A 47,446-nucleotide genomic window follows, 5' to 3' on the forward strand; every position below is an offset into this window, starting at 1 on the left:
AATAAACTTGGCACACTATTGAGTTCTCAAACAACAGACACACCCGGCACCACCCAAACCAACGTTCAGGATCGCTCCGGAGCAACTTTTCAAACTTACCCGTTCCGGCGAAGCTTTGCAAATCGGCGTTTCTGCGATTTCCGCTTGGCAGGAGGGTCCCCGGCCCGTCCGCGGCGCACTCTATTAGCGCACCATTTCCAGGCTGTTTGAAAGGGGGTTGGCCGCTATTTTTCCGCTTCAGCGGCGGCGACTCGAAAGACTCTACACGGCCCCGGGGGCCCGTGCAAATCGGCGCCGGGCAGCAGCCTCCGAGCACATATAGGGATAGGATTTCATTGTGCCCGGGGTCATTCTGGTGCCCGGACAGGCAGTCCGCACGGCACGGACCGTACTAGCGGGTAGCTGCCATCCCGGCCATTACTCTGCGCGTTACCGGCTCAACTAGACAGAACAGTCTGTCTCGCATAAATTTCAGGTAGATCGCTGGCCCTATGGGCAGAGATCCGTTTATCGCTGAAGCAGAAACGGCGGATCAATGTGCATGTCCTATTGAGGAGCCAAAAAATGGATGCCACCCAGTTTGACCTATTTGTCGCCGAGGCGCTCACCACGGAGCGGGAGACTGACACAGTTCTCGGGCCTGACGAGCTTTATGGCCTCTACACCAGCTGGTGCCTGATCCATAAAGCACAGCCGGATGCCGCTGGCGCGCTGTTTGTGGCGCTCAGGGAACGCGGCATTGATCCTGAGAACTGCGAAATGGCCATGACGGGGCCGGCTGCAGCGGACTACATCCTGGCGAGTGCCCCCAGCCTTATCTAGGCCAAGCAAGTGAAAGAGCCGGCGCAAGTCGGCTCTTTCTGCGTACTCAGACATGTATTTAGGGCGCATTGCCCAGACAGCGATTCATCGCACTTATATCGCCAGCCCGCGGGCTCGGCGGGAAGTACAGGTACCCAATGGCCGTAGAACCCGGCAGCGCAGAAGGCGCAATCCTAGGCGGCAGGTACCGCATGGTGGAGCAGATAGGTTCCGGTGCCATGGCCAACGTTTACCGGGCCGTGGACGAGTCCCTTGAACGGGAAGTCGCCATCAAGGTCATCAACCGAAGGGACACGACCCGGGAAACGGCACGTGACGACGACGCCGAGGTCAAAGTTCTCGCTGCCCTGAACCACCACAGCCTGATCACACTGCTCGACGCCGGGGTGGACCGACAGGGGCCGGGGCGCCCCCGCATCTACCTGGTGATGGAGCTCGTGGAAGGCCCGGATCTCAAGCGTCGCCTCACCGAGGGGCCGCTTTCCCCCCGCCACACGGCCGAGATCGGCTATGACGTGGCAGATGCCCTGGCGTACATCCACGAAAGCGGTGTTGTTCACCGGGACGTCAAGCCCGGCAACATCCTGGTGTTCGACTACCAGCACGACACCGCCCGGATGCACGCCAAGCTGACGGACTTTGGCATCGCACTGATGGCTGACGAACCCGACCTGCAGGGCGAAGGCTTCCTTGGCACCGCAGGCTACCTGAGCCCGGAGCAGGCGAAGGCCGAGCCCGTGGGGCCGCCCAGCGACGTCTACTCCCTGGGCCTGGTGCTGCTCGAGTGCCTGACCGGGCAGCAGGCCTTTCCCGGCGACCCCCTGCAGAGCGCCCTCGCACGCCTCATGAACGACCCCCACATTCCGGACGACGTCGAACCCGAGTGGCGCCTGCTCCTTGCCGCCATGACAGCCCGGAATCCGGAGGACAGGCCGTCGACCACGGAGGTCAGCCAGGCCCTGTATGAACTGTCCCTAAGCACGCGCGGAAAGCACAAGGTGGACGCCTCCGTCATTCCCGCTGACGAGGAAGCCCGGATGGAGGCGGTGCGCAGCTACGGAATCCTGGACACTCCCCCGGACGGGGCGTTCGACAGGGTCACCGCGCTGGCCGCCAGGCTTTTCTCCGTGCCGGTGGCGATCGTGTCCATCGTCGACCACGACCGGATCTGGTTCAAGTCTCACTACGGGCTGGAGGTGAAGCAGATCAGCCGGGACCCGGGCCTGTGCGCGTCAGCGATCCTGCAGGACGGTCTCTGGGTGGTGGAGAACGCGCCCGAGGACCCGCGGACCCTGCTCAATCCCCTGGTCGCCGGTGAGTTCGGCCTGAAGTTCTACGCCGGTGTTCCCCTCAAGACCCGCAGTGGCCACAACCTCGGAACACTGTGCATCCTGGACTTCGAACCGCGCACCCTGACTGCCGAGGACCACGCCAACCTGCGGGATCTGGCAGGGATGGTCATGACGGACCTTGAACTGCGGCTGGAAGCAGCGGCTGGACAGCCCGATACTCCCCTGGGTTCCGCAGCGTCGACGATTCCCATGGATACCGGCCTCGTCAGCTAGGAGCCCCTTCCCGCCGCCCGCGGGCCACCGCCACGCGGAGATGCCCCCTGGCATGGGCACCACGTTATGTCAGGACATTAATCCCGCCGCAAGATTTTCCTAGGCTGCCCCGACCACGATGAGTGGTGTCTGTAAGCGCAATTGGGGGCGACCATGGACCTGTGTTCTGCATCTAGTTCCGGTCTCCACGACACAGGAGGCCGGCAATGGCAGTATTGGACATCCACGTCAACGACGGCTACGTCCCGATGGTGGACGGCTCGCTCGTTTACCACCGGGGCTTCGGGGAGCGGCGCACCGCGGTCAACGATCCGAACCCGTCGCTGGCGCTGAGTCCGAGGGTCATCACCGCAAACGGACGGGTGGTGGCCAGCAGGACGTACCCGCTGGGTGCACCGCTTCCGCCGCATGGAAGGCCCACGCCGCTGCGTCCGGACCCGGCGCAGGCCCGGCAGTTCCTGGCGCGGCGTGGCTACTGGGCCAGCTTCTTTCCGCCGCGTACGCTCATCGCTGAGAGCGGCAGCACCATCGAGGTGATGTTGCACAACAACCTCGCGCAGCCGCATGAGATCCGGTTCCATCGTGCCGGCCCGGGCGGGGCGGACATCGGTTCCGGTCAGGTAGCGCCGGGAAAATCCAAGCTCCTGAGGTTTCCGGCGCCTCTGCCCGGGACCTACTTGTTTACGGATCCGGGCAACCAGCCGGTGGAACGGACCCTTGGCCTGTACGGCGCGCTGGTCGTGATCGATCCGCGCAACGCGTGGCGGCTGGCGCCCGGCGCGGCAGAGTTCGAACGCCAGTGGCTCTGGCTCTGCCATGACGTGGATTCCAACTGGGCCCGGATCTCCTCGCGGGGACAGACAGTCAACCCGCTGGCCACACCGGCCGTGCCGGACTACTTCACCATCAACGGGTTCGCGGGGTTTCAGTCGCTGGCAGTCACCAGCGACGCGGAGTTCAACAACCGGCGCAAAGAGGACACCCTGCCGTCGGGCCACCCGCGCGAAACGGACGTTCGCAACTTCAGCGCCTCCCCCTCGCCGGGCGCCGTGCGGACCGGACACCTCATGCGGATGCTCAACGCCGGCATCGTGGACCACCAGCTGCACTACCACGGCAACCATGTCTGGACCGTGCGTGCCAACGGCATCGACTTCCCCCGTTCCCAGGGCCGGGTTTCGCCACAGGGAGACGTCATTCTCCAGCAGTGGGAGGACACCGTTCAGCTGCAGCCCGGGGAGCGCAAGGAGGCCATGCTCCCGGTTCGGCGGCCGCCGGAGGTGATCGACCACGTCTGGAACGCCAGGGCAGAGGACTGGACCTACCCGATGCACTGCCACGCCGAACCCTCACAGACCGCGCGCGGCGGCTTGTACCCCGGCGGGCTTGTGGCCGACTGGGTGCTGGCCCACGAGCCCGTCCCCGACACAGGACTCCCCCCGACAGTGGAGGACGAAGCCCACCACACGTTCCGCAGCCAGGTGGATTTCTCCTCGGACCAGCCCCATGAGGGCAGCCCGGAAACCAAATTCCTGCTGAAACCCGATGTCTCGCTGGAGCTTGACTTCTTCAACAGGAAAATGGACTTCCCTGACGGCTCCGAGCACGAGGTGTGGAGCTTCGAGGGCAACGACTTCGGCCGCCAACTCCCTGGCACTACAGTGCGGTTGCAGGAGGGCCAGCTGTTCCACGCCACCGTCAAACCCAGCAAGAAAGTCCATACGATTCACTGGCACGGCATCGAACCGGACCCCCGCAACGACGGCGTAGGCCACACTTCCTTCGAAGTTTCCGGCCACTACACGTACCAGTGGAGGCCGGACGTCGCCGAACGCGGCAACCCCAACCGGGGTTCGGCCGGAACCTACTTCTACCACTGCCACGTCAACACTCCCCTTCACGTGCAGTACGGCATGTTCGGCGCCATCGTTGTGGATCCCGCACCCAATCCGGCCATGCCCGCGCCCGCCGGGACACGCCGCCATTCGTTTGAAGGTCCGCTCTATGACATCGCCACGGAGACCATGATCGCGCCGTACTCGATCGATCCGAGATGGCATGACATGAACCACGCGGAGGGGCTCAACGGCGAGGACGCGGGACTGAACCGGTTCGAGCCGAGGCACTTCTTCCTCCTGGGCGGCAACATCCCGAGCCGGCCCAGGGGTGACGACAGGGTGTGGACCGTCTCGCAGATGCGGGCCAACGTGGCTGGGTACGGCAAGTATCCGACGCTCGTCCGCATGGTCAACGTGGACTACTTCCCCACCCTGACCCGGATCACGGACGCAGCGGGCAAGCCGGCAAAGATCGCAGAGTTGATTGCACATGACGGCCGCCCCTTCTGGACCACGCCCAATCCCACCGGTCCGGCGGTACAGCCGTATACGGCCGGGCAGCCGCTCATGACCGACATCATCAAGTCGGGTGCCGCAGAAAAGTTCGACTTCCTGCTGCATCCTCCGGCCCCGGGAAAGTACACCATCAGCATCCAGTTCGTGCACTGGCTTACGTCGAAGGTTCTCGCAACGAAGACGGTTACAGTCACGGCGGTTTGAACGGCCAGCTAATTAGATGCAAGGGATAACTCTTGAAAGCTCGACGGCGGGAGGGCGCCAGCGTCGCCGGCCTCCCGTCGTCGGGGTCAACTGTCCCGAGAAATCGGGCGCACTGGGCCGCTGACGTACAGCGGGCCGGCTGCTACTGTGGCGGCATGGAAGCTGGTATGGTCCGCCCCAGGAGCGGCAAGGTAATCGCGGGCGTCTGCGCGGCGCTGGCGGCGCGGTTCGGCATTTCCAAGGCGCTGGTCCGCTTCGGCTTTGTGCTGTTCGGCCTGTTCGGTGTCGGGGAGCTGGTCTACATCGCGTTGTGGATCCTCATCCCCAAGGAGCGCTGAACGCCGATCAGTTGCCGGGCAGGAGCCGGTGCCAGCCGCGCGTGATGCTGGCCCAGATCGCCCACATGGCGGCCGCGGCTGCGGCGAGTGACAGTGCAGCTGTAAGGGTCTGACCGGCGGCGAAGAAACGGATGGTGTATCCGGTCAGGTAGGCGAGTCCGACGGCGGCCGCAACACCCAGCGCGAACAGCAGCAGTCCCGCGGCGGTGCTGAATGCGCGCTTCGCGGTGCCGCCGGGGCGCTCGGCCTCAGTCCGGCCCGGCTGCAGCAGGTCGACGGTACGCCCCTCCTCCCAACCGCCGTCGGCGGTACCGGCACGGTCGGCAATCAGGTGCGGACCGGCGTCGGGCATCACCACAGTGAAGTTGGCATCAGGCTCAGTCTCCGGGTCAGCGTCCGTCCGGACACGCCGGCCGCGGCGGCGCTTGCCGACCGTCGTCGTCGGCTCTTCCCAGACCTCGTCCAGAGCGGTGAAGCCGCCCTCGGCGGCGATCGCGAGCACAATCTGGGCGCAGGCCAGCGCGTGCGCCCGCGGCTCATGCCGCTCAACCGGCGGAAGATCCAGCGCGTTGAGCACGTCGCTGAGGCGGTGCCTCGGCAGGGTCAGGTGGTCCTGGGCGAGACGCAGCGCGCAGTAGAAGTCCTTGGCCGGCAGGTCCAGGTGCTGGTGCTCGGTGGCTTTGCGCATGACCGAGGCGTCATAGGGGGCATCGAACGCCACAAGCGGGTCCTCGCAGACGAACTGCAGGATGCCTTCGAGGGACATTTCCCAGTCGGCGGCGTTCTGGACGTCCTGTTCAGCGATGCCGTGGAGCTCCACGTTGATGGGGTCAAAGTCGTCGATGCCGGGCGGCGGCTTGATGAGCCACGACGCCGTGTCCACGATGTGCCCGTCCCGGACCTTCACCAGGCCGACGGCGCACGCCGAGCCGCGGTGGCTGTTGGCCGTTTCGAAGTCGATGGCCGTAAAACTGATTCCTGACATCCTTGCCTCCCCAGGGCATGGCGCGGGAGGCCGCAAACGCCGTTGTTTGTGACCTCCCGCACATGACCTCGCCATTCTTGCAGAAGGCATGCAGGATTACGGCCCCGGAGGGCAATGTGACGTGCGCCATTCCTCCAGTGCAACGGCTGTTGACTGCTCGTCGCCTGTCCGGGAAAGCCCGACGGCGGGTGGCCGGCAACGCTTAGCCGGCCACCCGCCGTCGCTGGTTCAGGAACGGGTGGTGATTACCGCCCCGGGTTCGGATCTATGCCCCCGGTGGTCCCCATCCCGCCGTCGTCCTGGCCGGCAACCTCGGGGACTTCGATCAGCGGAACGGACTGTGTGACCGGCGCACTGTGGTGCGCAGGATCCTTGTGCCGGGCTTCCTGGAGGTGCTGTTCCAGCTTCTCTTCCGCGTCCCGCCGACGCTGGCCGATAGTACGCATCTGCTGGGTGGTGGGTGCCGCATGCGCGTGCTGGTGCGGCCCGTGATCCGGAAAAAACTCGCTCATAGTGGAATCGTCCCACTGGTCAGCCGAAGTCGCTACCACCTAAAAACCGAAGGCCCCTCGGAAGAAAAATCCGCCGTTGCCCGCCGGAAAGCACCCTGCCATTCTGGGTAAATCCCGCTTCCGGGAGCGAACGAAAGGACCAGACGATGCCCCTTTATCTTTCCAAGTTCAGCTACACCCCGGAAACCTGGGCACGGCTGACCAGCAGCCCGGAGGACCGGAGAAAGGCCGCGAAAACCTACATCGAATCAGTCGGCGGAAAGCTCCACGGATTCTGGTACTCCTTCGGCACGCACGACGGCTACAACCTCTGGGAGGCACCGGACAACGTGTCCATGGCCGCAGTCGCGGTGGCGATCACCGGGGGCGGGGCGCTTGCCTCATTCGAGACAACAGTGCTCCTGACCGTCGAGGAGGCGATGGATGCCATGCGGCAGGCCGCACAGATCAAATACCAGGCTCCGGGCACCGCACAGCAACCGGAGGTTACAGTCGACTGAGCCCGGCGCTCCGGGTTGGACCGGCCGGCTCAGCGCTCCGGGTTCAGGTCCTTGCGGAAGATCACCGTGCCGTTGGCGTTGCGGAGGGTGACGGAGAAGACGTCGTCCTCGCCGAGGTCCACGTGGCCGAAGTACTGGCTTTCGCCGCTGCGCGGTGACTCGCCGGCGTAGGCGCCCGCCCGGGAGAAGACCACCTCGGGGCCGAAGGTGCCGTCCATCTGGTTTGGTCCGAAGCTGCCCGCGTTGATGGGACCGCCCACGAACTCCCAGAAGGGATCGAAATCCTGGAACGCGGCACGCTCGGGCGAGTAGTGGTGGGCGGCGCAGTAGTGCACGTCAGCGGTGAGCCAGACGACGTTTTTAACCCGGTTGCGCTTGAACGCGGACAGCACCCGCGCGATCTCGAGTTCCTTGCCCAAGGGGGCACCGCCGTCGCGGTTGGCGAGGGACTCCTGGGCGGCGGGCCCGTCGGGGACGATGATGCCGAGCGGGAGGTCTGCGGAGATCACCTTCCACGTGGCCTTGGACTTGCTGACCTCGCGGATGAGCCAGTCGGCCTGTTCCTGGCCCAGGATGTGGGTGAGCTTCGTTTCCTTGCCGTCGGTGTTGGGCTCCTTGTAGGTGCGCATGTCCAGGCAGAAGACGTCCAGCTGCGGCCCGCGGGTGATCTTGCGGTAGATGCGGGCCGGTTCGAAGCCGGTGCTGCCGTCGCTGAGCTGGGCGATGGGCTGGTATTCCTGCCAGGCCTGGCGGCCCCGGGCGGCAAGGACGTCAACGCGGCGCTCGGTGTAGCGGGCGTCGGTGAGGATTTCGCCGGGGTACCAGTTGTTGGTGGTTTCGTGGTCGTCCCACTGGGCGATGACCGGGACCTCGGCGTAAAGGGCGCGGATGTTCCTGTCCATCAGGTTGTAGCGGTGCCGGCCGCGGTACTCCTCGAGGGTTTCGGCAACCTTGGAGACTTCCTCGGTGACGAGGTTGCGCCAGATCTGGCCGTCGCGCTCGGTGACCTGGGCGGCGATGGGGCCGTCGGCGTAGATGGTGTCGCCGGCGTGGATGAAGAAGTCCGGCTTGGTGGCGAGCATGGCCGCGTACCCGCGCATGCCGCCGATGTCCTTGTTGATGCCCCAGCCCTGGCCCGCGGTGTCGCCGGTCCAGACGAAGCTCTGGCCTTTCTGTTCGCCGTTGCTGCGGGACCAGACACTGCTGGCCTTCGAGCCGGGCGCGGTACTGAAGGAGCCGCTCAGGTTTTCGCCGGCGTTGCCGTCCGGATCCTCGAAGTGCATGGTGAGCGCAAAGCGGGTGCCCGACGGCAGGTCGCGGGCGTGGATCTTGGAGGTGAAGTCGGTCGCGCCGCTGGCGGTGGTGCCGCGCAGTACACGGCTGAAGGCGCGGCTGCCGCGGAGCGCTGACCCGCCCTCGTCGACGGCCACGAGCTTGGCCACCAGCCGGCCCGCGCCCGATGCGCGGGACCACAGGACGCCGGAGTTGGTGGTGACGTCTCCCGTGGAGATGCCGGACGGCAGGGTCAGGCGGTTGCGGACCAGCGGAACGGCGGACGGGCGGGCCGCGTGGGCGGGGACAACCAGTGAGGGTGCGACGGCGGCAGCACCGGCAGCGGCGATGGCACCTTTGAGGACGTTGCGGCGGGAGAGAGCAGTCATGGGGCCATCCTTGACGGGCCGGATTAAGAGCCGGCGACGGCGGGGTGAACCGGGTGGAGCGCGGCGGTGACGGAGTACCCCCGGGCAGAAAACAATCAAGGCCCGGTGGGAGCCGGGCCTTGAGTGTTTAGTTTGCCGATGCTTGCAACTAGTCGACGTTAGTTGGAGATCGACAAGCTGGCGCTGGTCTTCCAGCCGGTGTACGGCGACCACACGCCGTTGGTGCCTTCCTGCCACCGGACCTTCTGGTAGACCTCTTCGTTCCCGATCTCGCCGTTCACCAGGGTGCGGACGTTCGAGATGGTCACGGGTCCGCTCCAGTAGTTCAGGTGACGGCTGAAGTTGGAGGTGCCCAGGTAGTCGTCACCGTTGGGCCAGTCGTCGTCCTCCCAGCGTTCCTGCGTGATGTTCACGTAGCGGTCGCTGTAGCAACGGACTTGGATCTTGTAGTCCACGAGTTTGACGCCCGAGGAATTGAACCCGGCGAAGACTGGCTTCAGAGGGGTGACAGAGCAGGCATAACTGGTGGTCGCGGCCTGGGCCGGAGCCGCAAGGGCAAACGGTACAGCCGCCATTGCCACGCCGAGAGCAGACAAGAGGGCGAGCTTGCGGCGGATGGGATGGGACTTCTTCGATGCAGGGGAAGTAGACACGAATGTGCTCCTAGGAATGAAGATGCGATGGATGAGGTTTGCGCCCTGGGGATCGGGCCCCGGATCCTCGGTGTCTCTCCGATTGATCCGGTGAATCAATGGTGAAACCTGGCACCCATCCGTGACTTCCGTGCCAGCACTGATCTTTGCAGCGGGGGTCCCATGACAAAATGGCCGGATTAATTGACAAATATTGGAATTGTCTTCCCAACCGCTCGAAGCTCGGACTAACATCCTGCACCTGGGCATTAATCAAGGAAGATATGCCGAGAGCTGACCCTTACTTTCGGGCAAGGGTAAATGGGTGGGAATTAGGCGCGTGGCGCTTTTCCTCGCGGCAACTCATTTGCGGGATTCTCCATGGAGGAACCGCCCACATCAAATATTCAGGGCTGACTTTACCGCCCGTCAATTCGTGCGCGTATTGCGTCCCCTTCGGCATGCGCGCTTTCGCACCCCATCGGAATGGAATTCATGATGAAAAAGATCTTAGTTTTTGCTGCCGTTTTGCTTGGTCTTGTTGTAGGTGGAGGGCCCGTCGCCGCCGCGCCCCCGGAACCCATCGAGTTCACGTTCGTCAACAGAGACTGCGGCTTCCGTGTCGAAATCACGGTAACCGGCGGGTCAGGGGTCAATGAACTTCCCGGCGGAGCCTCAATCATCACTGCACCGAATCAGCGGGTAACTCTCACAAATAAGGACGGAGAAAGCGTCAGCTTTGTCATTACGGGGGCAACCCACATCGATGCGAGCGATCCCGACCTTGTTGTCGTGACGTCAACGGGTAACAATGTCCTGATCGTTCCAGAAGGTCCCACCGAAGGCCTGTTCTTCACCCAAGGCACCGTAACCTTCGTGCTGGATGACAAGGGACGCCAAGTAAGCGCTTTTGAAGGCCCTGGGAAGGTGACCGATATTTGCGCATTATTGGCATAACGGTCACCACATACGAACGGGTGGCTGGCATTCCTGCCAGCCACCCGCCGTCGTGCGTTAAAACAAGCAGTTCAGCGCACCGGTGCCTCGTCCACGAACGCCACCTGCGCCACGGCCTGCTGGTATAGCTTGAGCGCGTCCTCCACTGCGAGGCTGCCAAAGCTTAGGGACAGCTGGAGGCCTTCCAGCTGGGCATTCGCGCTCTCGGCGGCGCTGACCTTCTCGCCCAAGGCACGGGAGTTCGCGAAGTTCGTGGCCAGCGCCGCGGCGACGGAGAAAATCACGGCAGCAAGGCAAAGGAACCGCCACACCACGGACTCCTCCTCCAGCCTGAAGATGCCCTGGATGGCCTGGGTGAATCCGGTCCCGCCAACGGCCGGACCTGCCGTGAGCATCGCGGCCAGGGCACTGCCCACGATGCTGATGTTGGAGAGCCTGTTCCGGCGCGGCCGCTCACGTCCCAGATACACGCGAATGGCCTGCTGCTTCAGGTCGATGCGGTTGGACAGCCGTTGGCGGGTATCCGCGGATTCGTCCATGGTCTGCTACAGCCTTTCTCCCCCCGGTCGACGTTGGGTTCAGGATCCCACCGCCCCGAAAGCCGGTCCAGAGCGGAGAAGCGCGGGACTGCGGAGGCTGAGCCCGCGCAAACCTCGCCGGGCACGCCGGAACGCACCCAGGACGCTGGAAATTTCCGGCGGGCCTGCAGGCCTCCCGCGAATTCGTGGGAGGCAGGGGCGGACTCGGGCGGCAGAACCCGTCCGCAGTCAGGCACTCCAAGCAAGACAGACCTGTCTCCCTGTCCGGGGCAGGCCGGCTTGTGTACCTTATTTCCACGGGACTGCAATGGCGCATCCCGGCGGGCTGGGGAGCGGATGAGAGGCGACGAAGATGGCAAAGACTACCGGAGCGGCACCAAAACTGGCCAAGGCATTGGCCATCGTTCTCGGCACCGGGGACGCGGGCACCGGGCACCCGGATACGAGAGGGCCTGGCACCGAGCAGATTCCGGTCCGGCTGCGGGCCTGGGACGGCTCCGAAGCAGGTCCCGCCGACGCACCGCTGATCGAATTCACGTCGCGAAGGGCGCTGCGGCGGATCCTCTGGTCGCCGGGACAGCTGGGACTGAGCCGGGCGTATGTCGCCGGCGAGATCAAGGCGCATGGCGACATCTTCGCAGCCTTCGCGGCACTCAGCTCCGCCGGCAAGTTCGCCGAACCCGGCCCCTTCACTCCGCTGACACCACGGGAGCTGTGGACGCTGCTCAAAACCGGTGTCCGGCTGGGCGCGCTGGGGCCCAACCCCGCTCCCCCGCCGGAGGAGGCCAAGGTCGAGCAGCACGGAAGGCGGCATTCAAGGAAGCGGGATGTCGCAGCCATCTCCCACCATTACGACGTCGGCAACGACTTTTACCGGCTGGTCCTGGGCCCGTCGCTGGTCTACTCATGCGCCGTCTGGTCCGACGAGGGCACGGGCCTGGAAGCGGCGCAGGAGGCGAAGCTCGACCTGATCTGCCGGAAACTCGGGCTGAAGCCGGGCCAGCGGGTGCTGGACGTGGGCTGCGGCTGGGGAAGCTTCGCCCTGCACGCGGCTGAGCGTTACGGGGTGAACGTCGTCGGCGTCACGCTGTCCACGGAGCAGGCGGACCTAGCCCGGAAGCGTGTGGCCGAGGCCGGGCTGACCGAGCGCGTGGACATCCGCGTCCAGGACTACCGAGATGTGGACGACGGCCCCTTCGACGCGATCAGCTCCATGGGCATGTCCGAGCACGTCGGCCGCGAGCAGCTCCCCCGGTACGTCGAGCAGCTCCATGGCCTGCTGCGTCCCGGCGGGCGGCTGCTCAACCACTCCATCTCCTGGAACGCCGGACCCGCCGAGGACGACCCCGACTCGTTCATCCCCCGCTACGTCTTCCCCGACGGCGAGATGCTCAGCCTGGGGACGGTGGTCACGGCCCTGGAGGACGGCGGCTTCGAAGTGCTCGACGTCGAGGCCCTCCGCCGGCACTACGGCCTGACCCTGCGGGCCTGGGTCAGGAACCTCGAGGACCAGTGGGACGAAGCAGTCCGGCTCACCTCCGAAGGCCGCGCCCGCATCTGGCGCCTATACATGGCGGCCAGCGCGCTCGGCTTCGAGAACGGGCTGACCGGCGTGAACCAGGTCCTCGTGCAAAAGTCCGGCGGCGAGGAACCGCAGCTGCGGCTGAGGAACTGGGCCGGCTGAGCCTAAACCAGGAAATCCACACACAAGGAGCAAGGACAATGGCTAACATTCTGATGGTCGTCTCGGCGGCCGACTCGCTGACCATGAAGGATGGCAGCCAGCATCCCACCGGATTCTGGGCCGAGGAGCTGGTGGTGGCGCACCGGACCCTTCAGCAGGCGGGACATTCAGTGGATTTCGCCACTCCTGGCGGGGTCAAACCCACGGTGGACAAGCTGAGCCTGCAGGCCGAGACGGTGGGCAGTGAGGAACGGGCGGAGGACTTCCGCACCTATCTGGACATGATCGAGGTGGACCTTTTCGCGCCATTGGTGCTGGCCGACGTCGACATGTCCGCCTACGACGCCGTCGTCCTGCCTGGCGGGCACGGCCCCATGGCCGACCTCTTCCAGGACAAGGACCTCGGCCGGATCCTCGTGGAGGCCAACGGCGCCGGCAAGATCATCGCACCCTTCTGCCACGGCCCGGCGGCCCTGCTCAGCGCCACGGCCGACGACGGTGCGTTCGCCTTCGCGGGCCGCAAGCTGACGGTCTTCACCAACTCGGAGGAGCTGGGCGGTGGCACGGGCGAGAACACGCCGTGGTTCGTGGAGACGGCCCTTCGGGGAAAGGACGCCAACGTGGAGACCGGTTCGGACTGGGCCAGCCACGTGGTGCGCGAGGGCAACCTGATCAGCGGCCAGAACCCGCAGTCCAGCGAGGACGTGGCCAAGGAGGTCATCAAGGCCCTCGCCGAATAATCAGAACCCCTGGCTGGGCCTCTCGGGGCCACGGTGTACCGACTTATGCGGTCATAGGCAGTCTTCCTACCGGGCAGGTCGCTTGTGCGAGGCGTCTTCGTGCCGAACCGACAGCGCGTCGGCGGCGTAGAGCATTTTGCGGCCCATGGCGTCATCGGGCCAGACCCAGACAACAGAACCGTCCGGCAGGAGGTCATCGATGACCCCGGACCCGGCGGTTCCCTCTGTTTCAAAAAGGACGCGGTCACCCACGCTGTAGCTAGGCGGCTTGGCCGCACCACGCTTGGCCCGGCTGCCACGTGCAAGGGGGGTGGAGGATGCAACTGACATATTGGGAAAGCCTTTCTCTGCTTGTTGGGGGGTGTCAGAAGGTGTCTGCGTCGATGACGAAGCGGTAGCGGACATCACTGGCGATGACGCGGTCGTAGGCGTCGTTGATTTTGCTCGCGGGAATAACGTTGACGTCGGCCCCGAGCCCGTGAGTTGCGCAGAAGTTCAGCATCTCCTGCGTCTGGCGGATGCCGCCCATCTTGGACCCTGCAAGGTTCCGCCGGTAGCCGACGAGGGACCAGGCGCGCGTGGTGAGGGGCTTCGACGGCAATCCTACGAGCACCATGGTGCCGTCCAGATCGAGCAGTGCAAGGTAGTCGTCGACGTCGATATCGGCTGAGACAGTGTTGATGATCAGGTCGAAGTGACCCGCCAGGATGTCGAAGGTGGCGGGGTCGGATGTTGCATAGTAGTGCTGCGCACCCAGGCGTAGCGCGTCCTCCTGCTTTTTGAGCGACTGGCTCAGTACCGCGACGTCGGCGCCCAGAGCGGCAGCAATCTTGACGCCCATGTGGCCCAGACCTCCCATGCCGATGATCGCCACGCGCTTTCCGGGCCCGGCCCGCCAGTTCCGCAGGGGCGAGTACACAGTGATGCCTGCACACAGCAGAGGCGCGGCGGCATCGAGCGCAATGCCGTCAGGCACCCGAAGAACGTAGTTTTCATCCACCACTATGCTGGTGCTGTAACCGCCCGCGGTAGGCAAGCCGTCCCGGCCCACCCCGTTATAGGTTCTCGTAACACCGGCCAGACAGTATTGCTCCTCCCCGGCGCGGCAGTTGGCACATTCGCGGCAGGAATCAACGAAGCAGCCCACCCCCACCCGGTCCCCCACGGAGTAGCGGGTGACCTTCGCCCCGACGGCCTCCACGATGCCGGCAATTTCGTGTCCCACGACAACCGGGTAATTAACCTGCCCCCAGTCGCCGCGCGCCGTATGGATGTCCGAATGGCAGATCCCTGTGAACTTGATGGCGATCCTCACCTCGAAGTCACCGGGATCGCGGCGCTCGATAGTACCGGGCTCCAAGGGCGCGGAGGGTGAAGCAGCCACGTAGGCTTTGGCTAGGGTGGGCATAGCGGTTCCTTAACTAGTGGTGCAAGGCAGTGCGGTCCTGCGGGTTTGCCAGGTGTTCGGGCCGGAGGATTTCCTCGAGTTCAGCGGCCGAGAGCAGCCCGCGTTCCAGGACGAGGGACGTGACACTGCGCCCGGTGGAGAGCGCCTCACGCGCGATGGAAGTTGCCGCGTCGTAACCGATGAGGGGGTTGAGGACGGTCACGACGCCGATGCTCGCCTCGACCTGGGACCGCAGGTACTCCCTGTTGGCGGTGATCCCGTCAATGCAGTGGTCGGCCAGCGTGGTGCATGCAGCGGTGAGGTGGGCCAGGCTGGCGAACAGGGACCGGGCGATGACCGGCTCGAACGCGTTCAGCTGCAGCTGCCCCGCTTCGGCGGCCATGGTGATGGTCAGGTCATTGCCAACGACCTCGAAAGCCACTTGGTTCACCACCTCCGGAATGACCGGATTGACCTTTCCGGGCATGATGCTCGATCCCGCCTGGCGCGGGGGGAGGTTGATTTCCGCGAAGCCCGCCCTGGGCCCGGAGGACAGCAGCCGCAGGTCATTGCAGATCTTTGACAGCTTGACGGCCACCCGTTTCAGCGTTCCGGAGAACAACACGAAGGCTCCGCAGTCCTGGGTAGCCTCCACGAGGTTGTCGGCCGTTACCAGCGGCAGCCCGGTGATGCCCTGCAGGTGCCTGCGTGCCGCCACAGCGTATCCGGGATGGGTGTTGATGCCGGTGCCGATGGCGGTTGCGCCGAGGTTGATCTCGTGCAGATGGACCAGCGCTTCGCGGATCCGCCGTTCGTCCTCGCCCACCATCACCGCATATGTGATGAACTCCTGGCCCAGGGTCATGGGCACCGCGTCCTGCAGCTGCGTCCTGCCCACTTTGACCACGTCGTCGAACTCAACGGCCTTGCGCGCCAGTGCTTCGCGGAGATATGCCATGGCGGCGAGCAACTCATGGGCACCCTGGATGGTCGCGATCTTGATCGCCGTTGGGTACACGTCATTGGTTGACTGGCCCATGTTCACGTCCCCGTTGGGGTGAATCACGGAGTACTGGCCCTTGGGCAGCCCCAAATGTTCCAAGGCACGATTCGCAATGACCTCGTTCGCGTTCATGTTCGTGGAGGTTCCGGCACCGCCCTGGATCACATCCACAACAAACTGGCGGAGCAGGCGTCCCTCCTCGATGTCCCGGCAGGCCTGCACGATGGCATCCTTTTTGGTCCCGTCAATCAGACCCAGATCGAAGTTCGCCAGCACAGCCGCGTGCTTCACCTGGGCAAGTGCCTGGACCAGCCGCGGTAAGGATGAGATTGCGATGCCGGTGATCGGGAAGTTCTCCACTGCACGCAGGGTCTGGATGCCCCAGTAAGCAGCCGCGGGGATCTGCCGGGCGCCCATGAAGTCAGCCTCCGTCCTGCTGCCAGCTGTTTCCAAAAGGGACGATGTCTCGGTCATGTCTGAATCCTTGTGCCGACTGCTCCGCAGGTGCCCTTTTGGACGCTCAAAACGACACTTGCGGAGCAATCGATGGGTTGTTTGGTGGAGAGGAGTCAAGAAGCGGTGACGAATCCGAGGGACTTGTCCACGACGTTCTGCAGCGGATCGGCGTTGCAGTACCGTCGCAGGTTGTCGACGAAGAGTTTGCCGAGATCATCGAGGTAGTCTTGGGTGTCGCCGCTCATGTGGGGTGTGATGATGACGTTGTCCATGCCCCAGAGTGCGTGTCCTTCGGGCAGGGGTTCGGGGTGCACGACGTCCAGGGCGGCGCCGGCGATGGAGCCGGCGACGAGTGCTTCGGTCAGGGCGCTTGTGTGGACGAGCTCCCCCCGCCCGACGTTGACCAGGTGCGCGGACGGCTTCATGGCGGCCAGGACCGCGGCGCTAACCAGGCCCCTGGTCTCGTTTGTCAGTGGCGCGGCCAAGACCAGGAAGTCGTAGTCCCCCACGATCCGGGACAGGTCGCGGGAGGAGTGGATCTGCCCAAAGTCGGCGTCACCTGCGCGGGCGGCGCGGCCGGCCCCATCCACCTTCATGCCAACGGCGCTGAAGAGCCGGGCGATCTCCCGGCCGATGGATCCGGTGCCGACCACGAGCGCGCTCTGGCCCTGGATCTTGCGGGTGACCCGGTGCTGCCAGCGTTTTTGCTGCTGCAGCCGGAACGAACCCTGGGCGTCCTTGGCCAGGTCCAGCACGAACCCGAGCGCGAACTCGGCGATGGACCGGCTCAGGACGCCGCGGGAGTTCGTGTAGGTGATGTCACTGCGGATCAGTTCATCAAAGAGCAGCTGGCTGACGCCGGCGGCCGAGACGTGGACCCACTTCAGGGTTGCCGCCGCGCCCCAGTTCTCCTTCAGGGCCGGTGAGAAGGAGTGCCACTGGTACAGCACGTCTGCGCCGTCCAGCGCCTCCGCCAACCCGTCGGCCTTGGTCAGCCGGACCTCCGCAAGTTCCTCGATTTCGGCCAGGCGGGGCGGCAGCGCCTCCCGGTAAAGGGCCGCAACAACTGGACGCCGGCCCTGCCCCGGGGCCGTCATGACAGCGGAGTCCCGGTAAGCGCCGCGGCCGGGCCCACCTCGTCCGGGGCATACGCGTCGATGGCGGTGAGTACGGCGGCCGTGAATTCCGACGTCGATGAGGTTCCGCCGACGTCGCGGGTTCCCTGCCCATTCCGCAGAGCCGACTCGAACGCTGCCTGCAGGTGGGCGGCCGCTTGGGGGTGGCCGAGGTGTTCGAGCATCATGGCTCCGGACCAGATCTGGCCGACCGGATTGGCCAAACCCTTGCCGGCGATGTCCGGAGCAGAGCCGTGGACCGGTTCGAAAAGGGACGGGAAGTCACCTTCCGGATTCAGGTTGGCACTCGGCGCCAGCCCGATCGAGCCGGTCACGGAACTGCCCAGATCGGAGAGGATGTCCCCGAGCAGGTTGGAGGCTACGATGACGTCCAGGGTCCAGGGTTTGAGTACAAGGTGGGCCGCCAGGGCGTCCACGAGCTCATGCGTGACGCTGACGCCGGGATAGTCCTTGACGGTCTCCTCCACAACCTCGTCCCAGAACGGCATGGTGTGGATGATGCCGTTGCTCTTCGTCGCCGATGTCAGCTTCCCCGACCGCGACGAGGCGAGGGACGCAGCGAAACGGGCGGCGCGGGAGACGCCAAGCCGGGTGAAGATGGTTTCCTGCACCGCGCTCTCGTGCGGCAGCCCGCGGTACATCCGCCCGCCGACCTCTGAGTATTCGCCCTCGTTGTTCTCCCGAACGATCAGGAGGTCGATCGGGTTCTCCGCCGCAAGAGGTGACGCGACGCCGTCGAGCGTTTTGACCGGGCGGAGGTTGATGTACTGCTGGAATTCACGCCGGATCGGGATCAGCAGCCCCCACAGGGACTCCGTGTCCGGAACCTCCGGGGACCCGACGGCGCCCAGGAAGATGGCGTCGTGCCTTGCGAGCTGTTCCAGCCCGTCAGCCGGCATCATCCTCCCGTGGCTGAGGTAATAGTCGGAGCCCCAGTCAAAGGACGTGAATTCCAGGCTCAGCGAATGGAGGTCCGCGATCCGCTCCAGGCAGGCGATGGCTGCCGGGACGACTTCCTTGCCGATGCCGTCTCCAGCGATGACTGCGATGCTGTGCCTACTCATGAGGTCCCCGCCAGACGGCCGAGGCTTTGCCAGCGCGGTTGCTCTCCAAGGTTGATGATGGTGTTCTTCGGTTCGGTCATTTCGTGGACGGCGTAACGGACGCCTTCGCGGCCGACGCCGGATTTTTTGAACCCGCCGAAGGGCATGGAGTCGATGCGGACGTCGCTGGTCTCGTTGATCACCACGGCGCCCACGTGCAGCTGCTCGGCGATGGTCAGGGCCCGGTCAATGGACTGGGTGAAGACGCCTGCCTGGAGACCGTAGGCTGTGTTGTTGGCTTCATGGATCGCGTCGGCGATCTCGATGAACGGGATGATGGTAACCACCGGCCCGAAGACTTCCTCCCTGATCACCTTGCATTCCGAGGGCACGTCGGTCAGCACGGTCGGCTCATAGAAGGTGCCGCGTCGCCGCCCGCCGGCCTGGACCCTGGCCCCGGCTGCCTTTGCCTCCTCCACCCATTCCTCAACACGTTTGGCTTCGTCTTCGGAAATCAGCGGACCGACGTCGGTGCTGCGATCGAGCTTGGGTCCCGTTGTGAGGGACTTGGTGCCCACGGTCACCTGTGCCAGGATCTCCTCGAACAGCGAGGTGTGGACGTAGACGCGCTGCACGGAAAGGCAGTTCTGCCCCGCCACTCCGAACGCTCCGGCAACGATCGCCTTCGCGGCCGCATCGGCATCGGCATCGGGGCAGACGATCGTGGCGTTGTTGCCGCCCAGCTCCGAGAGGATCTTCTTGGACCCGGCAGCGGCGGCGATGCGTTCCGCCGTCGCCGGGCCGCCCGTGAAGGAGATCAGGTCCACCTGCTGGTCGGTGACGAGCGCCCTGGAGACACCGGGACCAGTGACGATTGCGGCGAGGCGTCCCGACGGGACGCCGGCCTCGAGCAACAGCTGGACGAGGGCCAGACCGGTCAGCGGGGTTCGGGTGGAGGGTTTAAGTACGACGCCGTTGCCTCCGATGAGGGCCGGGCCCAACTTGTGTGCCACCAGGTTCAGCGGATCGTTGAACGGCGTGATTGCCGCGACGATGCCCACCGGTTTCCGGCTGTACCAGCCGATCTTGTTCCCGCCGGCCATGCTGTCTTCAAACCCGAGGGTCTCCCCCGCCAGCTCGCTCGATGCCGCTGCGGACAGCCGGAGGGTCTCCACGCACCGGCTCACCTCTCGCTCGGCTTCGGTGATGGTCTTGCTGCTTTCGGCGGCGATGATGTTGGCGAAGTACGCAGCCTGCTCCGTCAGCAGCAGCGCCGCGTTTTCCAGCGCCTCCCGGCGGGACCGCAACGGCCAGTCCTGGATCTGGAGGTGCCGATGAACGTGGGCGATGGCCCGGCGCACATCCTGCGGAGTAGACGTGCAGACCCGCCCCAACAGCAGGCCGTCCTGAGGATCCCGGACCTCCACGGTCAGGTCAGCGGTTTGCCACTGCCCTTCCATGAAGGCTCCCCCGGGGAGTTTGGCGATTTGTGCCCGGCTGTACCCTGTTTCCGGGCATGCGTCAGCGAGGGGCGTCGATAGCGACATGTGATCCCTTGTCTAGATGAGTCGGCTAGGTGATTCGGCTGGTGCTTCGTTCGCCGGTCTACTTGACCCGGTCGATGATCTTGGCTGCTGCGCCGATGAAGGGCAGGAACCACGGCGGGCCGAAGTGGCCCGGCACGGGCGGGTTCTTCAGGTCACCCCACACGTTGGCGGACTTGTCTCCGCCCATGTAGTGCGCCATCCGTTTGCCCATGTGCGCGGCCATCTGGACCCCGTGGCCGCTGTAGTTGAGCGAGTAGAAGAGCCCGTCGTGCTCGCCGGCGTGGACCATCTGGTCCATCGACAGGTCCACGAGCCCGCCCCAGATGTAGTCCACCCGGGCCTTGTCGAGGTAGGGAAACAGCTCGAGCATGGCCTTGCGCAGGATCTCGGCGCTCTTGACGTCGGAGTCCGGGCTCGAGAGTGCGAACCGGGCCCGGCCGCCGAAGAGGAGCCGGTTGTCCGGAGTGATCCGGAAGTAGTAGGTCAGCATTTTGCTGTCCGAGGCCATCCGCCGGTTCGGCAGGATGCGGTTCACGACGTCCTCGGGCAGCGGCTCGGTGACGATGATAAAGCTGCCCACGGGGATCACGCGGCGCTGCATCCACGGGGTGACGCTGCCGGTGTAGCCGCTCGTCGCGACCAGGACCTGCTTGGCCCGGGTGATCCCGCGGGTGGTGTGCACGTCGTGCACCGTGCCGTTGATGCGCTTGAGCTCGGTCACGCCCGCGTCCTCGCAGACCACCGCGCCGGCACCGACGGCCGCCCCCGCCAGACCGTGCGAGAACTTGCCCACGTGCAGGCCCGCGCCGAGCGGGTCCATCATCGCGCCCTTATAGAAGTCCGTGCCGATCTCGGAGTGGATCTCGGACTTCGGGATCAACGTGACGTGGTGGTCCACAAGCTTGGCCAGGAGCTCCTGGGACTTCCGGAAGCCGTCGTTGTGCGACTCATGGAAGGCCAGGGATAGCTTGCCGAAGCGCTTGAAGTCGCAGTCAATCGCGTAGTCGTGGACGATCTTCTCGATACTCTCGATCGCGTCGTTGTACTCGCGGAAGTATTCCACCGCGCGGGCCTCACCGTAGCGCTTGACCGCGGTGCTGAAGCCGATGGCCAGGCCGGTGGTGGCCATGCCGCCGTTGCGGCCGGACGCGCCCCAGCCGACGGTGTGGCGTTCGAAGACCGCAACGCTCGCGCCCTGCTTCGCGAACTCGAGCGCGGCGGAGAGGCCGGTGAAGCCGGCGCCGATGATCGCGACGTCGACGTTCTCCGGCACGGGGGTGCGCCGGTAGTCACCGGAGGGCTCGGCTGTGTCCAGCCAATAGGGAACGAGTTTCATGGTGTGACCTTTCGCCTCGACGTCGGTTTAGAGACCGAGGTGCTTGTTGATCTCGTCCAGGGACTTGGCAACGTTGAGGTCGTAGCCCGGGCCAATGGGGTCGTAGCCACGGTCCAGCACCCAGAGGTTCCGGAAGCCCATGTCGTGCATCGGGTGCATGTCGTAGCGTGTGTGCGAGGAGATGTGCAGGAAGTCCTCCGGCTTGGCATTGAGGGTGTCCAGCATGTACTCGAACGCCTGGTAGCGCGGCTTGTAGGCCTGGGCCTGCTCAGCCGTGTATACGGCGTGGAAGTCTGCACCGAGCTTCGGGATGCTGATGTCCAGGAAGCTGGTGTCAGCGTTGGACAGGGCCACCAGCTTGTAGTTGTCGCCCATCAGTTTCAGCGGAGCCGGCACGTCCTCGTGGGCAACCCAGCCGCGTACAGCCTCAGCAAACTCTGCGCCGGCACCGGGGGTCGGTCCAATTCCCCAGCGCTTGCACACGCGGTCAAAGGAGTCCTGAAGGATCGCCTCGTATGGCTTGTAGTCGCCAAGGACCTCATCGAACCGGTACCCGCGGAACTGCTTCTTGAACGTGGGCCACTGCTCCTCAGAGATACGCCCATCCAACAGACGGCGGGTCGTGGGATCAATGTCGAAGTTGATAAGCGTGCCGTAAACATCAAAAGAGATGTACTTCGGCCGGGAGTTGGTCTCTGCCATGATTCGTCCGTTTCTTGAAGTTGTGTGGGGGCCCGGATGCGAGCCTCATTGCGGTTCCAGGGCAAGTTCAGAGCGAGTTGGACTCTTCCCCGTGGCAGGGGACTCCGCCACCCGATACATCGACTCTAGGACTGAAAATTGTAAATTGTCAACAGTTTGGCGGCTCCCCTTCAGGTCTCGTTAAGCCATCATTTTTCTTTTCGTCAATTGTTGACAATCCTGTTCTGAGGCGGTTGCATTGGCTTAGATGCGGAGGAGATCCGGATCACAACCCCGCATGAAGCACACCACGTCAGGCGCCGGCCCGGCGTCCACGCAAGGGATATCGGGCAGCCGGTCCTGCGATATATGCACTCCGTTTTGGCCGATCCAACTCAGCCGGAACCATCCGAAGGGAAGCACCATGAAGACCAGAAACAAAGTCCAGACCGCAGCCGCAGGGCTCGCCGTCGTATTGGCATTGAGCGCCTGTGGCGGCTCGGCCACTGGGGGCACAGCTACGGGAGATTCCAGGACCTCGAACACTGCCGACATCTCCGAGGGCGTCCAGCCTGACGCGGCAGCGGTCAAACTGTTGCCGCAGTCGTACAAGGACAAGGGCGAGCTGACGGTCGCGATGGACCTCCACTACCCGCCCACGACGTTCCTCGCGGAGGACAACACCACCCCGATTGGCCTGAACCCGGATGTTGCCCGGCTTGTTGCCAAGAAGCTGGACCTGAAGCTGAAGTTCGTTGACACGAAGTTCGACACGATCGTCCCGGGCCTGGACGGCGGGCGTTTCGACTTCACCGCCACCACGATGTCCAAGACCGAGGAGCGGCTGCAGGTGCTGGACATGATCGATTATTTCCGGGCCGGCAACTCCGTGGCCGCTGCCGCCGGGAACCCGCAGAACCTCACCGTCGAGACCCTGTGCGGAAAGAACATCGCCGTGACCCAGGGCTCCACCGGGCAGCTCAAGCGCCTCCCGGCCCTCAACGAGCAGACCTGCACCTCCAAGGGACAGCCGGCGATCAACGCCGTGACACTGCCCAACGTCCAGGAGGCCCTGACCCAGCTGCACTCCAAGCGGATCGACGGCGTGCTGTATGACACGACCTCGCTGGGTTGGGCTGAGAAGCAGCAGCCAGGTTCCTTCACCATCCTTGGCCGGGTCAATGTCGGTTCGAACGACGTGACCGCGATCGGTGTGAAGAAGGGCTCGGCGCTGACTCCGGCGCTGCAGGCAGCTGTCCAGTCCGTCCTGAAGACCCCGGAGTACAAGGAGTCCCTGGAGACCTGGGGCCTGGAGTCCGGGGCCATCACCGACGCCAAGCTGAACTAGCGGGAGGCCTTGATGGTTACAGCTACTAGAAAAGGAAGTCAAGCAGCGATGGGTAGCATCGATGCAGCCCTGAAGCCGCGGCTTCAGCTTCGGACTCCCGCCGAGTACGCCGGGTGGGTCCTGAGCATCCTTGTCGGCATCGGGATCCTGACCTCGGTCCTGACCAACCCCAACTTCAGGTGGGACATCGTCGGGAAGTACTTCTTCGCCGAGTCGATCCTGCGCGGGCTGATGCTCACGATCTTCCTCACGGTCGCGAGCATGGCCCTGGGCACCCTGCTCGGGCTGGCCCTGGCGGTCATGCGTTCCTCGCGCGTGAAGCCGGTTGCCATCGCGGCCGGTATCTACATCACCTTGTTCCGCGGCACCCCGGTGCTGGTGCAGCTGATCTTCTGGTTCAACATCTCCGCCCTGTACCCGAACCTGACCATCGGCATTCCGTTCACCAACATCGGGACTGCGGTGGACACGAACGCGATCATGGGCCCCATCACAGCAGCCCTGGTTGGCCTGACGCTGAACGAGGCCGCTTATATGGCCGAAATCATCCGAGGCGGTTTCTCGGCCGTGGGCAAGGGCCAGATCGAGGCCGCGGACTCGCTCGGGATGAGCGCGGGCATGAAGATGCGCAAGGTCATCATTCCCCAGGCGATGCCCTCGATCATCCCGGCTACCGGTAACCAGGTCATCGGCATGTTCAAGGGAACCTCCCTCGTCAGCGTCCTGGGCGTCGCGGAACTGCTGCAAAGTGCGCAGCTGATCTACGCCCGCACCTACGAGACCATTCCGCTGCTGATCGTCGCCAGCCTCTGGTACCTGGTGATGACCCTGCTGCTGAGCTACCCGCAGTCCAAGCTCGAGCAAAAATACTCCCGCGCAACCTCCAGGCTTCCCCGCAAAGCCAAGGCCGTTACGCTGACAGACACGGAAGGTATAGCCCGATGAGCACCGACGGAACTATTGTCGCCCGCAAAATCCGCAAGTCCTTCGGACCCAAAACAGTCCTGAAAGACATCGACCTGGACATCGCCAGCGGCGAGATCTGCTGCATCATCGGCCCCTCCGGTTCCGGCAAATCCACGATCCTGCGCTGCATCAACGGCCTGGAGACCGTCGACTCCGGAGTCCTGAAGGTCAACGGTGAAGACTTCGGCTACTACGAAACCGACACCGCCTACCACGCCCTGCCGCCCAAGAAACTCGCCGCCCAGCGCACCCGGGTCGGCATGGTCTTCCAGCAGTTCAACCTCTTCCCCAACATGACCGCCGAGGAAAACGTCATGTCCGGGCCCGTGCTGGTCAAAGGCGCCGACAAGAAAGCCTCCGCGAAACGGGCACACGAACTGCTCGCCAGTGTGGGCCTTGCCGGGTTCGGGGACTACTACCCCGCCCAGCTCTCCGGCGGACAGCAGCAGCGCGTCGCGATCGCCCGGTCCCTGGCCATGGACCCCGAGATCATGCTCTTCGACGAACCCACCTCCGCCCTGGACCCGGAAAAAGTCGGCGAAGTCCTCATGGTCATGCAGGACCTGGCCAAGAAGGGCATGACCATGGTCGTGGTCACCCACGAAATGGGCTTCGCCCGCGAAGTCTCAGACTCCCTGATCTTCATGGACGACGGCTACGTAGTTGAACGCGGCGACGCCCGGGAAGTCCTGCGCAATCCAAAGGAAGCCCGCACCAAGGCCTTCCTGGACAAGGTGCTCTAAACATGGACGGAGAACTCGCCGTCATCGGCCTCGGCAGCATCGGAAGCATGGCCCTCTGGCAAGCCTCCCGCCTCACCGACTCGGTCACCGGCTTCGAAGCAGCAACCCCCGCCCACGGCCGCAGCGCCGTAGGCGGAGACACCCGCCTGTTCCGCATGCTCTACCGCGGCAACCCCGACTACTACCCCATCCTGGAACGCTCCCGTGCCCTCTGGGCCGAACTCGAAGCCGAAACCGGCCAGAACATCCTCACCCGCTGCGGGGGACTGTCCATCGGAACGAACAACGGCCCCTACCTCTCCGCGCTGCTCGACACCACCCGCGCCACCGGCGCCGAGCACCAAATCCTTACCCGCGAAGACATGGCAGAGCGCTACCCCCAGCACAACCTCCGCGATGACGACATCGCCGTCTACGATCCCCACGCCGGGGCCCTGCGCACCGAACGAGCCGTCACCGCCGCTGTCACCGCCGCGCAGGCGAACGGGGCAACCATTCACACCAACACCCCCATTGACAGCATCGAGGAAACCAACGACGGCGTCCTCATCACCTCCGGCAGCAGATCCTGGACGTTTGAGAACGTCATCGTCTCCTCCGGCGGCTGGTCCCAGCGCCTCATGCCCGACTACCTGAAAACCGCAACTGAAACCAAACGGATCTTCCTGACCTGGTTCCCCGCAAAAAACCCGGCCGAGTTCTCACCCGACCGATTCCCCATCTTCATCCGGATTTCAGGCGACCGCTCCATGTATGGTGCGCCCGCCGTTGACGGCGCAACTGTCAAGGCAACCCTGGACGGACGCGGCAAACCCACACCCTCCGCCGACTCCGTCCTCCGGGACCTCACCCCCGGGGAGATCACAGAAACCACCGAAACCGTCACCGAGTTCTTCCCCGGCCTGCACCCCACCATTGTCCGCACAGACGCCTTCCCCGACCTGTTCACGAAGGACGGAAACCCCCTCCTTGGCCGATTCAGCGAAGGCAGCAGGATCTACTGCGCCACCGGCTTCTCCGGAGGCGGCTTCAAGAATGCCACTGGCTACGGGGAAATAGCCGCGCACGAGGCCTTGGGCAAACGGTCCTTTGAAGGCCTGGATTTCGTAAGGCCCCGACGGTACAAGACCAACTGACGCCGACAGTTAGAAGCTGGCTGCGATCGCACTGATCGCATATTGTTGACAATTTACAGTTCCTTAGAAAGTATGAAGCCATGGCAACTCTCAGCCCCCTCCTCAAGCAGGCAACTCCGGTGGTCGTAGACCATGCTCTCGGCAGCTGGATCCACGCCACCGACGGTAAAAAGTACCTCGATTTCACCACCGGAATCGGCGTTACGAGTACGGGACACTGCCACCCCGACGTCGTAGCGGCAGCCCGCGAACAGGTGGGCAAGATTGTCCATGCCCAGTACACCACCGTGATGCACAAGCCATTGCTTGAGCTCACCGACAGGCTGGGAGACTTCCTGCCCTCGGGGCTGGACAGCGTTTTCTACGCCACCTCCGGCTCCGAGGCAGTGGAAGCCTCCGTCCGCCTTGCGCGGATGGCCACGGGCCGGCCCAACATCATCTCCTTCCAGGGCGGCTTCCACGGCAGGACCGTGGGCGCTGCCTCCCTTACCACCGCAGGCACCAAATTCCGGTCCGGCTTCTCCCCCCTCATGGGCGGGGTGCACATCGCGCCCTTCCCGCATTCGTACCGGTACGGCTGGGACGAGGAAACAGCAGTCAACTTCGCACTGAAGGAACTGGATCACCTCTTCCTCAGCATCAGCAGCCCAGCAGACACTGCCGGCTTCATCATCGAACCCGTCCTCGGCGACGGCGGCTACATCCCCACTCCCCCGGCGTTCCTGCAGGGCCTGCGGGAACGGGCTGACCGGCACGGCATCGTGCTCATCGTGGACGAAGTCCAGGCTGGCGTGGGCCGCACCGGAAAGTTCTGGGGACACGAGTGGGCAGGGATCCGCCCCGACGTCGTCATTACCGCCAAGGGCCTGGCGAGCGGTTTCCCGATCTCGGCCATTGCCGCCTCGGCGGAACTGATGGGCAAGGCCTGGCCCGGCTCCCAGGGCGGCACCTACGGCGGAAACGCCGTCGCCGCCGCGGCCGGCGTGGCGACCCTCGGCGTCATTGAACGCGAAAACCTGGTGGAGAACGCCCTGCTCCGCGGCGATGAGCTGCGCACCGGACTGGAAGGCCTCAAGGCAGACTTTGCGGGAATCGGAAACGTCCGCGGCCGCGGCCTCATGCAAGGCATCGAATTCACCACGGCGGACAACGTCCCTGATGCCGCTACCGCCGTGGCCGTCCAGCAGGCAGCCATCAAGGAAGAGCTCCTCCTGCTCACCTGCGGGCCGCACGGCAACGTCATCCGCATCATCCCGCCCCTCAACGTCAGCAGCGACGAGATCCAGGCAGGGCTGACCAGGTTCACCCAGGCGCTGAAGACGGCCACCTCCTAATCCCCCTACGATCCTTGAAAGCGTGACATGAGCTCTTCATTTGACCCCACTGGCCTCCACACCGAGCTGTTCATTGACGGCGCCTGGCAGAACGCCGCCGGCGGCGCCACTTTCCCTGTAGAAAACCCGGCCACCCATGAAATCATCGCCCACGTGGCCGACGGCGGGTCCGAAGACGCAGCCCGGGCCATCGAGGCCGCAGGCCGCGCCCAGACAGAATGGGCGAAGTCCACTCCCCGGGCACGGGCCGACATCCTGCGCCGCGCCTTTGAGCTGGTTATTGCCAACACCGACCGTCTCGCAGCGATCATGACGGCTGAGATGGGCAAGCCTTTGGCGGAGGCGAAGGGCGAAGTGGCTTACGGCGCAGAAATGCTCCGCTGGTTCTCAGAAGAAGCCGTCCGCATCGGCGGAGATCAGGCTACCTCCGTTGACGGCAAAAACAGGATCATGATCACCAAGGAACCGGTCGGCCCGTGCGTACTGGTCACCCCGTGGAACTTCCCGCTGGCCATGGGTGCCCGCAAAATCGCCCCGGCCATTGCCGCGGGCTGCACCATGGTCTTCAAGCCTGCCGAGCTGACACCGCTGACGTCCCTTGCCCTGGTTGAAATCTTCAGGGAGGCAGGACTGCCTGACGGCGTCCTGAACGTCGTGACCACCTCCAGCGCCTCCACAGTTGTCGGACACTGGATGAGCAGCGGCATTGCACGGAAGGTGAGCTTTACCGGCTCCACCGAGGTCGGCAAGATCCTGCTGCGCCAGGCGGCCGAGAGCGTCATGCGCTCCTCCATGGAACTGGGTGGAAACGCCCCGTTCATCGTCCTGGCCGATGCGGACATTGAAAAAGCCGTGGACGGCGCCATGAAGGCCAAGATGCGCAACATGGGCGAGGCCTGCACCGCTGCGAACCGCTTCTTCGTGCACCGCTCCGTCATCGAAGAATTCAGCGAGAAGTTCGCCAAGAGGATCTCCGAACTGCAAGTGGGCAACGGCGCACTGGAGGGAACCGACGTCGGACCCCTCATCGAACAGAAGGGCTTGGACAAGGTTGAGAGCCTGGTCAGCGATGCGGTCGCCAAGGGCGCGCGCATCCTGACAGGCGGCAGCCGCCCGGAGGGTCCGGGATACTTCTACACCCCCACCGTCCTGACCGACGTGCCCCTGGACGCAGATATGATGACTACTGAGATTTTCGGTCCGGTCGCGGGCATTACGCCCTTCGACAGCGAGGACGAAGTGCTGCGCCTCGCCAACGACACCGAATGGGGCCTGGTGGGCTACGTCTTTACAGAGAGCATGGAAAAGGCCCTGCGCTTCTCCGCAGACCTGGAAGTAGGCATGGTCGGACTGAACACCGGCCTGGTCTCCAATCCTGCAGCACCCTTCGGGGGCGTCAAGCAGTCCGGCCTGGGACGCGAAGGCGGCAAGATTGGCATCGATGAATTCCTGGAAACGAAGTACACAGCAGTAGCGGTCTAGAGGGCCTTTAGGCCGAAGAATGAAATGAGGGGGATGTCAATGGCGGCACCAGAAGGACTGTTTGTCCTGGAAGGAAGACCGACAGCGCAGCTGATCGCCGATCAGCTGCGGGAACAGATCGTCCAGGGGACCTTCCGTCCGGGACAGCAGATCAATGAGTCTGCAGTGGCCGCCCAGTTACGGACGTCCAGGGGCCCGCTCAGGGAAGCGCTGCAGCGCCTGTGCCAGGAGGGTCTCCTGGTCAGCCACCGTAACCGGGGGGTCTTCGTCCTGGAGCTGTCGACCGCCGACGTCGAAGAGATCTACGCCGTCCGGGAGGCGGTGGAACTGGCCGCCTCCAGCACCTTGTTGGAAGCCGGGCAGGACCAGATCAACGACACCTGCCGGGTGCTCAAGGAAATCGTCAGGGACATGGCGAAGCACGTTGCCGCGTCCGACTGGCAGGCGATTGCACGGTTGGACATGCAATTCCACACCACCTTTGTTGCAGGAACGGGCAATACCCGGCTGATCCGTATATACGAGACCCTCGCGGCCGAATCCAGGATGTGCATACTCAACCTGGAAGTCTCCTACCCCCGCCTGGACGTGCTGGTCCAGGAACATCAGGAACTTCTGGACCTGCTCCAGGCAGGAGACAGAGAAGGATTGCAGCAGGCCGTCAAACGTCACCTGCAAAAAGCGGTTGAGGATCTCACCGTCACAAGGCAAGACGGGGAAATCACCCTCTAGGGTGCTTCCCCGAGCAGGATCCGTAGCGCGGAGGTGGCCAGTTCCCATGGAGCCGGCCACCTCTGCGTTTCCCACAAAAAATTTTTGTAAATTGTCGATGATCTGCGATCCGTCGTGGTTGCATTATTGAGTAGGAAGCAATAGCCCAAAAACCCCTCCAACAGCACCCCGCCCCGGGAAGTACCGATGAAAAGCAGAAGCAACCTCCAGCAAGTCGTTGCAGTGTTGGCCATTCTCTTTGCACTCGGGGGGTGCGGCATCGGCGGAAGCGGCGATCCGGCACAGGAGGGCTCGAGCACGTCAAGTACGGCTGACATCTCGGAGGGAGTCCAGCCCGACGAGTCAGCGGTCAAGCTGCTGCCGCAGTCCTACAAGGACCGGGGCGAACTGACAGTCGCGATGGACCTGCATTATCCCCCGACGACGTTCCTGGCTGAGGACAACACCACCCCCATCGGCCTCAACCCGGACATGGCACGGCTGATTGCCAAGAAGCTTGGACTGAAGCTGAAGTTCGAGAACACCTCTTTCGACACCATCATTCCCGGCCTTGACGGCGGCCGCTACGACTTCACCGCCACCACAATGTCCCCCACCCCTGAGCGCTTGAAGGTGCTGGACATGATCGATTACTTCAACGGAGGCGTTTCGGTTGCCGTTGCGCACGGCAACCCGCTGAACATCAGCAATGACGATATGTGCGGCAGGAACATTGCGGTCACCAAGGGCTCCAATGCGCAGCTGAAGCATCTGCCGAACGTCTCCGAATGGACCTGCACTTCCAAGGGCAAGCCTGCCATCAACGGCGTCACCCTGCCCAACGTCCAGGAAGCCCTCACGCAGCTGACCTCGAAGCGCATCGATGGTGTCTTCTATGACACCCCGGCGCTGGCCTGGGCAGCCAAGCAGCAGCCGAACACTTTCACGATCCTGACGCCACAGATGGATACGCGCTCCGATCACGTGGCTGCCATCGGCCTAAAGAAGGGATCACCACTGACGCCGGCCCTGCAGAAGGCCGTCCAGTCCGTTCTGGACAGTCCCGAATACAAGCAGTCGCTCGCCAATTGGGGCCTCGAGGCAGGCGCCATCACGGAAGCAAAGCTCAACTAGGGGACACCGTGCTGAAATTCAATGGCCACGGAAGTGGTACCAAAACGACGCCGGTGGACCCAGCCCTCAAGCCGAGGCTCCGTCGGCGAAGCGCGTTTGAGTACGCGGCCTGGGTCGCATGCGGTCTCCTGGCCGTGGGCATTCTCTTTTCCGTAACGACCAACCCCAACTTCAAGTGGGGGGTGGTGGCCCGGTACTTCACCCACGAAACCATCATCCGCGGCTTGCTGCTGACCATCTTCCTCACCATTGCCAGCATGGTTTTCGGGACACTGCTGGGCCTGGCCTTGGCGATCATGAGGTCCTCCAGCATCAAACCGATTGCCGCCACCGCGGGCGCTTACATCACCTTGTTTCGCGGGACACCCGTTCTGGTGCAGCTCATCTTCTGGTTCAACATCGCCGCTTTGTACCCGAACCTCACCATCGGAATCCCGTTCACCGACATCGGCACCGCTATAGACATCAACGCGCTGATGGCACCCATCACGGCTGCCCTCATCGGCCTGAGCCTTAACGAGGCCGCCTATATGGCCGAAATCATCCGCGGCGGGTTCACTGCCGTCGGCAAGGGCCAGATCGAAGCCGCCGACTCGCTGGGAATGAGCCGCGCAACGAAAATGCGCAAGGTCATCATTCCGCAGGCCATGCCCTCGATTATCCCGGCCACCGGCAACCAGGTCATCGGCATGTTCAAGGAAACCTCCCTCGTCAGCGTGCTCGGCGTCGCCGAACTGCTCCAAAGCGCCCAGCTCATCTACGCCCGCACCTACGAGACCATCCCGCTGCTGATCGTCGCCAGCCTCTGGTACCTCGTGATGACCCTCCTGCTGAGCTACCCGCAGTCCCTTCTGGAGAAAAGGTACTCCCGCTCTTCCGCAGCACTTCCCCGTAAAGCGAAGAAGGTTGTACTCACGCAACCGGAAGGCATTGCCCGATGAGCAGTGCACGGGCCAGCTATTGTCTGGAACATACGTAAAACGGCCACGCAGCGAAATGAGGAGATATCAATGGCGGCACCGGAAGGATTGTTTGTCCTGGAGGGAAGGCCCACGGCGCAGCTGATCGCCGATCAGCTGCGGGAACTCATCGTCCAGGGCACCTTCCGCCAGGGACAGCAGATCAATGAGTCTGCAGTGGCCAGCCAGCTCCGCACGTCCAGGGGCCCGCTGCGGGAAGCGCTGCAGCGTTTAAGCCAGGAGGGGATCCTGGTCAGCCATCGCAACCGCGGGGTTTTTGTCCTGGAGCTTTCGAGCGATGACATCAAGGAGATCTACGCGGTCCGCGAGGCCGTGGAACTGGCCGCCACAGACATACTGATGGATGCCGGGCAGGAGAAGATCAGTGATACGTGCGGCGTGCTGAAGGGGATCCTCAAGGACATGGCGAAGCAGGTTGCGGCAGCCGACTGGCCGGCTATTGCACGGCTGGACATGGAATTCCACACCTCCCTCGTTGCCGGTACGGGGAATTCCCGCCTCATCCGGATTTACAACACACTGGCCGCCGAATCGAGAATGTGCATTCTCAGCCTGCAGGTTTCCTACCCCAGGGTTGGCGCTCTGGTGGAGGAGCACCAGATCCTCCTGGACCTGCTGGAAGCGGGAGACAGGAAAGGGCTTCAGCGAGCCATCAAACGGCATCTGGGCCAGGCAGTTGAGGATCTCACTGCCACAACGCCTGAGCCAGCACCACCATCGGCTTGACACAGCGAGGCGCCGCCCCAATGAGGACCGTCCGGCGGGGGCAAGAGCCCGGGCAGCTCTGCCCGGGCTCTTGCCTGCCAGGAGTGGCGAGAGTTGGGGTTCCGGATTAGTCGGTCGTAGCGGGAAGATCCGCGACAACCCACATTTTGCGAAGCGTTTCGTGGATGGTCCAGTTGCCCTCCCAGCCTGCAGGCGTCACGAACAGAGAACCGGGACCGATGTCGAAGCTGGTCCCGTCCGGTTCGGTGATGGTTGCGGTCCCGCTCAGGATTTGGCAGATCTCGTCGTAGCCAGGCCTGGTGCTCTTGAACGTTCCGGGGGTTACTTCCCAGATGCCCGTCTTCAATCCGGCCCGCTCCCACAGACGCAGGGACACCTCGGTCTGGCCGGGCGTAACGGACGTTTCCTTGGATTTGTGCTCCCCCGGGTCCACGGTTGTTGCATCGCTCATGACGGTCGCCTTGACCATAGTTTCTCCTTCTCGGGCTAGGCCCTTCGTACTGAGTGCCCGCCTTGATTGGAAGAGCACCCGTCAATCCTAGCAATTGTCAACAATTGACGATAGCCTTGTAAGGAAATCTTGCATTGGGGATGGGTCGGACATAGGGGGCTGGTCCGCAGGGGGCACACTTGCTCGGCGTCAGGAACAGAAAGGCAGAAAATGCGACAAAGCCGTCGTGAGTCCCTGCGGATGGCCCTCATCGGAGCTTCCTACCAGGCCACGGAATGCTCAGCCTGATTGTGCTTATCACGGCAGCGCTTCTGACCAGCTCCTGCGCCGTCTCGCTCCCACCCCGGTCAGTTACAGGAAGAATCCGCAAGAAAAAGGTCAGAAATCTGTTGCCGTGGCGCATCGGTGCCGGAATCCTGGCACTGGGCTCGGTCCTTTTGGCGGTTCATATTCAGCAAGAGATGTTCCAGTGACTGGCCCGTCGCCGAAGAGGGCGGACATGAGCTTCAGACAAGCTACACCCCGCCCCCGGAGGTCTTCTTCATCCGCTCCGCCGTCAGTCCGGCCGCGGGGCCGGGTCCAGCAACTGGGCCAGGTGGAGCGCCGGCCTGGCGGCGTCGAGCTGGCGCACCTGCATCGCACATGAGAAGCCGTCGGCGAGAACCGGAGTGCCGCCGTCGGTATTCCTCAGCGCCGGCGCCAGAGCGTTTTCCGCCACCTTCATGCTCAGCTCATAGTGCTGCCGCTCGAAGCCAAAGTTTCCTGCCACACCGCAGCATCCTGAAGCGTCGGTCACCTCGGTGATGCCCAGCTTGGCAAGGGCAGCGCGCTGAACGTTGCCCCCGAATACTGAATATTCATGGCAATGGGTTTGCAGCACCACCCCGGATGGCAGCGGAACCGCGGGTGAAGGCTGCCATCCAGCAGATGCAAGCTCCCCGATGTGGGCGGCAAAACTGCGCACCCGGGCCGCCACCCGCCGGGCCTGCTCGGTGGGGACCAGTTCCGGGAGGTCTTTTCGCAGGGCTGCGGCGCAGCTGGGTTCGATCACGACGATCGGCCGGCCCGTGCCGTCGTCGAGCAATTCAGCCGCCTTGCCGAGCAGCTTTGCGGCGGTGTCCAGCTGGCCTGTGGAGATCCATGTCAGCCCGCAGCAGGCGTCTGCCGAACAGCTAGCGCCTTGTCCCGCCTCGGCAAGCACCCGTGCGGCCGCCCCAGCCACTTCGGGGCGGAAGCCCTTGGTGAAGGTGTCGACAAAGAGCACCACATCGCCGTCCGACCGCCGTCCCTCCCTCTTGCCAGCCAATTCAGCCTTGCCAGCAGCTCCAGCCCTGCCACGTCGTCCGGCGCCGGCTTCCACCTGCTTCCGCCAGTCCCCGGCTGCTGCGAAACGGGGAAGGCTGCGCTGGGTGGTAAGGCCGCCCAGCGCAGCTATTGCCTTGCCCAGCGGGCTGGCAAGGACAGCGTTCACGACGGGTGCCATTCGTCCTGTCACCTTCAGCCAGCGCGGCAGCCAGCCCAAGGAATAGTGCGAAAGCGGACGCAGGCGGCCGGAGTAGTAGTGGCTGAAGAACTCCGCTTTGTAGGTGGCCATGTCCACTCCGGTTGGGCAGTCACTGGAGCAAGCCTTGCAGGCGAGGCAAAGGTCCAGCGACTCCCGGACTTCCTCCGATTTCCAGCCCTCTTCGACCGTGCGGGCGCCACGGACCATCTCCTGAAGTACCCGGGCCCTTCCTCGGGTGGAATCCTTCTCATCTCCGGTCGCCCGGTAGCTCGGGCACATGACGCCGCCGGCATCGGCGCGGCACCGCCCGACGCCGATGCACCCCTGAATGGCGTGGACCCAGGGATCAAGCATGTCCTGGTGGCTGGACGGAGCGTTCTTGCCGCCGTGCGGCCGGAGATCGAAAGCGGTGCGCCACTCCCGCTGCGGGACACCCTCCAGCGCGAGGTGGGCGCCGATGGGATCCGGATCCGTCAAGGAACCCGGGTTGAGGATCCCGGCAGGGTCCCAGAGGCGGCGGTAGGAGCGGAAGGCAGCAAGCATCGTGGGAGAGTACATGATGGGGAGCAGGGCAGAGCGTGCGCGCCCGTCACCGTGTTCCCCGGAGAGGGATCCTCCGTGGCGGACCACCAGTTCCGCGGCTGCGCGCGAGAATGATTCGAAGACGGTGCGGCCCGCCTCGGTGCGAAGGTCGTACGTAATGCGGATGTGCATGCAGCCTGCTCCGAAGTGGCCATACATGATTCCCGTGAGCTTGTACCTGGCCAGCAGGTCCTTCAGATCGGAGAGATAGTCGGGCAGATTCTTTGGGGCGACGGCGGAGTCCTCCCAGCCCGGCCAGGATTCACCTCCGCCGGCCAGCCGGGCAGACAACCCGGCACCGTCTTCGCGCACGCGCCACAGTGAGGCGCGTTCCACAGGGTCGGGCACCTCTCGGCCCTCCACCAGCCGTCCGTTATTGCGCAGGGTGGCCAGGAGCCGGTCCGCCTCGGCGGCCACGACGGCCGGATCGTCGCCGTCGAGGTCAACATACAGCCAGGCCTTTCCTTCCGGCAGGCCCTGCACCGAATCCTCGCCGCGCCTGAAACGCATGGTTTCAACGATCGCCTCATCTATGCCCTCGACGGCGGCAGGCGAGAACCGGAGGATCTCCTCGATATCCCGGGCGGCCTCTACGACGTCGCGGTAGCCCAGGCATACCAGGAGGGAACTGGCAGGCTTGGGGACCAGCTTCATGCGCGCCCCCACAATGACCGCGCAGGTGCCTTCGGAGCCTGCGAGCGCGCGGGCCACGTCGAAGCCCTTCTCCGGAAGGAGGTTCGCCAGATGGTAGCCCGAGACCTGGCGCTGGATGCGACCCAACTCGGTACGGAACTCGGCCAGATGCCCGTGCGCCAGATCCTTAAGACCCGCGTTGAGCGATTCTGCCCGCTCGGCGGAGGCCCGGTCTTCGGGATCGGTAGCGCGGAGTCCGGTGGCAGTGGCTGTCAGCCGGGCGCCGTCGGAGGTGACTATATCCAACTCGGCCAAATGGTCCGAGGTCCTGCCATAGCGCACTGAATGGTTTCCGCAGGCATCATTGCCCACCGAGCCGCCCACTGTTGCCCGGTTCTTCGATGACGGGTCGGGCGCGAAGGTCAGCCGCTGATCCGTAAATTTTTCGACCGTGCGGGACAGCACGGACAGGACTACGCCAGGTTCGACGTCCGCAATCCCCGCTTGTTCGTCAATCGCCAGGATGCTGGCCATATGGCGGGAAAAGTCGATGACCAGGCCGGGGCCCACAGCGTTGCCTGCCATGGACGTCCCTCCGCCGCGGGGAACCACGGGCGTACCGGTCTCGCGGCAGGCGTCCATGGCGGCAACGACGTCGGAAACGCCCCGGGGGTACATCACTGCCACCGGAGGCACACGGTAATTGGAGGCGTCATAGGAATATTCAGCAAGCCGGCGCGGGGAAGTCTCTACGGGGATTCCTGCTTCCATGAGGCGTCCTACCAGGACCGGCGTCCCGGTCACCTGCGAGGCCATGGCCGAGGGGTTGCTTCCGGTCACGTCGATGCTCCTATCGGTATGGGCCGGTCGTCCTGGTGCTCCGGACCGCCGACGTTGTGGTTCCAGTCGCCACAACTAGGGAAGCCTAGGCGCTGCGCTAAAGATCGTCAACAATTTACACTCATCCCGTGCGTGGTCTGCGTTTAGCGGAGACCTGGCCGGTCACCATGCGCTCTGGAATCCGACGGCAAGCAAGAGTAGCGTCGACAGGAACATAACGATGCCGAACAGCAGGATGGCCAGGGGCCGGGCGGTCGGAGTGGTTCTTTGAGGGGGCCGGGATGGCTGGATGGAACGCTGACACCGCAGCCGGACCTGTGGGTTCAGGCACAATCACCCTGGTGGAAGGCACCTCCTTCTGCATCTCCTCGCCCAATGGGGACATCCACCCCGAAAATCCGCATGGGGTTTTCTACCAGGACACACGCGTCCTGTCCGGATGGAGGCTGACGGTTAACGGCCAGGCACTTGAGCCGTTGGCGGCGGAGACGAAGGAGCCGTATCGCGCCCTGTTTGCCGGCCGCGTTACCCGGTCAGACGGCTACGCGGACAGCCCGTTAATTGTGGAGCGGCTGCGGGAGGTGGGTGCCGGCATCCAGGAGCAGATCACCGTTCGCAACTACTCAAGCGAGCCCGCCGAATGCGTGATATCAGTACGGCCTGAAGCAGACTTCGCCGATCTTTTCGAAGTCAAGGAAGCACGGATACAGCGGCGCTGGGAACAAAGACGGCAAGTAGCCGGTGATTCGCTGACCATCTTGGGCACCTGGCAGGACGTGCGGAAGGGCATGGTTATCCAGGCTCCCGGCGCCGATGTCACACATGAGGCTCTCAGCTACCGCGTGTCCGTGGGGGCGCACGGACAGTGGAGCACCCTCCTCACCGCAGTACCTAGCACTGAAGCGGCAAGTCCCCCGCCACCGTCGTTCGTCCATACCGAAGGGGAGGACATATCCCCCCGCGACCGCCGGCGCCAGGAGTGGGTGGCCAAAATTCCCAAACTGCACATGGGCAACCATTCCATCGAACGAACCTTGCGGCGCAGCTACGACGACCTTGGCGCACTTCGCATCGAGGACCCGAACTATCCGGAACGCATCGTGGTTGCCGCCGGCGCGCCCTGGTTCATGACCCTGTTCGGGCGCGACTCACTCTGGGCATCGGAAATGGCCGTCGCCGTTGATCCTTCCCTGGCCCTCGGAACGCTGCAGACATTGGCTGACCGCCAGGGCACGGTAGTGGATCCCGTGACGGAAGAAGAGCCGGGCAAGATCCTGCATGAGGTGAGACTGGACGTTTCCAGCGGGCTTTCGCTGGGCGGGAAGCACATCTATTACGGCAGCGTGGACGCCACTCCGCTGTTCGTGACGATACTGGGAACGGTGAGCCGCTGGGGATTCGCGAAGGACACTATCGCCGCTCTGCTTCCCCATGCGGACCGGGCACTGGAGTGGATCCGGCAGGACGGCGACAAGGACGGCGACGGATTCGTCGAGTACCAGCGCCTCAACCCCCGCGGACTCATTAACCAGGGCTGGAAAGATTCGTGGGACGGGATCAACTTCGCCGACGGCACTATGGCGGAAGGGCCGATTGCACTGTGCGAAGTGCAGGCCTACGTCTATGACGCATACATGGCGCGCGCATGGATTGCCTATGACTCCGGGGAACGGTCTCTTGCTTCGGAGTTAGCCGATCAGGCAGCCCAACTGAAGAAGCGGTTTAACGAACAGTTCTGGATTCCCGAGCGCGGGTACTACGCGATTGCCCTTGACGGCAGGAAGCGCCAAGTTGACGCGTGCGCCTCAAACATGGGCCACTGTCTATGGACTGGTCTCATAGATGAAGACAAGGCGCCCATGGTGGCCGAACGGCTCATGTCCCCCGAGATGTTCAGCGGCTGGGGAGTAAGGACGTTGGCCAGCGACATGGGCGCGTACAACCCTGCCAGCTACCACAACGGATCCGTCTGGCCCCATGACAACGCGGTCATCGTCGCCGGTCTCGTGCGCTACGGTTTCGTGGAGCAGGCCCAGCGGATTTCGACGGCGCTGCTTGAGGCAGCCGATTACTCGAATGGCCGCCTGCCAGAACTGTTCTGCGGCTTCAGCCGCGAGCAGTTCGCTGAGCCGGTGCCTTATCCGACGGCGTGCTCACCCCAGGCCTGGGCTGCAACCACACCGCTGCAACTGGTGACAAGTCTGATGCGCTACGACACGCACGTTTCCCGCGGCGGCTTCTGGATGGATCCGGTGCTTCCGGAATCCTACGGTGACTTGCACATCACGAACGCCCCCATGGCAGGCGGCCGGATAACCATTGATATCGCCAATTCTGTCCCTTCGGTGCAGGGCCTGCCCCACGGGATGGTGTTCCACCAAGGGCATCGGCCATACCTCGCCGAACTCATCGAGCAGGCCGGCCTGGGACCAAAGGCCAGCACCCCGAGGCCGCACATCACCGCCGAAGGTTCTGCATAGCTGGAGTCCGGAATGACGTCCCGGAAAGTCGCTTACTTCTGCTCTAGAGGTTCTGCCTGGAGAGCATTCTGGAATTGACTGACCGTCTCCTGGCGGAAGGCCTCGAAGTCGCCTTGCAGGGCAAGTTCTGCGAGTTTCTCGTGCTCAACAGCTATGTCATGAAGGTCGCTGTAGGTGCGGTGGTCAGCCGCCAGGTACAGACGCAGCTTGGTCTCCCACCCGTTCCACATGCTTTGCAGCGCGGCGTTCCCGGAAAATTCGTAGAAGAGCCTGTGGAAGCGAAGATGAGCGTCAATGCTGCCTGGGATGTCATTGGTGTCGGTGGCCCGGTACAGTTCCTCGATGGTTTGCTTCAGCCGGAGCTGCCCCGGACCCCGCAAGGCAGGGGCCGAGAGCTCGGCAGCATACGGCTCGACGAGGACCCGGATTGCTGCGATCTCCGCTACGTCGCGAGCACTGACTTCCACAACGAATGACCCGCGGAAGGGGATCTTTACGACCAGCCCTTCCTCCTCAAGTTTGGTCAGCGCCTCACGTAGTGGGGACCGGCTGATGCCGAGGTCCGCAGCGATGTGGGTCTCACGCAGTTGCTCCCCTGGAGGCACGGTTCCGTCAAGTATGGCGGTACGGAGCACGCGGTAGACACCCTCTGGCGTGGTTGTCCGTTGTTCCTGCCACTCGAACTTGCGGTCCATGCGCTGCCTTCCTTGTCGATTGTCGATTATATCGGGCCGCCTGTCAGACCGCGATTGCGGTGTACTTGTACTCCAGGAATTCCTCGATCCCGATTTTTCCGCCTTCGCGTCCAAGTCCGGATTGCTTAACCCCGCCAAACGGTGCCGCCGGGTTGGAAACCAAGCCGGTGTTCAGGCCGACCATTCCAACTTCCAGTTCCGCCGTGAAGCGCAGTGCCTTGTCCATGCTTTCGGTGAACACGTACCCGACCAGCCCCCACTCGGTATCGTTGGCCAGGCGGAGGACTTCTTCTTCGCTGTCGAACGGCAGGATCGCCGCCACCGGGCCGAAGATTTCCGTGCTCATCACTCCGGAGTCCAGCGCCACATCAACGAGGACGGTGGGGGTGTAGAAGTATCCGGGGCCTTCCGGACGGCTGGCGCCGGTCAGCACCCGTGCTCCCTTGGAGACAGCATCTGCAACGAGGCTTTCGACTTTTTCCACACCTTTGCGGTCGATGAGGGGCCCGACGTCGGTACCAGCCGAAGCGCCGTTGCCGACCCGTAGCTCTGACATCTTTTTGGAGAACTTCCCGCTGAATTCCTCGATCACGGAACGGTGGACGAAGAAGCGGTTCGCGGCTGTGCAGGCTTCCCCCATGTTCCGCATCTTTGCCGTCATGGCTCCCTCTACCGCCTTTTCGAGGTCTGCATCGGCCAGGACGATGAACGGTGCATTGCCCCCGAGTTCCATTGAGCAGCGCATCACGTTGTCCGCCGCCTGCTCGAGCAGAACTTTGCCAACCTCAGTGGAGCCGGTGAAGCTGACCTTCCTGGCCACGCCGCTGCTCATCCAGTGATCTACCACGCTGGAGGCCCTGGAGGTCGTGACAACGTTCAACACGCCGTCGGGAAGGCCTGCTTCCCGGAAAATTTCTACCAGGGCAAGGGATGTCAGCGGCGTCAGGGCCGCCGGTTTGAAGACCATGGTGCATCCAGCGGCGACGGCAGGGGCAATCTTGCGGGCGCCCATGGCGAGCGGGAAGTTCCATGGGGTCACCAGTACGCAAGGGCCAATGGGTTCCTTGGTGACCACGATCCTGGTGTCGCCGTCCAGGGAGGCTGCGCTGTCACCGCCAATACGGACAGCTTCCTCTGAGAACCAACGGAGCATGTCGGCCCCGTAGGCCACTTCGCCCCTCGCTTCTGCGAGCGGCTTGCCCATTTCCGCCGTCATGATGGCGGCGAGCCGGTCCGTATTGGCGGTCACCAGTTCAAAGGCGCGCCGGAGAATGTCACCTCGTTCGCGGGGCGTGGATTTGCTCCACTCTGCTTGGGCACGGTCTGCTGCCCCGAGAGCCAAGGCAGCGTCCTCAGGACCGCCGTCGGCAACACGTGCAATGATCTCGTTCGTCGCGGGGTTCTCCACCGGGAAGGTAGCTGAATTTGTTGCCTCTTGCCATACGCCGTCAATGAACAGCTGCGTTTGAAGAGTGGTGGGAAATGAAGTGGTCATGTCACGCTTTCGGTAATTGAGGGGCAGAGTATTGGACGGAGGGCTGGCGCGCCTTGAACCGCTCCGGGCGCACGAAGTCCAGGCCCACGAATGACTGCTTGCCGAGCGCTTCGTGCGCAGCGATGTGGCCGAAGCCAGTGGCATTCTTGAATCCGCCTCCGGAGAAGCCTGTGGCGCAGTAGATCCTGCTTGACTCGCCGAGCCAGCCCAGCAGCGGGTTCCGGTCCTCCGTGTAGAGGTCCGGAAAGGCGTCGGAGCGGACGATCGTCGGAATGAGGCCGGGGAAGAATTGGGTGACGGTTTCGACAGTCTCGGCGATTTCAACTGCTGAGAGGTCCCGGGGGAAACCATTGGGGTCGGTTGTGACCGTGCCCCGGCCGTCCAAGGTGGCTTTGACGGTGACTCCGTCAACCGTGGGTGCTCCGTACATGGAGCGGTCCTCGTACATCCGGCTGAAAGTGGGGAAGTTGTCCGGAGTGAACTGGGCTGCGTCGCGGGCAACGAACCAGGACAGGAAAACTCTGCGTGTTTCCGTGTGTGCCTTCAGGTAGTCGGGCATGAGCTGCCGGGACCAACCCCCGGAGGCGATGAGGACCTTTCCGAAGGTCCAGGAGGTGCCTCCTGAGGTGATGACAACGCCGTCGTTGGTTTCCCTGATGCTGCTGACTGGAGTGTTGTTGAGGACCGTTGCCCCGTTGGCCGCTGCGGCAGCGACGGCTGCCGTTACTGCCCGGTCGGTCCGAAGAACACCGGCGTTGGGGTCGAACACTGCGGAGTCGTCCGCCCTGAGGTTGTGTTGGGGGTAGCGTTCGGCCATTTCCTCACGGGTCAGGATCTGGTGGGCAGCCCCGTTGATCCGGGTGGTTTCCAGGACGCTGCGGAGGTAGGGTCCATCGGTGCTTCCGATGGACAGTCCGCCACAACGAGTGAGGATATCCTGTCCGGTTTCTGCTTCGAGCTCCGCCCAGAGGTCACGTGAGCGCTCCAGGATCGGGTAGTACCCGGGGGTTCCGCGGTAGATCATGCGGAACAGCCGGGTGTCCCCGCCAACGGCGCTGCGTGCGTGTGCGGGAGTGTGTGCCTCGAAGCCGACCACGGAGTCGGAAAGCCCTGAGGCCTGCCAGAGTGCCATGCTTCCGATGCTGCCAAGCCCAATTACGGCAAGTTTTCCGTCCATTTGCTTAGAACCTCTCCTTGTTGTGTTTGAGGTCCAAGTGAAGGACCTGGTTGGTGCCTATTCATGAAGTCCCGCGAGCCTGCTGCCGAACCTGGCAATGAGTGAGGTATGCGTGGAATTCCTGCACTCTTCCCATTGATCCGCCAGTCCGAACAGCCGGTACATGCCGTGGACACCCAGCCAACGGATCGGTTCCGGTTCCCATTTCCGTGCGCGGTAGCCGACCCAGGGAAGTGTGGTGCGCTGCGTCTTCCGTTCGAAAGCCAGTTCCGCGAGAGTTCGCCCGCCCACGTAGGCTGCCGTGACGCCGTGCCCTGCGTATCCGGTTGAAGATCCGATCCCGGACGCCGGGTCCCAGTTCACCCCGCCGTTCCAGTCACGGGTGACGCCGAGGACCCCGGACCAGGCGTGGTCCACTTCGAACTCGATGCCAGGGAAGAAGGAGCGGAGCTTTGTAGAGATCAGGTCAATTGTGGACTGGGCAGTTGAACCGGCGCCCCCGGTGCCGGAGCCGTAGCGGTATGGCACTCCCCTGCCGCCGATCGCGATGCGGCCGTCCGCTGTGCGTTGGGAGTAGATGAATGTGTGTGCGGAGTCGTTAAGGCACTGCCGCCCGTTCCAGCCAATTTGTTGCCAGGCCTCCTCCGACAGCGGTTTGGTCACGATCATCGAGGAATTGATCGGGATCAGGGTCCGGCTGCCAAGCAACTGCCCGGAATATCCTTCGGTGCAGATGAACGTCTTGGCCGCGGTCACCCGCCCGTTGTCCAGGCTGAGGGTCGTGCCGTCAAAACTGGCGACCCGGCTGCGTTCGTAGATGCTCACGCCCATGGAGGTCAGGGTGTCGGCGAGACCGTAGACGAGTTTGGCCGGCTGGATCCGGGCACAGTGCTTGTAGAAGAGCCCGCCGTGGACGGTGGAGATGTTGACCCGGCTCTGGAACTCGTCCCGGCCCAGCAGGTGTACCTCATCTTCGGTCACCCCATACTTCAAGTCGGCGTCGCGCCTGGTGACCAGCCGGCCGAGCCCTGCCTTGGTATGGGCAGCCACGAGCGCACCACCTTTATGCTGATCCGCATCAATGCCCTCCGCCTGAAGAATATCCAGGACGGAGTCGACGCCGGCAATAAACTCCTGCTGGAAGGCCCGGCTCGCGTCCAGCCCGCCCCCGGATACACGGGCAAACGTGGCGCGGTTTCCTGGAATCATGGCAGACAGCCAGCCGCCGTTCCGCCCGGACGCGCCGTAGCCTATCTGCTCTGCCTCAAAAACCGCGACCGAAAGCGACGGCTCGAGCTTCTTGGCGAAATAGGCCGCCCACAGGCCGGTGTAGCCGCCACCGATGATGGCCAGGTCTACTGACCCGTCGCCTGTGAAGCGGGGGTACGCGGGCCTCTTGTCCGCGAGTCCGGCCATCCAGAAGCCGAGCTCTCCGTTTCGGGGTGCTGCCGCAAGGGCTGTCATTGTTGTCCTTCTTTGTGTGTGAACCGTTGAGCCAATACGACTGCGGGACATCCCCAGCCTTGGCCGGCTTAGGTGTGCCTGCGCCGGATGGCGTGGTGTCAGAAGGCGGTGTAGCCGCCGTCGACGGGGAGGACCGCTCCTGTGATGTAGGAGGATTCCGGTGATGCCATGAAAAGTATGGCGTCGGCGATCTCTTCTGGGGTTGCGAGGCGTTGGAGCGGGATCTGGCCCTCCCGCTCGCGGCGGTAGGCCTCGGGATCGGGCCTCCGCTGGAACGATGCCTCGATGACGGGGGTGACGGTCAGTCCTGGCGCAACAACGTTGACGCGGATGTTGCGTGAGGCCCACTCGATAGCAGCGCCCTTGGCGAGCATGATGAGGCCGCCCTTGGCCGCGGAATACAGGACTTCGCCGGGTTTGCCAACCATGCCCAGCCGTGAACTGACGAGGACGAACGAGCCGCCTGTGGCGGGCATCAGTGGTGCGAAATGCTTCATCATCAGGAAGGCGCTGAGCAGGTTGCTGCCGATTACGTTCTTCGCATCCTCATACGCCATCTCCGTCAGGGGGCCGCTGACCTGCAGCCCGTGGTTAAGCACGACGATGTCCACGGTTCCGAACGTTTCGGCGGCCTGGCGGGCCAGGCCTTCGACGAAGGCCTCATCGTTGAGATCTCCAGGGACGTACAGGTCGCCGGGCTGGGCGGTATCAAGCCGCTCCCTGCGGCCCGTGAGCAGCAGTCGGGCGCCTTCGCGTCGGAAGCGGGAACTCACTGCTTCCCCGATTCCGCTGCTGGCACCGGTTATAACGGCAGTGGACTTATCAAGCCTCATGGGGTCACTCCTTGGTACGGTGAATCGCTTGGGTTGCGGGCCTTCGGACGGGATGTCCATCAGGGACGGCTCAGCTCAGGAATCCGCGCGCATCCACCCGCCACCGCTCCAGCGATGCGCCCGTGCTGTCCGTGACAATCAATTCCTCAAAATTGATGACAACCGGGCAGACGTGGTTCGGCACGATCGGAAGCACCGTGCCGACGCTTGGGCGGAAATCGCCAGCCGGCAGCGGCAGAAACCCGTGATACTCGTTGAGCTTTGAGAGAATGGCCGACGTGCCGGGCACGGCCCCGTAGCCAATCTCGGGGCTGCCTTCTCGGCTGAGTGCTTTGCTGCCTACATCGAGGATGACCTGATCAGGAACCCAGCTGCTGACCACCGTGCCGGCGACGAACAGCGCAATTTGGTCTTCAGTGCAGGCCCCCAGCCGGGCGTTGTTCAAGTCATTGAACACATATTCTCCGGGCCGGATCTCGGTGATCACGCTGCTGGCGGCGGAGAACTCCACCGTCGGGGTGGAGCCCGCACTGACCACCTCGGGGCTGATGCCCACCGCGTTGAAGCTGCGCACCGCTGTGGTGAGCGCGGCCTCCTGGTCCAGTGCCGCGGCCTTGCGGGCGTCCGGGTTGGAGCTACCGTGACCTGGATACGTGAAGATGCCCACCGGGACGAGTCCGCGTCTGCGGGCGGCAGCTGCGAGGTCGCCTGCGATCTCGGGCGGCGCACCGGAGCGACGGGCACCGCAGTCCACCTCGATGACAACCTGCAGCCGTTCGGCTTCAGTGCCCATCGCGTCAGCAAGGGCATCGATAGCCGCGAAATTGTCGACGCCGACCCGCAGCCGGGTGGTGACGGCAAGTTTGCGTAGCCGCAGGCCTTTCGTTCCCGAAGGCCAGATCGGGTAGGCGATGAAGATATCGTCGAAGCCCGCTGCGGCGAAGATTTCGGCCTCACCAACGTTTCCTGCGGTAATTCCGACAGCCCCGGCTTTGACCTGGCGCCAGCCGATTTCCACACACTTATGTGTTTTTACGTGCGGCCTGACGTCGAGGTTGTGCTGGGCGGCGAAGCCCTGCATGCGATCGATGTTGTCCTGCATCACGTCGACCAGAATGATCGGCGCGGGGGTGTCAATTCGCCCGGCGAGGGCGTTGATTGCTCCCTGAATACGGTTCACGCTTGTTCTCCTCATGAATTTGGGCCAGCACGTCCGCCCCCTACACGGCTGTGCAGATCATCTGGATCTCCACAGGAGTGTTCAGCGGCAGTCCGGCGACGCCGATTGCGGTGCGGGCGTGCCGTCCGTTGTCGCCCAACACTTCGATGAGCACTTCGCTCGCCGCGTTGGCGACCTGCGATTGCAGACCGAAGTCCGGTGTACTGGCCACGAAGACCAGCATCTGCACGATCCGGACCCGCTCCAGATCTCCTACCGCCTGCACGGCGGCCGCGAGGCAGTTGACCGCGGTATGGCGGGCGAGGTCCTGTGCCGTCTCCAGCGCGACGTCCCTGCCGACGATCCCCGTGCCCAGCAGGACACCGTCCTTGTAGGGCAGTTGGCCGGAGATGTGGATGCTGGAATCCACCGCTCGGTGGTGCGCGAAGTAGGGGTTATCCGCGAGGCTGGGAAGGTCCAGGCCGAGGGCCCGCAGCCGGTCCAAAGCGGAGTCCGCCGTTGCGAGGCTCATGGCCAGTCAGGTCCCTCTTACGAGGCAGCCGGTCGCGGCAGGCCAAAGAGGACGGGGAGATCGGCGATGTCGGTGATCCGTTCGTAGCCGAGCCAGTGCTCGTCGTGCTCGAAGCCCCGGTCAACGTACACCTTGTTCTTAATGCCCATGATGGCTGCAGGCCTGTGGTCGTACATCGGGCTCGCAGAGACATGCACGATCTCGTCCGGTGTTACGCCAAGCTTGTCGAACATGTACTCAAAGGCTCCGAGGCGCGGCTTGTACATGCCCATCTGCTCGGCGCTGATGATGACGTCGAATGGGGCCTGGAGGTTCGCCGCAAGGCGCACAGCATGGGCGGTGTCACTGTTGGTGATGATGACCAGCGGAACTTCCTCAGCCAGCCGGTTCAAAGCCTCGGTCACACCCGGGTACGGGCCAAAGGACGGGATGATCTCATAGACTGCCCGCGCGTCGGCGGCGCGGAACTCGAGGCCAACCCGGCGCGACGCGCGTTCCATGGAGTCGGCAACGATCTGGTGGAACGGCTTGTATTCGCCCGTGCACTCGTCGATGCGGTACGCCTTGCAGGCCCGCAGGTACTCATCCGCGACCTCTGCCGGCAGCCGGTCGCCCAAGACTTCGCGGATCGCATCGTTGATTGCGAACTTGATCAGGGTTCCGTTCATGTCGAACGTAGCGAACTTCGGTTTGGTTTCGAATGCCATCTTTCCTCCAGATTATCTTGGTCGATTGTCGACGACACTTGCAAGAGCTTGTCGATACGGATTCGCGAGAACTGCCGTCGATTGTCGACAATACTCGCCATATCTGTAGATTGTCAACAGTTCGTTTGACTCGGGTGAAGTGCCCCGCTGCTCCGGTCATAGTACGACGGCGGGAGGCCCGCAGATCAGCCCGCCGCCCCCCGTCGTGGTATATCGGGGAGGGAGCAAGCCCCCCCCCCCGGCCCCCAGGAA

General features: G+C 63.8%; 42 protein-coding genes. 19 read left to right on the forward strand and 23 right to left on the reverse strand.

The genetic code is table 11. The features are described 5' to 3' along the window. The first annotated feature begins 564 nt into the window (after positions 1–564). The 4 genes from ACFTR6_RS19960 (at position 565) to ACFTR6_RS19975 (ending at position 5,283) form a co-directional block, all read left to right on the forward strand. Positions 565–822, forward strand: coding sequence for a hypothetical protein (locus ACFTR6_RS19960; RefSeq protein WP_076798469.1), 258 nt, complete (start codon positions 565–567; stop codon positions 820–822). A gap of 137 nt (positions 823–959) precedes the next feature. Further along, positions 960–2,387 (forward strand): GAF domain-containing serine/threonine-protein kinase, encoded by a 1,428-nt coding sequence (locus ACFTR6_RS19965; protein ID WP_377959202.1) that lies wholly within the window; start codon positions 960–962, stop codon positions 2,385–2,387. A gap of 206 nt (positions 2,388–2,593) precedes the next feature. Next, positions 2,594–4,945: a multicopper oxidase domain-containing protein gene (locus ACFTR6_RS19970; RefSeq protein WP_377959203.1), complete on the forward strand. Its 2,352-nt coding sequence runs from the start codon at positions 2,594–2,596 to the stop codon at positions 4,943–4,945. Positions 4,946–5,100: 155 nt separating this feature from the next. After that, positions 5,101–5,283 (forward strand): PspC domain-containing protein, encoded by a 183-nt coding sequence (locus tag ACFTR6_RS19975; protein ID WP_076798472.1) that lies wholly within the window; start codon positions 5,101–5,103, stop codon positions 5,281–5,283. A 7-nt stretch (positions 5,284–5,290) separates the two neighbouring features. Here the strand turns inward: ACFTR6_RS19975 and ACFTR6_RS19980 are convergent, their stop codons facing one another. Next, complete coding sequence (locus ACFTR6_RS19980) at positions 5,291–6,268, reverse strand: exonuclease domain-containing protein (RefSeq protein WP_377959204.1); 978 nt, start codon at positions 6,266–6,268, stop codon at positions 5,291–5,293. 245 nt (positions 6,269–6,513) lie between these two features. Further along, positions 6,514–6,780: a hypothetical protein gene (locus ACFTR6_RS19985; protein WP_157365097.1), complete on the reverse strand. Its 267-nt coding sequence runs from the start codon at positions 6,778–6,780 to the stop codon at positions 6,514–6,516. Positions 6,781–6,926: 146 nt separating this feature from the next. On the opposite strand from ACFTR6_RS19985, the gene ACFTR6_RS19990 reads away from it, so the two are divergent. Continuing rightward, positions 6,927–7,280 carry a GYD domain-containing protein gene (locus ACFTR6_RS19990; protein WP_087872892.1) on the forward strand — a complete coding sequence of 118 codons (354 nt, stop codon included), beginning with the start codon at positions 6,927–6,929 and terminating at the stop codon, positions 7,278–7,280. 29 nt (positions 7,281–7,309) lie between these two features. Here ACFTR6_RS19990 and ACFTR6_RS19995 read toward each other — a convergent pair whose 3' ends face one another. Together ACFTR6_RS19995 and ACFTR6_RS20000 are read right to left on the reverse strand one after the other, a co-directional pair. Further along, complete coding sequence (locus ACFTR6_RS19995) at positions 7,310–8,941, reverse strand: alkaline phosphatase D family protein (protein WP_377959205.1); 1,632 nt, start codon at positions 8,939–8,941, stop codon at positions 7,310–7,312. Positions 8,942–9,099: 158 nt separating this feature from the next. Beyond that, entirely contained in the window at positions 9,100–9,594 is a 495-nt protein-coding gene (locus ACFTR6_RS20000; protein ID WP_377959206.1) for a hypothetical protein, read from the reverse strand. A 474-nt stretch (positions 9,595–10,068) separates the two neighbouring features. Between ACFTR6_RS20000 and ACFTR6_RS20005 the strand changes: the two genes are divergently transcribed. Continuing rightward, positions 10,069–10,530, forward strand: coding sequence for a hypothetical protein (locus tag ACFTR6_RS20005; protein WP_087872893.1), 462 nt, complete (start codon positions 10,069–10,071; stop codon positions 10,528–10,530). Between the two features lie 71 nt (positions 10,531–10,601). On the opposite strand, the gene ACFTR6_RS20010 is transcribed toward ACFTR6_RS20005, so the two are convergent. After that, positions 10,602–11,069: a hypothetical protein gene (locus ACFTR6_RS20010; protein ID WP_377959207.1), complete on the reverse strand. Its 468-nt coding sequence runs from the start codon at positions 11,067–11,069 to the stop codon at positions 10,602–10,604. Between the two features lie 352 nt (positions 11,070–11,421). On the opposite strand from ACFTR6_RS20010, the gene ACFTR6_RS20015 reads away from it, so the two are divergent. Both ACFTR6_RS20015 and ACFTR6_RS20020 read left to right on the forward strand, forming a co-directional pair. Then, a complete protein-coding gene (locus ACFTR6_RS20015; protein WP_377959208.1) occupies positions 11,422–12,753 on the forward strand; it encodes a class I SAM-dependent methyltransferase in 1,332 nt (443 codons plus the stop codon). A 38-nt stretch (positions 12,754–12,791) separates the two neighbouring features. Further along, the gene (locus ACFTR6_RS20020; RefSeq protein WP_377959209.1) at positions 12,792–13,493 is read left to right on the forward strand and encodes a type 1 glutamine amidotransferase domain-containing protein; all 702 of its coding nucleotides are present in this window, start codon (positions 12,792–12,794) and stop codon (positions 13,491–13,493) included. Positions 13,494–13,559: 66 nt separating this feature from the next. Here the strand turns inward: ACFTR6_RS20020 and ACFTR6_RS20025 are convergent, their stop codons facing one another. From ACFTR6_RS20025 to ACFTR6_RS20060, 8 genes are all read right to left on the reverse strand, one after another. Then, on the reverse strand, positions 13,560–13,823 hold the full coding sequence (locus ACFTR6_RS20025; RefSeq protein WP_377959210.1) for a hypothetical protein: 264 nt from the start codon (positions 13,821–13,823) through the stop codon (positions 13,560–13,562). A gap of 34 nt (positions 13,824–13,857) precedes the next feature. Then, positions 13,858–14,901, reverse strand: a complete 1,044-nt coding sequence (locus ACFTR6_RS20030; protein WP_377959211.1) for an NAD(P)-dependent alcohol dehydrogenase — start codon at positions 14,899–14,901, stop codon at positions 13,858–13,860. Between the two features lie 13 nt (positions 14,902–14,914). Continuing rightward, complete coding sequence (aspA, locus tag ACFTR6_RS20035; protein ID WP_377959212.1) at positions 14,915–16,357, reverse strand: aspartate ammonia-lyase; 1,443 nt, start codon at positions 16,355–16,357, stop codon at positions 14,915–14,917. Between the two features lie 95 nt (positions 16,358–16,452). Continuing rightward, complete coding sequence (locus tag ACFTR6_RS20040) at positions 16,453–17,436, reverse strand: D-2-hydroxyacid dehydrogenase (protein ID WP_377959213.1); 984 nt, start codon at positions 17,434–17,436, stop codon at positions 16,453–16,455. After that, positions 17,433–18,539, reverse strand: a complete 1,107-nt coding sequence (locus ACFTR6_RS20045) for a tartrate dehydrogenase (protein ID WP_377959214.1) — start codon at positions 18,537–18,539, stop codon at positions 17,433–17,435. Before ACFTR6_RS20045 ends, ACFTR6_RS20040 begins: the two co-directional genes overlap by 4 nt. After that, entirely contained in the window at positions 18,536–19,978 is a 1,443-nt protein-coding gene (locus tag ACFTR6_RS20050) for an aldehyde dehydrogenase family protein (protein ID WP_377959215.1), read from the reverse strand. The genes ACFTR6_RS20045 and ACFTR6_RS20050 overlap by 4 nt, the downstream gene beginning before the upstream one ends. Before the next feature lie 145 nt (positions 19,979–20,123). Beyond that, positions 20,124–21,401 carry an FAD-binding oxidoreductase gene (locus ACFTR6_RS20055; RefSeq protein WP_076798486.1) on the reverse strand — a complete coding sequence of 426 codons (1,278 nt, stop codon included), beginning with the start codon at positions 21,399–21,401 and terminating at the stop codon, positions 20,124–20,126. Between the two features lie 27 nt (positions 21,402–21,428). Next, positions 21,429–22,103 (reverse strand): haloacid dehalogenase type II, encoded by a 675-nt coding sequence (locus ACFTR6_RS20060; protein ID WP_076798487.1) that lies wholly within the window; start codon positions 22,101–22,103, stop codon positions 21,429–21,431. Between the two features lie 403 nt (positions 22,104–22,506). Between ACFTR6_RS20060 and ACFTR6_RS20065 the strand changes: the two genes are divergently transcribed. From ACFTR6_RS20065 to ACFTR6_RS20110, 10 genes are all read left to right on the forward strand, one after another. Further along, complete coding sequence (locus ACFTR6_RS20065; protein WP_076798488.1) at positions 22,507–23,430, forward strand: ABC transporter substrate-binding protein; 924 nt, start codon at positions 22,507–22,509, stop codon at positions 23,428–23,430. A 48-nt stretch (positions 23,431–23,478) separates the two neighbouring features. Next, positions 23,479–24,375, forward strand: a complete 897-nt coding sequence (locus ACFTR6_RS20070) for an amino acid ABC transporter permease (protein WP_076798489.1) — start codon at positions 23,479–23,481, stop codon at positions 24,373–24,375. Beyond that, complete coding sequence (locus tag ACFTR6_RS20075) at positions 24,372–25,139, forward strand: amino acid ABC transporter ATP-binding protein (RefSeq protein WP_076798490.1); 768 nt, start codon at positions 24,372–24,374, stop codon at positions 25,137–25,139. The genes ACFTR6_RS20070 and ACFTR6_RS20075 overlap by 4 nt, the downstream gene beginning before the upstream one ends. A 2-nt stretch (positions 25,140–25,141) precedes the next feature. Then, positions 25,142–26,275 carry an N-methyl-L-tryptophan oxidase gene (gene solA, locus ACFTR6_RS20080; RefSeq protein WP_377959216.1) on the forward strand — a complete coding sequence of 378 codons (1,134 nt, stop codon included), beginning with the start codon at positions 25,142–25,144 and terminating at the stop codon, positions 26,273–26,275. Positions 26,276–26,355: 80 nt separating this feature from the next. Further along, a complete protein-coding gene (locus ACFTR6_RS20085) occupies positions 26,356–27,609 on the forward strand; it encodes an aspartate aminotransferase family protein (RefSeq protein WP_377959217.1) in 1,254 nt (417 codons plus the stop codon). Positions 27,610–27,636: 27 nt separating this feature from the next. Then, on the forward strand, positions 27,637–29,091 hold the full coding sequence (locus tag ACFTR6_RS20090; protein ID WP_377959218.1) for an NAD-dependent succinate-semialdehyde dehydrogenase: 1,455 nt from the start codon (positions 27,637–27,639) through the stop codon (positions 29,089–29,091). Between the two features lie 39 nt (positions 29,092–29,130). After that, on the forward strand, positions 29,131–29,823 hold the full coding sequence (locus ACFTR6_RS20095; protein WP_076803507.1) for a GntR family transcriptional regulator: 693 nt from the start codon (positions 29,131–29,133) through the stop codon (positions 29,821–29,823). Positions 29,824–30,009: 186 nt separating this feature from the next. After that, positions 30,010–30,936, forward strand: coding sequence for an ABC transporter substrate-binding protein (locus ACFTR6_RS20100; protein ID WP_377959219.1), 927 nt, complete (start codon positions 30,010–30,012; stop codon positions 30,934–30,936). 8 nt (positions 30,937–30,944) lie between these two features. Beyond that, entirely contained in the window at positions 30,945–31,877 is a 933-nt protein-coding gene (locus ACFTR6_RS20105) for an amino acid ABC transporter permease (RefSeq protein ID WP_377959220.1), read from the forward strand. Positions 31,878–31,946: 69 nt separating this feature from the next. After that, on the forward strand, positions 31,947–32,642 hold the full coding sequence (locus ACFTR6_RS20110) for a GntR family transcriptional regulator (RefSeq protein WP_377959221.1): 696 nt from the start codon (positions 31,947–31,949) through the stop codon (positions 32,640–32,642). A gap of 106 nt (positions 32,643–32,748) precedes the next feature. Here ACFTR6_RS20110 and ACFTR6_RS20115 read toward each other — a convergent pair whose 3' ends face one another. Together ACFTR6_RS20115 and ACFTR6_RS20120 are read right to left on the reverse strand one after the other, a co-directional pair. Continuing rightward, a complete protein-coding gene (locus ACFTR6_RS20115) occupies positions 32,749–33,093 on the reverse strand; it encodes a cupin domain-containing protein (protein WP_236783100.1) in 345 nt (114 codons plus the stop codon). Between the two features lie 556 nt (positions 33,094–33,649). Further along, a complete protein-coding gene (locus ACFTR6_RS20120) occupies positions 33,650–36,628 on the reverse strand; it encodes an FAD-binding and (Fe-S)-binding domain-containing protein (RefSeq protein WP_377959231.1) in 2,979 nt (992 codons plus the stop codon). A 305-nt stretch (positions 36,629–36,933) separates the two neighbouring features. Between ACFTR6_RS20120 and ACFTR6_RS20125 the strand changes: the two genes are divergently transcribed. Then, positions 36,934–39,132, forward strand: a complete 2,199-nt coding sequence (locus ACFTR6_RS20125; protein WP_377959222.1) for a glycogen debranching N-terminal domain-containing protein — start codon at positions 36,934–36,936, stop codon at positions 39,130–39,132. A gap of 32 nt (positions 39,133–39,164) precedes the next feature. Here the strand turns inward: ACFTR6_RS20125 and ACFTR6_RS20130 are convergent, their stop codons facing one another. The 8 genes from ACFTR6_RS20130 to ACFTR6_RS20165 form a co-directional block, all read right to left on the reverse strand. After that, positions 39,165–39,827 carry a GntR family transcriptional regulator gene (locus ACFTR6_RS20130; protein WP_377959223.1) on the reverse strand — a complete coding sequence of 221 codons (663 nt, stop codon included), beginning with the start codon at positions 39,825–39,827 and terminating at the stop codon, positions 39,165–39,167. A gap of 43 nt (positions 39,828–39,870) precedes the next feature. Further along, positions 39,871–41,322, reverse strand: coding sequence for an NAD-dependent succinate-semialdehyde dehydrogenase (locus tag ACFTR6_RS20135; protein ID WP_377959224.1), 1,452 nt, complete (start codon positions 41,320–41,322; stop codon positions 39,871–39,873). A gap of 1 nt (position 41,323) precedes the next feature. Then, positions 41,324–42,499: an FAD-dependent oxidoreductase gene (locus tag ACFTR6_RS20140; RefSeq protein WP_377959225.1), complete on the reverse strand. Its 1,176-nt coding sequence runs from the start codon at positions 42,497–42,499 to the stop codon at positions 41,324–41,326. 57 nt (positions 42,500–42,556) lie between these two features. After that, positions 42,557–43,963 (reverse strand): NAD(P)/FAD-dependent oxidoreductase, encoded by a 1,407-nt coding sequence (locus ACFTR6_RS20145; RefSeq protein ID WP_377959226.1) that lies wholly within the window; start codon positions 43,961–43,963, stop codon positions 42,557–42,559. A 98-nt stretch (positions 43,964–44,061) separates the two neighbouring features. After that, positions 44,062–44,796, reverse strand: coding sequence for an SDR family NAD(P)-dependent oxidoreductase (locus ACFTR6_RS20150; RefSeq protein WP_377959227.1), 735 nt, complete (start codon positions 44,794–44,796; stop codon positions 44,062–44,064). A gap of 70 nt (positions 44,797–44,866) precedes the next feature. Then, the gene (locus ACFTR6_RS20155) at positions 44,867–45,976 is read right to left on the reverse strand and encodes an alanine racemase (protein WP_377959228.1); all 1,110 of its coding nucleotides are present in this window, start codon (positions 45,974–45,976) and stop codon (positions 44,867–44,869) included. A 40-nt stretch (positions 45,977–46,016) separates the two neighbouring features. Then, positions 46,017–46,487, reverse strand: a complete 471-nt coding sequence (locus ACFTR6_RS20160; protein WP_377959229.1) for a RidA family protein — start codon at positions 46,485–46,487, stop codon at positions 46,017–46,019. A gap of 17 nt (positions 46,488–46,504) precedes the next feature. Next, complete coding sequence (locus ACFTR6_RS20165; RefSeq protein WP_377959230.1) at positions 46,505–47,194, reverse strand: haloacid dehalogenase type II; 690 nt, start codon at positions 47,192–47,194, stop codon at positions 46,505–46,507. Between the last annotated feature and the right edge of the window lie 252 nt (positions 47,195–47,446).

Origin of the sequence: Arthrobacter sp. NPDC057009 (assembly GCF_042673905.1) — a bacterium.
Taxonomy (GTDB): Bacteria; Actinomycetota; Actinomycetes; order Actinomycetales; family Micrococcaceae; genus Arthrobacter.

Excerpts from the sequence above, each read along its gene's own strand:
- ACFTR6_RS19960 (WP_076798469.1), top strand. The coding sequence starts at position 565 with ATGGATGCCACCCAGTTTGACCTATTTGTCGCCGAGGCGCTCACCACG.
- ACFTR6_RS19965 (WP_377959202.1), top strand. The coding sequence starts at position 960 with ATGGCCGTAGAACCCGGCAGCGCAGAAGGCGCAATCCTAGGCGGCAGG.
- ACFTR6_RS19970 (WP_377959203.1), top strand. The coding sequence starts at position 2,594 with ATGGCAGTATTGGACATCCACGTCAACGACGGCTACGTCCCGATGGTG.
- ACFTR6_RS19975 (WP_076798472.1), top strand. The coding sequence starts at position 5,101 with ATGGAAGCTGGTATGGTCCGCCCCAGGAGCGGCAAGGTAATCGCGGGC.
- ACFTR6_RS19980 (WP_377959204.1), bottom strand. The coding sequence starts at position 6,268 with ATGTCAGGAATCAGTTTTACGGCCATCGACTTCGAAACGGCCAACAGC.
- ACFTR6_RS19985 (WP_157365097.1), bottom strand. The coding sequence starts at position 6,780 with ATGAGCGAGTTTTTTCCGGATCACGGGCCGCACCAGCACGCGCATGCG.
- ACFTR6_RS19990 (WP_087872892.1), top strand. The coding sequence starts at position 6,927 with ATGCCCCTTTATCTTTCCAAGTTCAGCTACACCCCGGAAACCTGGGCA.
- ACFTR6_RS19995 (WP_377959205.1), bottom strand. The coding sequence starts at position 8,941 with ATGACTGCTCTCTCCCGCCGCAACGTCCTCAAAGGTGCCATCGCCGCT.
- ACFTR6_RS20005 (WP_087872893.1), top strand. The coding sequence starts at position 10,069 with ATGATGAAAAAGATCTTAGTTTTTGCTGCCGTTTTGCTTGGTCTTGTT.
- ACFTR6_RS20010 (WP_377959207.1), bottom strand. The coding sequence starts at position 11,069 with ATGGACGAATCCGCGGATACCCGCCAACGGCTGTCCAACCGCATCGAC.
- ACFTR6_RS20015 (WP_377959208.1), top strand. The coding sequence starts at position 11,422 with ATGGCAAAGACTACCGGAGCGGCACCAAAACTGGCCAAGGCATTGGCC.
- ACFTR6_RS20020 (WP_377959209.1), top strand. The coding sequence starts at position 12,792 with ATGGCTAACATTCTGATGGTCGTCTCGGCGGCCGACTCGCTGACCATG.
- ACFTR6_RS20025 (WP_377959210.1), bottom strand. The coding sequence starts at position 13,823 with ATGTCAGTTGCATCCTCCACCCCCCTTGCACGTGGCAGCCGGGCCAAG.
- ACFTR6_RS20030 (WP_377959211.1), bottom strand. The coding sequence starts at position 14,901 with ATGCCCACCCTAGCCAAAGCCTACGTGGCTGCTTCACCCTCCGCGCCC.
- aspA (WP_377959212.1), bottom strand. The coding sequence starts at position 16,357 with ATGACCGAGACATCGTCCCTTTTGGAAACAGCTGGCAGCAGGACGGAG.
- ACFTR6_RS20040 (WP_377959213.1), bottom strand. The coding sequence starts at position 17,436 with ATGACGGCCCCGGGGCAGGGCCGGCGTCCAGTTGTTGCGGCCCTTTAC.
- ACFTR6_RS20045 (WP_377959214.1), bottom strand. The coding sequence starts at position 18,539 with ATGAGTAGGCACAGCATCGCAGTCATCGCTGGAGACGGCATCGGCAAG.
- ACFTR6_RS20050 (WP_377959215.1), bottom strand. The coding sequence starts at position 19,978 with ATGGAAGGGCAGTGGCAAACCGCTGACCTGACCGTGGAGGTCCGGGAT.
- ACFTR6_RS20055 (WP_076798486.1), bottom strand. The coding sequence starts at position 21,401 with ATGAAACTCGTTCCCTATTGGCTGGACACAGCCGAGCCCTCCGGTGAC.
- ACFTR6_RS20060 (WP_076798487.1), bottom strand. The coding sequence starts at position 22,103 with ATGGCAGAGACCAACTCCCGGCCGAAGTACATCTCTTTTGATGTTTAC.
- ACFTR6_RS20065 (WP_076798488.1), top strand. The coding sequence starts at position 22,507 with ATGAAGACCAGAAACAAAGTCCAGACCGCAGCCGCAGGGCTCGCCGTC.
- ACFTR6_RS20070 (WP_076798489.1), top strand. The coding sequence starts at position 23,479 with ATGGGTAGCATCGATGCAGCCCTGAAGCCGCGGCTTCAGCTTCGGACT.
- ACFTR6_RS20075 (WP_076798490.1), top strand. The coding sequence starts at position 24,372 with ATGAGCACCGACGGAACTATTGTCGCCCGCAAAATCCGCAAGTCCTTC.
- solA (WP_377959216.1), top strand. The coding sequence starts at position 25,142 with ATGGACGGAGAACTCGCCGTCATCGGCCTCGGCAGCATCGGAAGCATG.
- ACFTR6_RS20085 (WP_377959217.1), top strand. The coding sequence starts at position 26,356 with ATGGCAACTCTCAGCCCCCTCCTCAAGCAGGCAACTCCGGTGGTCGTA.
- ACFTR6_RS20090 (WP_377959218.1), top strand. The coding sequence starts at position 27,637 with ATGAGCTCTTCATTTGACCCCACTGGCCTCCACACCGAGCTGTTCATT.
- ACFTR6_RS20095 (WP_076803507.1), top strand. The coding sequence starts at position 29,131 with ATGGCGGCACCAGAAGGACTGTTTGTCCTGGAAGGAAGACCGACAGCG.
- ACFTR6_RS20100 (WP_377959219.1), top strand. The coding sequence starts at position 30,010 with ATGAAAAGCAGAAGCAACCTCCAGCAAGTCGTTGCAGTGTTGGCCATT.
- ACFTR6_RS20110 (WP_377959221.1), top strand. The coding sequence starts at position 31,947 with ATGGCGGCACCGGAAGGATTGTTTGTCCTGGAGGGAAGGCCCACGGCG.
- ACFTR6_RS20115 (WP_236783100.1), bottom strand. The coding sequence starts at position 33,093 with ATGAGCGATGCAACAACCGTGGACCCGGGGGAGCACAAATCCAAGGAA.
- ACFTR6_RS20120 (WP_377959231.1), bottom strand. The coding sequence starts at position 36,628 with ATGGCCTCGCAGGTGACCGGGACGCCGGTCCTGGTAGGACGCCTCATG.
- ACFTR6_RS20125 (WP_377959222.1), top strand. The coding sequence starts at position 36,934 with ATGGCTGGATGGAACGCTGACACCGCAGCCGGACCTGTGGGTTCAGGC.
- ACFTR6_RS20130 (WP_377959223.1), bottom strand. The coding sequence starts at position 39,827 with ATGGACCGCAAGTTCGAGTGGCAGGAACAACGGACAACCACGCCAGAG.
- ACFTR6_RS20135 (WP_377959224.1), bottom strand. The coding sequence starts at position 41,322 with ATGACCACTTCATTTCCCACCACTCTTCAAACGCAGCTGTTCATTGAC.
- ACFTR6_RS20140 (WP_377959225.1), bottom strand. The coding sequence starts at position 42,499 with ATGGACGGAAAACTTGCCGTAATTGGGCTTGGCAGCATCGGAAGCATG.
- ACFTR6_RS20145 (WP_377959226.1), bottom strand. The coding sequence starts at position 43,963 with ATGACAGCCCTTGCGGCAGCACCCCGAAACGGAGAGCTCGGCTTCTGG.
- ACFTR6_RS20150 (WP_377959227.1), bottom strand. The coding sequence starts at position 44,796 with ATGAGGCTTGATAAGTCCACTGCCGTTATAACCGGTGCCAGCAGCGGA.
- ACFTR6_RS20160 (WP_377959229.1), bottom strand. The coding sequence starts at position 46,487 with ATGAGCCTCGCAACGGCGGACTCCGCTTTGGACCGGCTGCGGGCCCTC.
- ACFTR6_RS20165 (WP_377959230.1), bottom strand. The coding sequence starts at position 47,194 with ATGGCATTCGAAACCAAACCGAAGTTCGCTACGTTCGACATGAACGGA.